21 protein-coding genes are annotated in these 45,471 nt (G+C 68.5%); 8 read left to right on the forward strand and 13 right to left on the reverse strand.

The genetic code is table 11. The annotated features are described in order from the left end of the window. Positions 1–167 precede the first annotated feature (167 nt). Positions 168–1,823 carry an MFS transporter gene (locus ACXJKH_RS00005; protein WP_457317801.1) on the reverse strand — a complete coding sequence of 552 codons (1,656 nt, stop codon included), beginning with the start codon at positions 1,821–1,823 and terminating at the stop codon, positions 168–170. 99 nt (positions 1,824–1,922) lie between these two features. Continuing rightward, entirely contained in the window at positions 1,923–3,350 is a 1,428-nt protein-coding gene (locus ACXJKH_RS00010) for a DcaP family trimeric outer membrane transporter (RefSeq protein ID WP_256776317.1), read from the reverse strand. A gap of 437 nt (positions 3,351–3,787) precedes the next feature. Between ACXJKH_RS00010 and acs the strand changes: the two genes are divergently transcribed. The 3 genes from acs (at position 3,788) to mntP (ending at position 7,635) form a co-directional block, all read left to right on the forward strand. After that, entirely contained in the window at positions 3,788–5,731 is a 1,944-nt protein-coding gene (gene acs / locus ACXJKH_RS00015) for an acetate--CoA ligase (protein ID WP_457317802.1), read from the forward strand. A 198-nt stretch (positions 5,732–5,929) separates the two neighbouring features. After that, on the forward strand, positions 5,930–6,595 hold the full coding sequence (locus ACXJKH_RS00020) for a response regulator transcription factor (protein ID WP_256776319.1): 666 nt from the start codon (positions 5,930–5,932) through the stop codon (positions 6,593–6,595). A gap of 455 nt (positions 6,596–7,050) precedes the next feature. Beyond that, positions 7,051–7,635: a manganese efflux pump MntP gene (mntP, locus tag ACXJKH_RS00025; RefSeq protein ID WP_256776320.1), complete on the forward strand. Its 585-nt coding sequence runs from the start codon at positions 7,051–7,053 to the stop codon at positions 7,633–7,635. A 24-nt stretch (positions 7,636–7,659) separates the two neighbouring features. Here mntP and ACXJKH_RS00030 read toward each other — a convergent pair whose 3' ends face one another. Beyond that, positions 7,660–11,109: a hybrid sensor histidine kinase/response regulator gene (locus ACXJKH_RS00030; protein ID WP_457317803.1), complete on the reverse strand. Its 3,450-nt coding sequence runs from the start codon at positions 11,107–11,109 to the stop codon at positions 7,660–7,662. A 68-nt stretch (positions 11,110–11,177) separates the two neighbouring features. Then, positions 11,178–12,512, reverse strand: a complete 1,335-nt coding sequence (locus ACXJKH_RS00035; protein WP_457317804.1) for a sensor histidine kinase — start codon at positions 12,510–12,512, stop codon at positions 11,178–11,180. 180 nt (positions 12,513–12,692) lie between these two features. On the opposite strand from ACXJKH_RS00035, the gene ACXJKH_RS00040 reads away from it, so the two are divergent. Further along, complete coding sequence (locus ACXJKH_RS00040; protein WP_457317805.1) at positions 12,693–14,624, forward strand: diguanylate cyclase domain-containing protein; 1,932 nt, start codon at positions 12,693–12,695, stop codon at positions 14,622–14,624. 12 nt (positions 14,625–14,636) lie between these two features. Here the strand turns inward: ACXJKH_RS00040 and ACXJKH_RS00045 are convergent, their stop codons facing one another. From ACXJKH_RS00045 to ACXJKH_RS00065, 5 genes are all read right to left on the reverse strand, one after another. Further along, positions 14,637–15,647: an OmpA family protein gene (locus ACXJKH_RS00045; protein WP_457317806.1), complete on the reverse strand. Its 1,011-nt coding sequence runs from the start codon at positions 15,645–15,647 to the stop codon at positions 14,637–14,639. 10 nt (positions 15,648–15,657) lie between these two features. Beyond that, positions 15,658–19,014 (reverse strand): hypothetical protein, encoded by a 3,357-nt coding sequence (locus ACXJKH_RS00050; RefSeq protein WP_457317807.1) that lies wholly within the window; start codon positions 19,012–19,014, stop codon positions 15,658–15,660. Further along, positions 19,011–26,897 (reverse strand): SdrD B-like domain-containing protein, encoded by a 7,887-nt coding sequence (locus ACXJKH_RS00055; protein WP_457317808.1) that lies wholly within the window; start codon positions 26,895–26,897, stop codon positions 19,011–19,013. Before ACXJKH_RS00055 ends, ACXJKH_RS00050 begins: the two co-directional genes overlap by 4 nt. 208 nt (positions 26,898–27,105) lie before the next feature. Next, on the reverse strand, positions 27,106–27,852 hold the full coding sequence (locus tag ACXJKH_RS00060) for a response regulator transcription factor (RefSeq protein ID WP_457317809.1): 747 nt from the start codon (positions 27,850–27,852) through the stop codon (positions 27,106–27,108). 78 nt (positions 27,853–27,930) lie between these two features. Then, positions 27,931–30,078, reverse strand: a complete 2,148-nt coding sequence (locus ACXJKH_RS00065; protein ID WP_457317810.1) for a S46 family peptidase — start codon at positions 30,076–30,078, stop codon at positions 27,931–27,933. 126 nt (positions 30,079–30,204) lie between these two features. Here ACXJKH_RS00065 and ACXJKH_RS00070 point away from each other — a divergent pair, with 126 nt between their 5' ends. The 3 genes from ACXJKH_RS00070 (at position 30,205) to ACXJKH_RS00080 (ending at position 34,803) form a co-directional block, all read left to right on the forward strand. After that, positions 30,205–31,893, forward strand: a complete 1,689-nt coding sequence (locus tag ACXJKH_RS00070; protein ID WP_457317811.1) for an Hsp70 family protein — start codon at positions 30,205–30,207, stop codon at positions 31,891–31,893. Then, positions 31,890–33,458, forward strand: a complete 1,569-nt coding sequence (locus tag ACXJKH_RS00075) for a hypothetical protein (RefSeq protein WP_457317812.1) — start codon at positions 31,890–31,892, stop codon at positions 33,456–33,458. The genes ACXJKH_RS00070 and ACXJKH_RS00075 overlap by 4 nt, the downstream gene beginning before the upstream one ends. A gap of 70 nt (positions 33,459–33,528) precedes the next feature. Then, entirely contained in the window at positions 33,529–34,803 is a 1,275-nt protein-coding gene (locus tag ACXJKH_RS00080; RefSeq protein WP_457317813.1) for a hypothetical protein, read from the forward strand. Between the two features lie 168 nt (positions 34,804–34,971). Here the strand turns inward: ACXJKH_RS00080 and ACXJKH_RS00085 are convergent, their stop codons facing one another. From ACXJKH_RS00085 to glyQ, 4 genes are all read right to left on the reverse strand, one after another. Further along, on the reverse strand, positions 34,972–38,817 hold the full coding sequence (locus tag ACXJKH_RS00085) for a translocation/assembly module TamB domain-containing protein (RefSeq protein WP_457317814.1): 3,846 nt from the start codon (positions 38,815–38,817) through the stop codon (positions 34,972–34,974). Continuing rightward, complete coding sequence (locus ACXJKH_RS00090) at positions 38,814–40,619, reverse strand: autotransporter assembly complex protein TamA (RefSeq protein WP_256776335.1); 1,806 nt, start codon at positions 40,617–40,619, stop codon at positions 38,814–38,816. Before ACXJKH_RS00090 ends, ACXJKH_RS00085 begins: the two co-directional genes overlap by 4 nt. Before the next feature lie 247 nt (positions 40,620–40,866). Then, positions 40,867–42,963, reverse strand: coding sequence for a glycine--tRNA ligase subunit beta (glyS, locus tag ACXJKH_RS00095; protein WP_457317815.1), 2,097 nt, complete (start codon positions 42,961–42,963; stop codon positions 40,867–40,869). Further along, a complete protein-coding gene (glyQ, locus tag ACXJKH_RS00100) occupies positions 42,960–43,871 on the reverse strand; it encodes a glycine--tRNA ligase subunit alpha (RefSeq protein WP_256776337.1) in 912 nt (303 codons plus the stop codon). The genes glyS and glyQ overlap by 4 nt, the downstream gene beginning before the upstream one ends. A gap of 116 nt (positions 43,872–43,987) precedes the next feature. On the opposite strand from glyQ, the gene ACXJKH_RS00105 reads away from it, so the two are divergent. Then, positions 43,988–45,471: GspE/PulE family protein (locus ACXJKH_RS00105; protein ID WP_457317816.1), on the forward strand; the 1,484-nt coding region annotated here is incomplete at its 3' end.

Raw genomic sequence — 45,471 nt, forward strand, 5'->3', positions numbered from 1 at the left:
GCAACCTCACATGCGCCTCCGAAAGCGCATGGAGAGCCGGCCAGCGGCCGGCAGTACGTCGCCTTCGGAAGGGTATGCGTGGTTGCCGGCCAGCGGCCGGCACTACCGGGAACGAAAAGGGCCGCGATCTGCATCGCGGCCCCGTCTTCATTCTGTGCGGCTCACCGTTATTTGGTGATGTCCACCCCGCGGGTTTCCTTCAGGAACAAGCCACCGACCACGACCGTCATCAACGCGATGATGATCGGGTACCACAGGCCGTAGTAGAGGTTGCCGGTGCCGGCCACCAGCGCGAAGGAGATCGCCGGCAGGAAGCCACCGAACCAGCCGTTGCCGATGTGGTACGGCAGCGACATCGAGGTGTAGCGGATGCGGGTCGGGAACAGCTCGACCAGGTAGGCGGCGATCGGGCCGTAGACCATKGTCACGTACAGCACCAGCAGCCACAGCATGAAGATCGTGCCGGGGATGTTGATGCGCGCGTTGTCGGCCTTGGCCGGATAGCCGGCGGCGGTCAGCGCGGTCTTCAACTCGGCACCGAACGCATCGGCCTTGGCCTTGCCGTCTTCCTTGGTCAGCCCGGCCGACTCGTAGGAGGCGACGCTGGCGCTGCCCACGTTGACGATCGCCAGGGTACCGGCGGCGGCCGGCTTGACCTCATACGGCACGCCGGCCTTGGTCAGTGCCGCGGTGGCCACGTCGCAGGAGCTGGTGAACTTGCGCATGCCGACCGGATCGAACTGGAACGAGCAGGTGTTCGGATCGGCCACGACCAGGGCCGGCGAATTGGTGCGCGCTTCTTCGATGGCCGGGTTGGCGAAGTGGGTCAGGCCCTTGAAGATCGGGATGTAGGTGATGGCGGCCAACAGGCAGCCGGCCAGGATGATCTTCTTGCGGCCGATGCGATCGGACAGCCAGCCGAAGAAGATGAAGAACGGCACGCCCAGCGCGAGCGCACCGGCGATCAGCAGGTAGGAGGTGGTGGCATCGACCTTGAGCATGCTGCTCAGGAAGAACAGCGCGTAGAACTGACCGCCGTACCAGACCACGGCCTGGCCGGCGGCGGCACCCAGCAGCACCAGCAGCATCAGCTTGAGGTTACCGTCCTTGAGGCTGTCACGGAACGGGGTCTTGGAGCCCTTGCCTTCGGCCTTCATCTGCTGGAACAGCGGCGATTCGCTCAGCTGCAGGCGGATCCACACCGACACGCCCAGCAGCACGATGGAGACCAGGAACGGGATGCGCCAGCCCCAGGCTTCGAAGGCCTCGTTGCCGAGGAAGTAGCGGCAGGCCAGGATGATCAGCAGCGACATGAACAGGCCCAGCGTCGCGGTGCACTGGATGAAGCTGGTGTACAGGCCACGCTTGTCGGCCGGCGCATGCTCGGCGACATAGGTGGCCGCGCCACCGTACTCACCGCCCATCGCCAGGCCTTGGGCCAGGCGCAGGATGATCAGGATCACCGGGGCGGCGAAGCCGATCGACGCATAGTTGGGCAGCACGCCGACCAGGAAGGTCGAGATGCCCATGATCAGGATGGTGACCAGGAAGGTGTACTTGCGGCCGATGCGGTCGCCGAGGCTGCCGAAGAACGCCGCGCCGAACGGACGCACGAAGAAGCCGGCGGCAAAGGCCAGCAGGGCGAAGATCATGCCCGTGGTTTCGTTGACGCCACTGAAGAACTGCTTGGCGATGATCGCCGCCAGCGAGCCGTACAGGAAGAAGTCGTACCACTCGAAGACAGTGCCCAGGCTGGACGCGAAGATGACCTTCTTGTGTCCCTGGGTAAGTTGCGGTTTTGCGGGTACGGGTGTGGATGACATGGGATGCTTCCCCTCGGTAGTGCCGACCGTAGGTCGGCAATCGCAGTGTTGGTCAGGTGGTTTCTAGTTTTGGAGTGCCGACCGTGGGTCGGCACGCATTCAAAAACTGTATTTGGTGGTGAACTGCAGGCGGTTGATATCGCCCTTGCGACCGTCCTCGATCTCGCGCACGCCGTACATGTATTCCGCGCCGATATCGACCTTGGGCATCGGCGTGTAGAAGATGTTGCCGCGGATGCTCTGCACGCTCTTGGTGACCAGCGGGCCAAGGCTGCCATCGTTGTCGTAGTCGCTGCGCGCGTAGATCAGGTTGGTACGCAGTTTCGGGGTGAAGGCGTGGCGCCAGCCGACGTAGCCGGCCAGCACGCCGGTCGGGTTGAGTTCGTCGCGGGCGATGTCGTAGGCGGTATCGGCGGTGACGCCAAGGCCGACGTAACGGGCGATGCCCTCGCCGCCACTGATCTGGTAATGCAGGGTGTCGGTGCTGCCCATCACCCACTTGCCGCCCAGGGTCAGGCCGCCGCCGATCTTGTCCGCATCGGCATTGGTGGTCTGGTTGTCCACCTTGAGCTGGCGCACGACCGCGCCCACGCCAAAGGTGCCCCAGTCGCCCTTCCAGCCATAGCGCAGGGTCAGATCCGGCAGGGCGCCGCGATCGGAGTTGCTGGCCACGTTGGTCCACGCGCCGGTAATCGGGTTGCGGGTGCCGGTGAGCACGGTGGTTTCCGGGTTTTCCAGCGCGACGCTGAAGCCGCCCTGGGTGTAGCGGATCTGCGCCTGGCGCACGAACAGCACGCCATCGGTGGGACCGACGAAATCGGCCGCTTCCGGCAGCGAGGCCGCATCCATGAAGTTGGACCAGGTCTGGCCGGCCAGCCAGTTGTTCCAGTACATGTAGGCATGCCGCAGGGTGACGCCATAGGTGTTGGTGGCGGTCTGGTTGCCCAGTGAATTGCCGAAGAAGTCCATTTCGAAGAACGCACCGGCCTTGTTGCCGGCGTCACTGACGTTGTCGATGCCCAGGTTGAAGCGCGAGAACTTGGCGTGGGCGTTGTAGTCCACGTCCGAGCGCTTGCCGCTGCCGCCGGCACCGGCGACCGGGGTCTGACCGGGCAGGTACAGCGCGCGCCCGGTGGCATCGTCGGCAAGCTGGCCGTCGCTGGTCTGGGTGGCCAGGAAGTCGGCCTTGATGAAGCCACCGATCTTGACCGTGGTGCCCGGCGCCGCGCCCGGGGTGATGGTGGTGACCTGGATCGGCTGCTTGCCGGCGGGCACCTGCGCGGCCAGCGGCTGCTGGGCCTGCACGGTCTTCACCGCGGTGACCTCGGTCTGGGTCTGGCTGATCTGGCTCTGTTGCTGCTGGCTGGTGTTGACCAGCATCTGCACCTGGCGCTCCAGTTCGGCGATGCGTGCTTCCAGCGCCTTCTCTTTGGCGGTATCGGCGAATGCGACGCCTGGTGCGATCAATGCGACGAACAGGGCGGCCGCCAACGGCCGGCGTGTCGTCTTCAATAAACGGTGGCTCATGTTGCCCTCTCTCCCGGGTGGCAATGYGAACGCCGCGCTGTGCACGGTCCAGCCGACAGTGGGGCCGCCCCGCCCGCAACGGCTATTGGCCATTAGTCGTACTCGCCCGCCGGGCGGGCACGACCCGGACGCCAACGGCGACCGGCAGGTGCCACAGGCACTTGGGTAGGTACCGACCGTTGGTCGGTACGCTCTTCCTCACAGATAGCGCCACGCCCCCTTGCCACGGGCCCAAACGCACCCGGCACCCACCGACAGCCGCTTGCTGCCCACACCGCACGCTCCAACCTGACCCGTTCCCGGCGTTCCTGCCGCGTTCGACCATGGTCTAACCACCCAGCCACCGCGAAGCAGGGTGGATGCGGCAAACTGAGGGGGAGAGGTCGCACCTTATGTTGCGACCGCACAACCCAAGTCCTGTTGCAAGTGAGGGTGCCATGGCTGATCTTTACCCCGTCAAGGCGGATTTTTCCGCCAAGGCGCGCATTGACAAGAACACTTACGAACAGCTGTATCGGGAGTCGCTGGAAAACCCCGATGCGTTCTGGGGCAAGGCCGCCGAGCGCCTGCAGTGGTTCAAGAAACCGACCACGATCAAGAACGTCAGCTACGATCTCGACGATTTCCGCATCCGGTGGTTCGAAGATGGCGAGCTCAACGCCAGCGTCAACTGCCTGGACCGCCAGCTTGATCAGCGTGGCGACAAAGTCGCCCTGCTGTTCGAACCGGACAGCCCCGATGCACCTGCGCAGGGCGTCACCTATCGCGAGCTGTATGAGCGCGTGTGCCGGCTCGGCAATGCGCTGCGCAACCTGGGCGTCAAGAAGGGCGACCGGGTCACCATCTACCTGCCGATGATCGTCGATGCGGCCGTGGCCATGCTCGCCTGCGCGCGCATCGGTKCGGTGCATTCGGTGGTGTTCGGCGGCTTTGCGCCCAACTCGATCGCCGACCGGGTGATCGACTGCGCCAGCAAGCTGATCATCACCGCCGACGAAGGCCTGCGTGGCGGCCGTCGGATCCCGCTCAAGGCCAACGTCGACGCCGCGCTGAAGTTGCCGGGCACCACCACCGTGGAAACCGTGCTGGTGGTGCGCCACACCGGCGGCGCGGTGGACATGCAGGCCCCGCGCGACCGTTGGTTCCATGACGTGGTCGATCCGCAGCCGGCGCAGTGCGAGCCGGAACGGATGAACGCCGAGGACCCGCTGTTCATCCTCTACACCTCCGGTTCCACCGGCAAGCCCAAGGGCGTGCTGCATACCACCGGCGGCTATCTGCTGTACGCCGCCTACACCCATGAAGCGGTGTTCGACCTGCGTGAGGATGACATCTACTGGTGCACCGCCGACGTCGGCTGGGTCACCGGCCACAGCTACATCGTGTACGGTCCGCTGGCCAACGGCGCAACCTCGCTGATGTTCGAAGGCGTGCCCAACTTCCCGACCACCTCGCGGTTCTGGGAGGTGATCGACAAGCACAAGGTGAGCATCTTCTACACCGCCCCGACCGCCATCCGCGCGTTGATGCGCGAGGGCGATGCACCGGTCAAGCGTACGTCGCGCGCTTCGCTGCGCCTGCTCGGCAGCGTCGGTGAGCCGATCAATCCCGAGGCCTGGCGCTGGTACTACGAGGTCGTCGGCGACAGCCGCTGCCCGATCGTGGATACCTGGTGGCAGACCGAGACCGGCGGCATCCTGATTTCGCCGCTGCCCGGTGCGGTCGACCTCAAGCCGGGCTCGGCCACGCTGCCCTTCTTCGGCGTGCAGCCGGCGCTGGTCAATGCCGAGGGCGAGATCCAGGACGGCCCCACCGAGGGCAACCTGATCATCCGTGATTCGTGGCCGGGCCAGATGCGCAGCGTCTACGGCGACCACCAGCGTTTCATCGACACCTACTTCCGCACCTACCCGGGCAGCTATTTCACCGGCGATGGCTGCCGTCGCGACGAGGACGGCTACTACTGGATCACCGGCCGCGTGGATGATGTGATCAACGTGTCCGGCCACCGTATCGGCACCGCCGAGGTGGAAAGCGCGCTGGTGTCGCATCCGAAGGTGGCCGAAGCGGCCGTGGTCGGCTTCCCGCACGACATCAAGGGCCAGGGCATCTACGCCTATGTGACCCTGATCGCCGACGAGACGCCCAGCGATGAACTGCACAAGGAACTGATCGCCTGGGTACGCAAGGAGATCGGTCCCATCGCCGCGCCCGACCACCTGCAGTGGGCGCCGGGCCTGCCCAAGACGCGTTCGGGCAAGATCATGCGCCGCATTCTGCGCAAGATCGCCGAGAACGCACCGGACCAGCTTGGCGACACCTCGACCCTGGCCGATCCGTCGGTCGTGGCCTCGCTGGTGGAAGAACGCAAGGTGAGGTAGTTCCGCGGCACCAGGCGCAGGATGGGACCGCGGCATCGCGTGTGCGCTGCCGCTCCCACGATCCGCAAACGGATCGTGGGCCTGGTCTCCCCAGCACCCACGCCCCGCCGCTTCGCGGCCGCCCCCTGACTCAGGGGGCTGTCATCTCGATACACTTTTCGTTGCGTCGCTGCACGCCTCCGCAACATGGCCCCCACCATGACAACGCTCCTGATTGCCGATGACCACCCGCTGTTCCGCGAAGCCCTTCGCGGTGCCGTGCAACGCGTCATCCCTGGCGTGCAGCTGTTCGAGGCTGACAGCGTGGAAGCGCTGTACCAGCTGGCCGACCAGCACACCGACGCCGACCTGGTCCTGATGGACCTCAACATGCCCGGTGCGCAGGGATTCAACGCGCTCGTGCACATGCGGGCACTGCACCCGCAGCTGCCGGTGGTGGTGGTGTCGGCACGCGAAGAGCCGACGGTGATGCGCCGCGCGCTTGACCACGGCGCGTTCGGGTTCATCCCCAAATCCGCCGACTCGGACACCATCGGCCACGCGCTGGGGACGATCCTGGACGGGGAAACCTGGGCCCCGCCGGAAGCGCACAACGTGCCGCAGACCGGGCGCGAGGAGCGCGAGATCGGCCAGCGCCTGCGCGAGCTCACCCCGCAGCAGTTCCGCGTGCTGCAGATGCTCGGCGCCGGCCGCCTCAACAAGCAGATCGCCTACGATCTCAACGTGTCCGAGGCGACGATCAAGGCGCATGTCACCGCGATCCTGCGCAAGCTCGGGGTCACCAACCGCACCCAGGCGGTGCTGATGGCCGGCAAGCTGGCCATCGATGAAGAACAGATCGTGTTGCCGCCGGAAGAGGAATAGAGCCACGACGTGCGTGGAGGGCGTGGTGCCGGAACGAAGAGCAGCCGAGCGTGGCTCGGCTCTACCCCGCCCCGGCTATGACATCTGCGGCGTTGGAGCAGCCGAGCATGGCTCGGCTCTACCCCGGCCCGGCTATGACATCTGCGGCTTCGGAGCAGCCGAGCATGGCTCGGCTCTACCCGCCCCGGCTTATAGCCGGGGCTATGAAATCCAGCGTTACCTGCGCAATTGCCGGTGAACGCTCCAATCCGCTGGCCCGGTGCTAAGCTTCGCGTCCCCTTGGGGAGTAGCCGGTTTCCTGCGATGAGGAAACGCCCGTATCAACATACTCGGCCAGTGCGCCGTGGTGCGGGCAACCATGATGGTTGGCGAGACCAGCGGTCCGCGTGCGCAACGTCAGGTTGGGCGCGAGCGCGGTCCGTTGCCTGACATCGCCCAACCTGCTGTGACCCTCAATGTCCCCCCTTTCGATCCTGCTGATCGGCTTTGCCATGTCCACCGATGCCTTCGCTGCGGCGATCGGCAAAGGCGCGGCCATGCGCAAGCCCCGCTTCCCCGATGCGCTGCGCGCCGGCCTCATCTTCGGCGTCATCGAAGGCATCACCCCGGTGATCGGCTGGCTGCTCGGCCGCGCGGCCCTGCAGTACGTGGAAGCCTTCGACCACTGGATCGCCTTCGGCCTGCTGGGCGCGCTGGGCGTGCACATGATCATCAACGGCATCCGCCCCGATGAGGGTGGCGAGGGCGACGACGAGGACACCCGCAAGCACCACGGCTTCTGGCGGCTGGCCGTCACCGGCTTTGCCACCAGCATCGATGCGATGGCCGTCGGCATCGGCCTGGCCTTCATCGACGTCAACATCGGCGTCATGGCACTGGTCATCGGCCTGTGCACCCTGACCATGGTCACCGCCGGCATCATGCTTGGCCGCGTGCTGGGCAACCTGGTCGGCAAGCGCGCGGAAATCGTCGGTGGCGTGATCCTGATCATCATCGGCGCCACCATCCTGTACGAACACCTCAGCGGCGCCATGGCCTGAGGCAGGACGCCACGCACCGCGCCGCTACATATCGCTGCGCGGTGCGTGGAACGCAGCCAGGAACGCCCGCAACGACGCCGGCTTGATCGGCTTGGTCAACAACCGGTAGCCGCGCTCGCGCGCCATCCGCTTCAACTCGTCGCGCCCGTCGGCAGTCAACAGCGCACCGGGAATCGCCCGCCCGGCCTTGTCGCGCAGCGCCACCAGCGTATCCAGTCCATCCAGGCGATCGTGCAGGTGGTAATCCACCAGCATCACGTCCGGCTGCAGGTCCACCTTCTCCAGCGCCTGGTCCACGGTGCTGGCGGTGATCACCTCCACCCCCCAACGTCCCAGCAGCGCGCGCATGCCGTCCAGGATTTCCTGGTCGTTGTCCACGCACAGCACGCGCATGCCCGCCAGCGAATGGGTGCGGGCCGGCGGCGCAGTGGGGGCGCTGGCGGCGGCGAACGGCAGCACCAGGGCCTCCACCCGCGGCAGCATGATCGAAAACATGCTGCCGCTGCCCACCCGGCTGCGCGCGTTGAGGCGGTGGTCGAGCAGGCGCGAGATGCGCTGGCAGATCGACAGGCCCAGCCCCAGCCCCTGCTCGCCCCAGTCGAACGGCTGCTGGTAGCGGTGGAACTCGTCGAAGATCTGCTGCATGTGGTGTTCGGGGATGCCCGGCCCGGTATCCCAGACCTGCAGTTCCACTTCATCGCCACGATGGCGTACCGCCAGCACGATGCGACCTTGCCGGGTATAGCGCAATGCGTTGGCCAGGAAATTCTGCAGCACCCGGCGCAGCAGCCGGCGGTCGCTGCGGATCCACGCCGGCCGCGCGAACAGATCCATGCGCAGCCCGCGTCCGGCCGCGACCGGCGAGTACTGCGCGGCGAGTTCGCGCATGAGCACGCTCACGTCGAAATCGCCGATGACCGGATGCAACCCACCGGCGTCCAGTCGCGATACATCGAGCAGGCCGTCCAGCAGCTCTTCGGCCGCACGCAGCGAGGCATCCACGCGCTCGGCCAGGTGCCGTTGCTCTTCGTTGTGGTGGTGGCTCTCGCGCAGCGCCGAGGCGAACAGCCGCGCCGCGTTCAACGGCTGCAGCACGTCATGGCTGATCGCAGCCAGGAAGCGGGTCTTGGACTGCTGGGCCACCTCGGCCTCGTGCGAGCGCTCGGCCACGCGCTGCTCCAGGGTTTCGTTGGCCTCCAGAAGTGCGCGTTCGGCGTGCTTGTAGTCGGTGATGTCGTTGTAGCTGGTCACGTAGCCGCCGCCGGGCAAGGCCTGGCCGCGCATTTCGATCACTTTGCCGTCGCTGCGGGTGCGCTCGAAGATGTGCGGTGAGCCGGCGCGCATGTAGCCGATGCGCCGGTTGATCTGCACCTCGATGTCACCCTCGCCCAGCTCGCCACGTTCGGCGTTGTAGCGGATCAGATCCGCCACCGGGCGTCCCACGTACAGCATCCCGTCGGGGTAGCCGAACATCTGCTGGTAGCGACGGTTCCAAGCGGTCAGGCGCATGTCCGGGTCGACCACACTCACCCCGGCGCTGATGTTCTCCAGCGTGGTGGACAGGATCTCGCGGTTGAAGCGCAGCTCCTGCCCGGCCTCATCCAGCACCGCCACCACTTCGCCCAGGTCCATGCCCGAGCCCCGCAGCAGGCTGGTCAGCAGCAGGCGCGCCGACGCTGCGCCGATGGAGGCGGCCAGCAGGCGTTCGGTGAACTGCACCCAGGCGCGGTCGGCCGGCGCGGAGGCCTGCAGCTCCCGGCCCATCGACTGGGCCTGCTCGAAGAACGAGCGCCGTGCATGGCGGTCACCGACCACGCGCGAGGCCAGCGCGAGCAGATCGCCGACATGCACGTTGCCGGGCCACGCACCGGCCACCGACGGCCGTTGCGCATACGGGTCCAGGAACGGTGCCGCGCGCAGCCGCTCGTCGACGCCCGGGCGCCAGCGCACCGAGACCAGCACCATCGCCGCCACGTTGACCAGCAACGACCAGAACGTGCCGTGGGTCAGCGGATCCCAGCCGCTCATGCCGAACAGATGCTGCGGCTGCAGCCAGCCCAGGCCGAACGGACCGCGCACCAGCCAGGCCGCTTCCATCCAGCCGGCATGGGTGAGCGCGGGCAGCAGCAGCGTGTAGACCCACGTACCAAAGCCCAGCAGCATGCCCACTTCCACGCCGCGACGGCTGGCCCCGCGCCAGTACAGGCCGCCGATCAGGCCCGGCGCGAACTGCGCCACCGCCGCGAACGCCATCAGCCCGTACGAGGCCAGCGTGCTGTCATTGCTGCTGCCGCGGTAGTAGCTGTAGGCCACCAGCGCCAGCAGCAGGATCGCGGTGCGGCGGATCCACAGCACGCGCGAGGCGACGTCGGCCGCTTCCTGGTGATCGCCGCTGCGACGCAGCAGCACCGGCATCACCAGGTCGTTGCTGACCATCGTGGCCAGCGCGATCGAGGCCACGATGACCATGCCGGTGGCGGCCGAGAAGCCGCCGACATAGGCCACCAGCGCCAGGAACTTGCGTCCTTCGGCCAGCGGCAGGGCCAGCACCATGCTGTCGTCGGCAACGCTGCCGCCGGTGCCGAACAGGGTCACCCCGGCCGTGGCGATGGGGATCACCATCGCCGAAATCACGATCAAATAGGCGCCAAACATCCAGCGCGCGCGGCGGATGTCGCGCACGTCGCCGCACTCGACCACCGCCACGTGGAACTGGCGCGGCAGGCAGATGATCGCCAGGAAGCTGAGCAGCGTCTGCGAGATGAAGCCGACCGGTGGCAGTCCGGCGAACAGCGTATGCGCCGACTGCAGTACCGCATCGGTGCGGTCGTTGAGCCACAGATAGGCAAACAACCCCAGCGCGACCATCGCGATCAGCTTGATCAGCGACTCCAGCGCGATGGCCAGCATCATGCCGTGGTGGTGTTCGGTGGCATCCACCTGGCGGGTGCCGAACAGGGTGGCGAACAGCGCCATCAGCAACGCCACGTACAGCGCCGGATCGGTGAAAAAGCCGGTCGGCCCGACGTTACCGGTCAGCACCTGCAGGCTCATCGCCACCGCTTTGTACTGCAGCGCCAGGTACGGCACGATGCCGATCAGCGCGATCACCGCCACCAGCGCGGCCAGCCGCCGCGACCGGCCGAAGCGGGAAGAGATGAAGTCGGCGATGGACACCACGTTCTGGCTGCGGGCGATCAGCGCCAGCCGCTCGATGATGCGCCAGCCGAACAACCACAGCAGCAGCGGGCCCAGGTAGATCGGCAGGTAGCCGATGCCGTTGCGCACCGCCGTGCCGACCGCCCCGTAGAACGTCCACGACGAGCAGTACACCGCCAGTGCCAGGCTGTAGACCACCGGGCGCAGCCACGGCCGGTCCGGGTACATCGGGCGACGGTCGCCCCACCACGCCACGCCGAACAACAGCGCGGCATAGGCCACCGATACCAACAGCAGGATCCAACTGGAGACCACGGGGTGATTCCGTCAGGGCAGGGGCCAGTGTAGCCGGTGGCGCAGGTGCCGCCGGCTACACGGGTTGCTCACGACCGTTGCACCGTCGGGGCAGCGCGCGCCGGCAGGCGGATGTCCACGCAGGTGCCGTGGCCCAGGCGGCTTTGCACGTGGATGCGGCCACCGGCGGCGGCCACCAGGCTGGCACTGACGGCCAGCCCCAGCCCGGTGCCCTGCCCGACCGGCTTGGTGGTGAAGAACGGTTGCAGGCAACGCGCACGGACCTCATCGCTCATGCCCAGGCCGGTGTCGCTTGCCTGTATCGACACCTCGCCGACGCTGGGCAGCCACGCCAGCACCAACGCGAATCGACCGCCGTCGGGCATGGCCTGCCCGGCGTTGACCGCCAGGCTGAGCAGGATCGATTCCAGCTGCGCTGGATCGAAATGGATGCAGCATTGCCCCTGCCCGGTAACGACGTCGCAGTGGATGCCCGCGCCGAAGACTTGCCGCAGCGTCGGCGCCATCGCCTCCAGGGTCGCAGCAACATCGAGCAGCTGTGGCCGGCTCGCCTCCAGCCGGCTGAAATCCAGCAGCCGCCGGCTGACTGCGCTCGCGCGTCGGGCGGCCGAGTCGATACCCTGCAATGCCTCGGCCACCGCCGCCGGATCCTGCGCGCGGCGGGCCTTGCCTACATAGCCGTGCACCAGCGCCAACAGGTGATTGAAGTCGTGGGCGATGCCGCTGGCCAGTCGGCCCACGTTGTCCATTTTCATGGCATGCACCAGCTGGTCGCGCGAGCGTTCCTTCTCCTGCATTTCCAGCTGCAGCTCATCGCGCTTGCGCGCCAGCGCCACACCGTGCTGCCGCGCCACCTGCAGGCTTTCGCGCAGGCCGGTGACGCTGTGGTGCAGCAGCCAGGCCACCAGCACGCAGCCGAACACGCAGACGCCCAGGTCGGTGACCACGTGGGCGACGCGGTCGGCGCGGAACAGGATGCCCGCCAGGTCGATCCAGGCGCCCAGCAACATCGCCAGGCACGCCCACAGCGTGGCCCAGCGCAACGCCGCTGCGCCCAGCAGCGCCGCTACGAGCAGCACGGGCACCAGTTGCACCAGTTGCACCCGCGACAACGCCGCCAAGCCCCAATACCCTTCGGTGACCGCCAGCAACAGCAACTGGCCCGCCACGAACAGCGTCGCCGCACGTACCCCATGCCCGCGCCGCTGCTCGACCAGGCAGGCCACGCATACCACCAGGTGTGCGCTGGCCAGGGCCAGCACCAGCGTGTCCACCCCGTCGCCCAGGCGCAGCAGCAACCAGCTGGCGATCAGCAGGTGGAAGGCGGCCACGAGCAGCCATAGGCCGCGCAACATGGCATCGGTGCGTGCGCCCAGGCCGGCGGCGACGGCGTCGGGAGCCATGACGGGGCGGTCAGATACGGGGGGAAGCGGCATGTACGACGGGTCCGAACGGGCCAAAGGCGTCAATTTTTGTCGACAACGCCGGTATATTAGCCTTCTACGATCCGGCACCCCGATTCGCTGCAGCATCCTCGCAGCCACGCCCGCCCCCGCCGGATCACCGCCAGGATGTTGTGGACCATGAACTGCTTGTCGCTTGTCCGGCGCAGTCTGCCTGCGCTGCTGTGCGTTGCCGTTGCCCTTTCCACCCCGCCTGCGCAGGCACAGCGCGCCGGCGCTGGCATGCCGTTGGTCGCCCAGGTGGAGCAGTGCAACGCGCTGCTGGCCAGCACCCCGGAGACATCGCTGCAGATCGCCAAGGCGTTGCTGGCACGACCGACACTGCCTACCTCGGTGGAGATCGGCGCGATCGCGTGCCTGGGGATGGGGCTGCGTTCGCAGGGCCGCCTGGAGGAGACCGCGGGCCTGCCCGAGCGCCTGCTGGCCGCCGTAAAACACACCGATGCCACCGCCGAGGACACCCTGCGTGCGCGTTCGATGGCCGCGCACCTGCTGTTGTGGCGCGGCGACCAGGCCCAGGCGCTGGAGCTGACCCGCACCTTCCTTGACGAGTCAGTGCGCACCCGCGATGTGCACGGACAGATCAGTGCGCTGATGCAGATCGCCATGATCCGCGGCGATGCCATGGGCGATGCGCAGGGCGCGTTGACCTACCTGCAGAAGGCCGCCGCGCTGAGCGAGCACCTGCGCCGGCCGCCGAACCCGGGCGACATGCTGATCCACTACAACGTCGGCTATGCGCTGCTGTCGATGCAGCGCTACGAGGAGGCGCAGACGGCCTTCGATCGTGCTGCCGCGATCGGCGCGCGCCTCAGTGGCCAGGACCTGCTGATGCACCGCATCACCAGCCACCGGGCCGAGATCCGGCGCGTGCGCGGTGAGCTGGACCAGGCCCAGAAGGGCCTGGACCAGGCCCTGGCCTGGCAGACCACGCAGGATGCACAGGGTCGGATCATCACCCTGCAGCGCCTGGCCCGGTTGGCGCTCGACCGCGACCAGGCAGCCAAGGGCCTGGCCCTCGCCGAACAGGCGCAGACGCTGGCCGACAGCGGCAACTTCACGGATGAGATCCGCCATGGCCTGGACGTGCTCGGCGATGCCCATACCCTGCTTGGCCAGCGTCAGCAGGCATTGCAGGTGGCCCGCCAGGCGCGCGAACTGGATCAGGCACGCAGCAAGGGCGACACCCTCAACCGCCTGGCCAAGCTGCAGGCCAGCGCGGAGCGCCGCATCGCACCGGCCGAGGTCAATGCCGAACAGGACCTGGGCCGCGTACGGGTGGTCCGCAACAGCGCGGTCGCCGCGCTGCTGGCCGTACTGGCGATCGCCGCGTTCCTGATCCTGCGCCTGCGCCGGCAGCGACGCGAACTGGCGGCGCTGAGCCGGACCGATGCGGTCACCGACCTGCCCAACCGGCACGAAGCCGAACGCCTGCTGGGCGATGCCCGCGCGTCGGGCCAGCGGCGCAGCGCGCTGCTGCTGCTGGAAATCGACGACTTCAAGGCACTCAACGACCGCCACGGCCAGGCCGGTGGCGATGCCCTGCTGCGTGCGGTGGCGCGCTGCCTGCACAGCGCCGTGGACCGCGGCGACCTGGTGGCCCGCTGGGGCGGCGCCCGGTTCCTGGTGGCACGCCACGATACCTCCGACGCCGCCGCGCAGGCGCTGGCCAACCACCTGCGTACCCGCATCGAGCGCCTGCTGGTGGAGATCCGGCCCGGGCAGCCGATCACCCTCAGCGCCAGCCTTGGCGTGGCCCCGCTGCCGCTGTTCGCCGATCAATCCGGGCAACTGGACGACAGCCTGCGCGCGGCCGACCGCGCCCTGCAGACTGCGCACCGCAGCGGCCACAATGCCTGGGCCAGCCTCTGGGGCGCGGCCATCGGCATGGAGGTCGATCTACACAACCTGCTGCACGACCCGACCGAAGCGCAGGTGCTGGGCTGGGTGACGCTGGCAGGCAGCCGGCCGATGCCGTGGATGCCGCCACGACCCGAGCCCGTGCGGCCCAGCGCGGCCGCCACCGAGGCGACGACCGGGCAGCGCGGCTGAGGCCCTGTGACGTCAGCGCGTCACGTCCAGACGCACTTCCACCCGGCGATTGGGCAACAGGCATTCCAGTAGCGCCGCGCGCGGGCGCACGCCATCGCACTGCTGCACCTGCTGGGTATCGCCGCGGTACTCGTAGTGGATCAACGCCGGATCGATGCCGCGGCCAACCAGCAGATCGCGCACGGTGCGGGCCCGCCGCTCGGACAACGCCTGGTTGGCATCGAAGCCACGGCCCTGCAGGCGGTCAGCGTGCCCGACCAGCGCGATGCCGCGCAGCTGCAGCGCTTCACTGCGTACGCTGGCCAGGGCGCGGTCCACGCTTTCCAGCGAGTAGGTGCGGATGTCGCGGTAGCCGTCGCGGTCGAATTCGAACAGCACGTTGGCCACCAGCGGAATCGGCGCCGACGCAGCCGCCGTGCCCGCGTTGCATTGGCGTGCCGCCGCTTCGGCATCGTTGACCAGCTCCTCGGCGATCTGGATGTACGGCTTGGAATGACGCCACTGCTGCTGGTTGAACTCGTTGCCGGCATGCACCAGCTCGACCTCGCCACAGGCCACCTGTTGCTGCGCGCAACTGAACCCCGGCGCGCCATGCAGCACGCGCAGGCGCTGCCACAGGTCATCGCGCAGGTACTTGGCGCCATTGACCAGCGGGGTGTCGGTCGGCAACGGCGCGGCGCCCTGCTCCATGCCCACGATCAGCTTTTCCGACTCGCTCAGCGCCTGCTGCGGGAAATCGCTGCGGTCATTGCGGCTGTACTCGTGGAAGGACACGTCCAACCAGCACTGCGCCTTGGACAGGTGGTAGTCGCGGATTGGGCGGCCGCCGTCGTTGAGCGCCTGGATGCGGCCCTGGGTGGCCTCGTAGGCCTGGTGGTCGGCATGGATGGCCGCGTCGGTGATGCGCTGCTGCTCAGGCAGCAGCCGGGTCTGCTGGGCATTAGCGGTACCGGCCAGCGCGGTGGCGATGGCCGCCACCAGCAGCGCGGGGACAACTCGGGAAATCGGGGAAAGCGTGGTCATCGGGGCATCCTCAGCGTGCCGGGTCGCGGTAGCGGACAGGGTCCGGCCGGAAAAGGTCTTCATCGAACTTGAAGCGAAGGCGCACGAACACGCCCTGCTGGGTGTACTCGTAGCCGTTGAGATCGCGGTCGCCGGTAAAACCGCTCCAGTTGTAACCGGCCGACAGCCACAGGTTCTGGCGCAGCAGGCGCCCCACTTCCATGCCCCAGGCGTACTGATTGGCGCCGGTCTGGCCGCGGAAGGTGGCGCCGAGCACGCCGATGTCCCAGTTCTCGGTGATGTCATACACCACCCGCCCGGACAGCAGCACCGCGTGGAAGCGGCTGTCGACGCGCACGCCATCGCTGTAGGCGAACTGGTCCTGCTGCCACTTGCCGGCGACGCGACCGGTCAGCCACCACGGCCGCGACGGATGCCAGTCGGCGTGGGTGGAGACGATGTGTGCTCGCGTGCGCACGTCCTGGCTGCTGCCATCCACGGCCGCGCCATCGGACAGGGTCAGCCCGCTCTCGTCGCGCTCGAGCTTGTACTCATAGCGGGCCAGCGCGTTGATCCGGTTGCGATCGGTATCGCGGTAGGCCAGGCCGAGCTGGAAGCGGTCCTGCAGCACGTCGCCACGGGCGTCGTAGCGGGTGCTGAGCAGGTAGTTGCGGGCCAACAGCGTCCAGTCGCGGCTGAGCTTGCGGGCCAGCATGGCCTGCAGCAGCGTGGTGTTGAACGCCTCGTTGGTCGCCGTGTCCGGCACGTCTTCGGAGATCCGGTGCTCGGCGCGGATCGCACCGCGCCACAGCGGGTTGGCGCTGTAGTCCAGCGCCAGCGCCAGGCCGGTGGTGTCGCCCGCGCTTCCGTCGATCACCTTGACGTGTTCGGCCGAGCTGCCCAGGCGCAGGCCTTCGGCGATATCCCACGTATTGCGGATGCCCGATGCGGCCTGGACGTCACGGCCACTGATCGAATCCCGCAAGCGGTACTCGCTGAAGGTCTGGGTATCGCGCAGGTAGCTGCTGTCGATGCCGAACACCAGCGCGTCGGCCTCGCGGTCGGTGGTGGTGATGCCATAGGCGCTGGTCAGTCCGGTCTGCTTTTCATATCGCCCGTAGACGCGGCTGCGTTCGAATACCTGGTAATCCAGGCCAGCCGCCAGGCGCTTGCGGTCTTCGCCGCTGACGCTCTGCTCCACCTCGGCGCCGGCGCTGAGGCGATCGCTGATGCGATACCCCAGACCGATGCGGGCACTGTCCGATTCCAGCTCGGTGCCTACTGGCAGATCACTGGTGATCGGGCTGCCGCTGCTGTTGCCGTTGATGACCATCAGCCCGGTGAGCGGATCGAGCGCCTGCTGGCCGTAGCCGAGTGCGCCGCCGCCGCTGCCGGTGGCAAACCCACCGGTGAGCCCGCCCGCATCGCCGAAGGGGACGCCCGACGACCACGGCGAGGTCACGCCGATCGTCTCGCGGATGCTGCGCACGCCCAGGTCCACGGTAAGCCGCTCGCTGGCGCCGATGCGCACGCCGGCACCGCCGGCATCGCGCTTGCCGCCGTCCGGGTTGCGATCTTCGCTGCGCAGGCCTTCGGCGTAGAGTTCCAGCCGCGGACCGACCCGGTAGCCGAGCCTTGCATTGTATTCGCCACGGCCGCCGTACAACGGCGCCGCCGGATTGTTGAAGGCCGGATCGGTGCGGGCGGCGAACAGACGCGCGTCGAAGCGCGCCCCGTCATGCGCGAACTCGACCCGCCACGCATCGCCCTCGACCTCGCCGGTGACGTCCTTGAGCCCCTGCGAGGTGACCTGGTTGATGGTGTTGGTGTTGACCTCGCTGCGGGTCCGCGCGAACTCGGCTACCAGCAGCGTGCTGTCGCCGAAGCGGTAGCTGGCATTGGCGCTGCCCATGCTGAACTCGGCGTACGGGTTGCGATCATCGACCACCGCCGCGCCCACTTCCATGCGCTCGCTTAGTTTCACCTGGGCATCGGCGCCGACTACCCAGAACTTCTCGGTGTCCTGGTCCAGCTCGTAGGTGATGCGGAGCGAGACCGTGTTGAGGTCGCTGTCGAACGCCGGCAGGAACTGGTTGAGCAGGATGCGCCCGGAGAACGGCTCGAAGCTGTAGTCGACCAGCCGCGCCAGCGCACGCACCGAGACGATGCGGGTGGGCTGGTTGCGGTCGCGCACGATCACTTCCACCCGCTCGCTGCCTTCGAGCACGGCGTTGTTGCGCAGCGCGTACGGGCCGCTGCCCTGGCTGCGGAACTCCTCGATCACCTGGCGCAGCGAGTCCTGCATCGCAAATAYGTTGCTGCGCACGCGCTCGCTTTCGAAATGCCAACCCAGGCCGGTGGCGGTGCGGTTATAGGTGCCCAGGCTGCGCTGCGGCAGCGCCCCACTGCCGCCGATGCCGGTGGCCGTGGCCAGCCCGTCGCCGGTCTGGAAATCGCCGTACAGCAGGTAGCTGCGGCGGTTGTCCACGCGCACATACAGGCGCTCGGCCGAGCGCGCATCGAAGCCGCGCAGCGATGCGTCGCCGTAGACCGGATAGAACTCCTCCGGCTGGATGTCACGCAGCAGCCGGCCGCGGGTGTCCTTGTCCGAGTCGTAGGCGGCGGTGAGCAGGTACTCGCCCTTGATCCGGCCTTTGACGAAGAACGCGGTGCGCGCGGCGGCATTGGCCTTGCCGTTGTTGAACTGGCGCTCCCAGCGGCGGATATCGCGGTCGAACGCGTCGTCATGGTCCACCGCCGCGACCAGCCCGGCCGTGTTGCGGCGACGGAAGTTGACCACGCCCTCGATCAGGCCGGTGGCCAGCATCTCGCGCATTTCCGGCAGGAAGGCGATGCTGCCCTGCGCGGTCTCGGCGCCGGCGGTGATCCGCAGCAGCACGTCCTGCGGGTCATGCGGGGCCAGCAGGTCGAACTCGGCCAGGCCATCAACCACCTGCAGCTGAACGCCGGGGGTGATCCTGTCGGCATCCAGCGCGCCGGGGCCCAGCTCATCGGTGCGCGAGCCCGGCAGGCGGATGCGACCGCCGCTGTTTTCGATCGTGGCGTAGGTGCTGCCGGTCAGCGCGCGACCCTGTGCATCCAGCAGCTGCACGCGCACGTGCACGGCGCTCTGGCCGTCGGCCGGCACACCGTCGCGGTCCAGCTCGACCACGATGCGGTCCAACGTGCCCGCCGCGGCAACGTCCAGCGCGCGCGGCGCGGCGTCGGTGCTGGTGGCACTGCGCGGATACAGGCTGGAGGCCTCGCCCAGCACCGGGGTGAAGCGGCCCGGCGTGCCCACGCTCTGCGCCATGGCCGGCACGGCAGCCAGCGCACAGGCCAGCAGGCTCAGCCGCGGCAGGCGGGTCAGCGGATGCAGCCGGCTCATGGCGTGGCCTCCGCGGCGGCGCCTGCGGCAGGCGGGGAGGTTCTGGGATGCACGATCGGTCTCTGGTTGGCCGAGTCGGTCGCCTGCTGCGGCGCCCGCGCGGGTTTGCTGTCGAAGCGCAGCGGCGGCTGCCCGGTTTCGGTTTCCGGCGCGCACACCTCGCCCTGGGTGCGGCGCGCCTTGACCTGCTCGAGCACCGGGTTGGCGCAGCTGCCCTCGATGAAATCGGCGCGGTGCAGCTCACCGTTCTTGAGGTCCAGGAACAGGCTGTCGGCATCGCCCAGGTTGCGGTTGCTGCTGGTGGTCAGGCGCGCACCCAGCGGCAGCGTGGCAGCGTCCACTTTGAGGGTGTGGCTCTGCGGCGGCAGGCCGCAGTAGCTGTACTTGCCTTCCGAATCGCTGATCACCCAGGTGCCGTCGGAGAAGTACAGGCGCACCCCCGGGATGCCCAGTTCCTCGCGGTCCTGCACGTGGTTGTTGTTGCAGTCCACGAACACCTTGCCGAGCACGCAGGTCTGGTCGGTGAACACGCCGCCGGTGACCCGCACGCGGTATTCGGCGCGGTTGGAGGGCAGCGCGCCCGGCAGCGGGGTGAGGCTGTCGGTGTTGATGCAGCCGCCGTCGAAGGCGCAGCCGAATGCCTGTGCGCGGTTGATGCCATCGCCTTGYTGTGCACCCACGCCGACCCGCACGCGGTAGGTCAGCACGATCTGGCCACCGACGCTGATCGGCCCCAGGCGGAAGCCCAGCAGCGGGCCCGGCTTGCCGTTCGGGTCGACCACGGCGCGGCCATCGGCACGCGCCGTGCCGTCGATGTAGGTGAAGCCACGCGGCAGCCGGTCGACCACGTTGACGGTGCGCAGCGCGCTGCCGGCGGTCTGGCGCACGGTGATGGTGTACTGCACGGTGTCGCCGATCTCCGCGGTCTGGCGGTCGCCGCTCTTGCTGATCGCCAGCCCGGTGGCCACCGCCGTGTCCAGCGGCAGGTGGTTATGCACGATCGCAGCGGTGGCCGAGCCGCCGAACAGGCCCAGGTAGTACTGGGTAGCCGTGCCTACCGCGCCGGTGGGCGCTGCGGTGTTGGGCTGGACCACGTGGTTGGCGCCGCCGCCGCCCAGCGGCGACAGCGTGCCGTCCTGCGGCGGGATCAGGCTGGATACGAACGCATAGCCGCCCGGCGGGGTCACGCTGAGCTGGAACTCGCAGCGTGCCGGCGCAGCGGGGCCGAACGCGAACTGGTAGAAGCCCTCGCTGCCCACGGTCATCGAGATCGCGTTGCCTTCGATGCGATAGCCACCCTGGGCCGCGTTGAGCACGGCAGTGCGCGGGTCGTAACCGCTGCACAGGCCGACCGGCGACAGGGTCACGATCGAACCCGGGACCGGATCACGCGACACGGCGTCGTAGACCACGCCGGACGGATCCACCGGCAGGCTCTGCTGCGGCAGGTACTGGCCGGGTGCCAACACCACCTCGAGCACGCTGCTGGCGTTGTCGTTGACCTGGCAGGCGCTGGTACCGGCACGCGCGATGGCGCCGGCGGCGTCGCAGGTGGCCTGCACGCCGGCCACGGTCTCGCGGGTGACCGGGTGCGGCCAGACGATGTTCGAGCGCGGGTMGCGGAAGCGGATGTTCCACTTCACCCCCGGCAGCACATCGTTGAACCGATAGCTGCCGTCGGCCGCGGTGACCTGGCTGGCCACCACCYCCCCCGTGGCCGGGTCGACCAGTTCGACGATCCAGGCCGGCAGGCGCTGGTCGCCGCCATCGAGCAGCTGGTCATCGCCGCCCACGTCGTACCACACCGTGCCGCCCACCGAGGCGCTGAGCTGCACCTTGTTGGGCACGCGGCAGACGTTCTGGGTGATCGCCGGATCGCACTCGGGCAACGCGGTGACATCGCCCTCGAACGCGGCGCGCTCGGCCGGGCTGGGGCCATGCGGTGCATCTTCGCCACCGCCCTGGACCAGCACCGCGTTGTGCACGGTGCTGCCATTGGCCGCGTCGGCGCCGACCTTCACCTTGACCGTGATCGCATCGGGCAGGGTCGCACCGGCAGCGATCAGCGTGCTGCTGCGGCACACGAAGCGCTGTGCACCGACCGCGCCCTCGCACAGCCAGCCGTTGCCGGTCGGCGTGTCGAGCAGGGTCAGGCCGACCGGCAGGCGGTCATGCACTTCGTAGCCGGCCAAGGTCTGGCGTGGGCCGATGTTGCGCACCTGGATCTGGTACTCGGCGGCATGGTTGACGGTGAACACCGCCGTGGTGGCGTGCTTGCTGACCACCAGGTCCGGGGTGTCGGCCACTTCGCCGAAGTTGTTCTGCACCGACTGCATGCCCGCGCCCAGCACGACCTGGCTGATCGCCGACGGTACCGTCGTGCGGTCGGTGGCCACGCCGACCACGCTGCCCTGCACGGTGCCCGGGCTGGTGATGCCGTTGGTGGTGTAGGCCGGCTGGTCCGGTTCGGTCAGCACGTAGCTGCCCGGGCGCAGGTTGGGGAAGCTGTAATTGCCCTGCGCATCGGTGCGGGTGGTGAGGTTGACCGGCTGCCCGGCGTCATCGGTGCCGGTCAGCACGATCTGCACGTCGGCGATGCCGGTTTCGTCGGCGTCGATGCTGCCGTTGTCGTTGTTGTCGTAGTACACGCGGCCGGCGATCGAGGCGATCGGAATCTCGCCGAAGTTGTAGGCCGCGGCCGCCTCGTTGCTACCCAGCGCGATCGCGTTGATCGCCGACGGCACGGTGTCCGGCGAGGTCGCGGTGCCGCCCTTGTCGCCGGGCACGGTGATGCCGTTGAGGGTGTTGGTCGGCTGGGTCGGTTCAGTCACCACGTAGGTGCCCGGCAGCAGGCCGACGAAGGCGTAACTGCCATCGGCGGCGGTGGTGGTGGTCAACTGCACAGGCTGGCCGTTGCGGTCGGTGCCGGTGAGCACGATCTCCACGCCCCCCAGGCCGGTTTCGGTCGGGTCGATGACGCCGTCATTGTCCACGTCCAGCCAGACCCGCCCGGCGATCGAGCTGCCGTTGGGGTTCTCGCCGAAGTTGAAATTCTCGCCATCGGCCCCGCGGCCCAGGTCGATCCCGGCGATGCGGTCGGTGTTGGCCGCGTCCGGTCCGCCCGGACTGGCCACGCCGGTGCCCGCCACGCAGGTACCCATGGCGCAGGTCGCGCCACCGATGGTGCCGGCGTTCACGGCGCTAGGACGGTTGGTATAGGGGCCGTTGGGCAACGGCTCGCGCACGCTGTACAGCACGTGCGGGTCCAGGTCGTCGAAACGGTAGTGGCCGTTGGCGTCGGTCTGCACGGTGGCCAGCACCGCGCCGGTGCTGGCGTCCAGCAGCTCCACGCTGGCACCGACGATGGCGCTGTCGGTGCCCACCGTGCGCTGGTTGTTGAAGTCCAGGTCCACATACACGTAGCCGGACAGGCTCGGGCGACGCACTTCGGGGAAGTTGTAGTTCACCGCCACCGCGCCGACGCTGCCGATCGTGCCACCGGGCACGGCCACGTCGGCACCCAGCAGCACCACGTAGCGGCTGTCCGGGCGGCCGGCCTGGTAGCTGTCCGGGTTGAAGGTCGCCGCCTGCGCGCCACTGGTGGGCGGGTCGATGCGGCCATTGGCATAGCCGGTCGGCTGCACTTCCAGCACGGTGTAACCGGCCGCGTCGGACGGGGCCAGGTTGTCGAAGCGGTACTGGCCGTTGGCGTCGGTGGTGACGGTCAGGTTGACCGCCTGGCCGTAGGCATCGGTGCCGCTCAGGCGGATCGACACACCGGCGATGCCGGCTTCACCGGGTTGCACGGTGCCGCCGTTGCCGGCGGCCTGGTCGCTGTCCACGAACACCTTGCCGGCCAGCGACAGGTTGACCACGTCCAGCGGCACATCGACGATGTCGTTGGCCGGGTTCTCGTCGACCTGCTCGGTGCTGATCTGCGCATGGTTGCTGGAACTGCCACGCGGTGCGGTGCTGCCGGCCGGCAGCTGCGGCCACATGGCCGGCACCAGAATGCGGACCTGGCCGGGGTTGCCGGTGGCGAAGGTGGTGTCGCCCACTTCGCAGGTCACCACCCGGTCGAGCACGCTGCACGTGCCGCTGCCATCGGGGGTGGACCCGGCGTAGGCCGGACCCTGCTTCTGCCAGGTGACCGGCCCGGTCACCTGCACACCGGCCGGCAGCGTATCGGTCACCACCGTGCCGGTACCGCGCAGCTGCGCGGTGGCGCTGCGGTCACGCGAGAGGCTCTGGCCTGGGCCATTGTTGACGCCGGTGATGACGTACCAGAACGGCTGGCGCACGGTGACGCCGGCCACGCTGGCCGGCAGTGCCACGCTCGGGGAGGCCCCCGGCGACACGGTCACCATGGTCTTGCGCACGGTCATGTCCGAGCGCATGAACACGCTGGTGGTTTCGGTGGTGCTGTTGTCGGCGCGGTTGGCATCGCCGGCGGTCAGGTCGGCGCCCTGTCGGGTTTCAGCCGAGTGTGTCAGCGCGGTGTTGCTCAAGGTGTCGCCGCCGCCGCCCGGGGCGCTGTCGTAGCGGTAGCGCAGGAACAGCGCGCTCTCCGCGCCGGCGGCCACGGTGCCCTCTTCATTGCTGCCGGCAAAGCCGGCGCCCGGCATCAGGCAGTCCAGCACCATCGCGCTGCTGCCGTTGCCGGTGAACGGGTTGCTGCCTTCCACCACGCTGCAGCCGGCAACGTTGAAGCTGCCACCGGCCGTCGTCGATGCACCGATGAAGGTCACCGTGCGGCCATCCGGCGGCACCAGACTGTCGCGGATGCGGGTATCGCTGGCCAGCGACGGGCCCTGGTTGCCCACCGTCACCCGGTAGGTGAGGTAGTTGTTGGCCGGCACCTGGGGGTCGAAGCCCAGCGGGTCGATGCCACCGGCAAAGCCCTGGTCGTTCTTCTGCACCAGCAGGTCGACCCGGCCTTCGCCGAAGGTCAGCCGCGCTTGCTTGGTGTCATCGGCCGCGGTGCTGACCAGGTTGTAGTTCCAGCTGCCGTTGGCATCGCTGCCGGTGGCGCCATCGGGGAAGCTGAAACCGGCCACGTTGTCGAACACACGCCCGGTGTTGCTGGCGTTGACGTTCGGGCGGATGCCCAGATTGACCGTGTCCACTGCGCCATTGGCCAGCGCCACGGCCGGGCAGGTCAGGGTCAGCGTGCGCGGGCTCGCGGTATCGGTATTGCGGTAGGAAATGCCGCCGGCGGTGTTGCTGGCGGTAATGCCCGTCTCCATCGCGGTGATGGTGCAGGCCTGGTTGTTGGAGGCAAGACGCGCGTTGACCAGCACGAAGCCGCTGTCACCGGCCGGCAGGGTGAAGGTATCGGTGAAGGCGACCCGCGGAATCGCCGACGGGCCCTGGTTGCGGTACTGGATGCGATAGTCGGCGACCACGCCGGCGCGGCCGCTGTTGTCGCCGCTGGTGATCACCTTCTCGACAGTCTGCATGTTGGCCACGCGCTCCACGCGCAGCCAGTCGGTGGCGTAGTTGTCGCTCCAGTCCGATTCGCCCACCGAGCCGGTGATGCGGCCATCCACGCCGACGCCGGCGCGATTGCAATGGAAGTGGCCCGACGCCGGCACCGTGCCGGCCGCCACGCAGGCAGCGTTGGCACCGCTGGCGGCGGTCTTGCCCACGCTGTCGAAGAGGATGCCCGGGGTGTTGCCGGCCGTGCGCAGGCGCAGGCGGATCACCGCGGTGGCGTTGCGTGCCAGCACCGCGTTGCCCGATTCGCAGATCAGGCTGCCGTTGTTGATGCGGCAGTTGGCCGCCGGCCAACCGGCCGGCGCGGTGATGTCCACCACGGTGCGGTTGTTGTCCAGGAAGCCCGGCAGCGGGTCGTTGACCACCACGCCGGCGGTATCGGCACCGCTGTTGCGCACGGTCAGCAGGTACTCGGCCCAGGTTTCGGTGACGCCCACCACCTTGTCGCCGCCGGCTTCGGTGCTGGCGACCTTGGTGATCGACAGGTTGGCCGCATCGTCGGTGGCGCGGATGCCGCTGCCGGCGCAGTCGTTGCTGGTGATCTTGTCCAGGTTGACGCCGCTGTCGGTGGTCGGCTCCAGCGCGGCCGGGCCACCGCCGGGTGCCGAACCGCCGGTGCAGGCATTGTTGGTCAACAGACCGGCCGCGCGCGCACGGGTGGTCATCACCAGCGTGGCAAATGCATTGCCGTTGCCGGTACCGGTAGCGACGGCCACCGGATAGGGGCCGGTGAAATCGCAGGTCACCACCTGACGCGTGCCCGGGGTGTACGCGGCGGGCACCGCCGAACAGGTGAACGGCCCGGTGGTGGCGATGAATTCCTCGCCATCGGCCAGCACGTCCACGATCTGCGCACCGGCGGTGATACGGGCCGGACCGTTGTTCCACAGGCGCAGGGTGGAGGTCATGTTGCTGGCCGAGGTGGTACCGACCGGCACCACTTCGCCGTTTTCGTTGCTGCCCAGCTTGCTCTTGGCCAGGCGCAGGTCGGCGCCATCGGCGAGCACGGTCAGCGCGGTGGTGGCGATGTTGTTGTTGGTGCCGTGGGTGGCATCGTTCGGATCAGGAGTGAGCGCCGACTGGATCTGCACGGTGGCGGTGACATTGCCGGGCGTGGCCGGGGCCGTCGCCTGGATCTGCAGGATGTCCTTGCTGCCGGCCGGCATCGCACCCGTGCGCGTACAGGAGAAGGTGGTCGGGGTCGGGCTGGTGCAGGTCCAGTTGGACGGCAGCGAACCGGTGCCGGTGAAGCTGAAGCCGGCCGGCAGCTGGCCCGTCACGCTCACGCCGCTGGAGGCTTCCGGGCCAAGGTTCTCTGCGGTAACGGTGAACACCACCGGCCCGTCGGTGGCGGCCGGGGCCGGTGAGGCGACCATTGCCACGGTCACGTCGGCACCGGTGGTCACCACGGTGTTGGCAGTGGCCACGTCGTTGTCCGGACGCGGGTCCGGGGTGCCGATGGCGGCCACGCGCGCGGAATTGGTGACCGCACCGCTGGACACGTTGGCCTTGGCGCGGAAGGTGAACGTCCGGGTCATCCCGTTGGCGAGGCTGCCGGCGTGGGTGGCCGTGGTGGTGCCGTAATTGAAGGTCCAGCCGGTGCCGCTGAAGCTGCCCGGGACCACCGCGAAGCCGGCCGGCAGCGTGTCGATCACCTGGAAGTTGGTGGACGGGCTGGGGCCGGCGTTGCGCACGGTGAGGGTGTAGGTCACCTCGCCACCGGCGATCACCGAGGCCGGGCTGCCGCTTTTGGTCAGCGCCAGATCGGCGCCGGCGGTCAGCGTGGTGTTCTGTTCGAGGCGGTTGTTGGCCGGGTTGCTGTCACCGGCGAAGAACGGATCGGCGTTGGTCAGGCTGGCGACCGGCGCGGTCGGGGCCGGCAGGGCGGACGCGTTGCCGATCGCCGCCACCACCTTGGTGGTGCCCGGCTGTGCGTTCTGGGTATCGACCTTGAGCTGGAAACTGATGCCACCGGCGGCCTGGCCGGGGAAACTGGCGTAGCGGCAGACGATGCGGGTATCGGTCTGCGCAGTACAGGCGGCAGGCAACTGGTAGGCGCGGGTATCGGCCGGCAGATCGAAGATCGCCGCCACGCCGCTGGCGGCGGCGGTATCGCTGTTGGACAGGGTGACGTCGTACACCACGATCGCCCCGACCGGGGCCGGATCGCTGCTCGCCGTGCCCGACGCGGTACCGTCGCCGCGCAGCCAGCCGCTGGTCGAGTCCGACAGCTGCGACACGCTGAGGTTGGCCGCCCACGCGGCCGGTACCAGCAGTCCGCCCAGCAGGCATGCGCACAGCAGCTGCCAGCCACGTACGCGCCACGACGAACCCCACGACGATGCGATGCCTGCGACGGCATCCGTCCGAACCTGCTGCTTGTGCACGACTGTTCCCCTGCTGGCGACAAAGCCAGGGCCGCAGCCGCGATTGCAGACCGGCCTCCCTGGCATTCATGGCGCGCCGTCGACGACGGACGCGCGGCCTCGGCCGGTTGGCCGGAGGCGGCAGGGATTCTGGTGAGGACGGCGTGCAAAAGCAGTGCCAGCACCTCACGATTGCTCTCACTTGCTCACACGCACCCATGCGTCGGGCTCAGGACACCTCGTCGGTCCACAGGTAGCCGGCCCCGCGCAACGCGCGCACCGGCAGGGTCAGGCCGATGCCGCCGCGCACCCGCGCACGCAGTCGATGCACCAGCACCTCAAGCCGATGTGGATCGAAGTCCCAAGGCTCATCGGTGACCGCTGCGATCAGGGCTTCGCGTTCGATCGGGCGACCCGGCTCGGCCATCAGTGCGCGCAGGAAGCCACGCTCGGCCCGGGTGATGGCCAATACCGCGCCGTTGGGCGCCCGCAGGTCCCAGCCGTCGGCCTGCATTCGCCAGCTACCGGCGGCAGGTGCGGCATGGGCGATCGGTGCCGCCGTGGGCAAGCGGCGACGCAGGCTGGTGAGTGCGGCGGCCAGCAGGTCGCCATCCAGCGGTTTGACCAGGTAGACATCGGCACCGAGCGAGAGGCCGTGCGCCATCTCATGGGTGCTGCCACGCCCGGTAAGCATCACGATGCCGATATCGGCGATCCGGCGCAGATGCCGGGCCACCGCATAGCCGTCTTCGCCGGGCAGGCCGACGTCGAGCACCACGATGTCGCAGCGGCCCACCGCCAAGGCCCGGTACAGCGCCTCGGCACTGTCCAGTCCCGTCACCTCGGCGCCACGCCAGCGCAGGTCGTCCACGCTGAGCGCCAGCAGCTCCGGATCATCCTCGACCACCCAGACCCGGAGCCCGTGCAGATCCCCCCGTGTCGCCGCCGGCGTCGTGCCGTCGTCCTCGTCCTGCATTGCCACCACGTGTGTGTCCGCTCCCCAGCGCCAGCACCCAGTGTAGGCCACGACCGGCGGTCGTGGCCTACCTGCGGCTCATTCGGCCGGAACGCCCATTTCCTTCAGCAGCTCGGGCGCCGGGTAGACCTTGGCCAGCAGCCAGCGCAGGTAGCGCATGTCCACGTGCACGGCACGCTTGTAGCGCGGGTCGAACCACCAGCTGGCGCTGACCGACTCCCAGTTGCTGTCGAAGTTCAGCCCGATCAGCTCGCCCTTGGCATTGAGCACCGGCGAGCCGGAGTTGCCGCCGGTGGTGTCCAGGTTGGTCAGGAAGTTGACCGTCTGGGTCTTCAGCACCGGGTCGGCGGTGGAGCCGAAATCGCCCTTGGCGATGGCCGCCAGCAGCGGCTTGGGGGCATCGAACGGGTAGGCGTTGGTGTTCTTCTCGACGATCCCGGCCACGGTGGTGACCGGGTCGAAATGCACCGCATCGCGCGGCGACAGCGCCTCGACCTTGCCGTAGCTGATGCGCAGGGTGCGGTTGGCATCGGGGTACACCGCGCGGCCCTGCTTGGCCCGCCACGCGAACAGCGCCTGCATGTAGGCCGGGCGCAGGCGCAGCTGCTCGCCGGCGCGGGTCTTGCTCTCATCGTCCAGGCGCAACTGCGCGGCCACCAGCGGCCCGGCCAAGTCGATCAGCGGATCGCGGGCCAACGGCTTGCCGTCCCGTGCCGCAGCCAGGCGCGACAGACGCTCGGACTCATCGCCCAGGCGGGTGCCGGCGTACAGGCTGTCCAGCGCCTTGGCCAGCGCGGCCGGGGTACGGCCAAAGGCGGCGTCGTACTCGGGCACGCGCTGCGCGTCGGGCAGCTGCTGGTAGCGGGTCAGCAGGGTGGTCAGCAACGCCTTCTCCACTGCCGGCGCGTAGCGGCGCTGCACCTGCTTCAAGGTGCCTTCAATCAACGCCAGATCGCGCTGCTGGTAGCCGCTCTCGCGCTCGGCATCGGGCTTGGCCGACTCGATGCGCAGCCGCTCAAGCATGAGCGCCGAACGCAGCAGCTGGCTCTGCGCCGACAGCAGGTCCAGCAGCAGGTCGCGTTCGCCCACCGATGCGCCCTGCGACAACGACCCGAGCAGGGCCTGGATGTCGCCCTGGTAGCTGGCATCGGTGGCCTTGAGCATCGCCGCTTCGTCGCTGGCGCGCTGGGCCTTGGCATCGCTGCGCACCAGGCCCTCCAGCTCGCCGGCGGCACGCTTGCGGTTGTTCTTCAGTGACTGCAGCTGCGAGGCATAACGCGTGCGCGCCTGTGCATCCTTGGCGCTGGCCGCCTCGATGGTGTCGATCATCTGCTGGAACACCGCCACCCGCCGCGGCAGCACCGCATCGATCTGCCCGGCGAATTCGGCGGCGGTGCGATGGCGGTAGGTGATGCCGGGGTAGCCGGCCAGCATCGCGTAGTCACCGGTCCTGGGCCCATCGATGGCCATCTTCAGGTGTGCCGGCGGCTGGTACGGCACGTTGTCCGGGCTGTACGGCGCCGGCTTGCCGTCCTTGCCGACATACGCGCGCAGCAGGGTGAAATCGCCGGTGTGGCGTGGCCACATGAAGTTGTCGATCTCATCGCCGTAGTTGCCGATCGCGCGCGGCGGCGCGTACACCAGCCGCACATCGCTCAGTTCCAGCTGGCGGATGCGGTAGAAATCGGTGCCGTAGTACATGTCGGCCACGCTGCAGCGCACGTTGCCCTCCTTTTCGCACTCGGCCACCAGCTGCTTGCTGGCGCGGTCGACCGCATCGAAATAGGCACGACCGGTCTGGCCGCGCGCACCGGCCAGCACTTGATCGGTGACCTTGTCAAAGCCGGTGGTGACCAGCACGCGGAAGTCCGGGTTGGCCGCGCGCTCATCGCTGCGGCCCTGGGCGATGAAGCCGTCGTTGATCAGGTCGTGCTCGGGCGAGCTGTTGTACTGGATCACACCCATCGCGACATGGTGGTTGGTCAGCAGCAGCCCGTCGCCGGACACGAACGAGCCGGTGCCGCCACCAGCGCGTACCACCGCGCTCAGCGGCGGCGCGGTGACGTTGGCCAGGTCGGCCGGGTCGCCCTTGAAGCCGGCCGCCTTGAGCGGTTTGGCCAGTTCCGGCAGCTGGGTCGGCATCCACATGCCTTCATCGGCGTGGGCGCCGGCGGCGAGGGTGAGGCCCAGGGCCAAGGCGGTGGGCAGGGCTTTACGTGGCGACATGGGCACATCCGGTACGTCAGAACAGTCGGGAACCTTAGCCTCGGGGACGCTGTGGGGCAACGCCCGATGGTCAGGGGTGCGCGACGCTCCTACAATCGCGTTTTTCTGCACAACGGACGTCCGCAGATGATCGTCGGTATCGACCTGGGCACCACCCATTCCCTCATCGGTGTCCATTCCACAGAAGGCCCCCGGCTGTTCCCCAACGCGCATGGCGAGCTGCTCACCCCTTCGGTGGTCAGCCTGGCCGACGACGCGGTGCTGGTCGGGCAGCCGGCCCGCGACCGCCTGGTCAGCCACCCGCAGCACAGCGTGGCCAACTTCAAGCGCTGGATGGGGAGCGACCGCGAAGTGCGCCTCGGCAGCCGCACGTTCCGTCCCGAAGAACTGTCCGCGCTGGTGCTGCGCTCGCTGCTGGCCGATGCCGAGGCCGCGCTCGGGCACCCGGTGGAAGAGGCGGTGATCAGCGTGCCGGCCTACTTCTCCGATGCCCAGCGCAAGGCCACGCGCGCGGCCGGCGAGCTGGCCGGCATCCGCGTGGAACGGCTGATCAACGAGCCCACTGCCGCAGCGCTGGCCTACGGCCTGCAGCAGCGTGACGAGGAAGGCCGGGTGCTGGTGTTGGACCTGGGCGGCGGCACCTTCGACGTATCGATCCTGGAGCTGTTCGACGGGGTGATCGAGGTCCACGCCAGCGCCGGCGACAACTTCCTCGGCGGCGAGGATTTCCTGCAGGTGCTGGCCCAGGCCTTCCATGCCGAGAACGGCCTGGACCCGGCCAGCCTGTCCAGCGCCGAGCAGGCCCAACTGCTGCGCCGGCTGGAGCTGTTCAAGCGCGAGTTGAGCCAGCAGGGCGACGGTCGCCTGGAGATCGCGCTGGGCAGCCGGCAGCTGTCCTGGCAGCTCGACGAAGCCCGCTACGCCCAACTGTGCGAGCCGCTGCTGCAACGCATGCGTGCGCCGATCGAGCGCGCCATCCGCGACGCCCGGCTCAAGCCCGAAGCGCTGGATGACATCGTGCTGGTCGGTGGCGCGGTGCGCATGCCGATGATCAGCCGCCTGGTCACGCGCATGTTCGGCCGCCTGCCGTTGCGCCACATCCACCCCGACCAGGCCATCGCGCTGGGCGCCACGGTGGCCGCCGGCCTCAAGAGTCGCGACCTGAGCCTGCAGGAGATCGTGCTCACCGATGTGTGCCCGTACACGCTGGGCACCCAGGTCTCGCGACGCGGGCCCGATGGCAGCGAACGCAGCGGCTATTTCCACCCGATCATCCAGCGCAACAGCGTGGTGCCGGTCAGCCGCGAGGACCGCTTCTTCCCGGTCCGCGACGACCAGCGCGAAGTGGTGATCGACATCTACCAGGGCGAGAGCCCCACGGTGGACAAGAACATCAAACTGGGTGAGTTGCGGGTGCCGTTGCCGCGGCTGGGCACGGCCGCCGAAAAAGCCGTCACCACCCGCTTCACCTACGACGTCAACGGCCTGCTGCAGGTGGAAGTCACCCAGGACGCGACCGGCACCCGCCACGAGCTGATCCTGGAACAGAACCCCGGGCTGCTCTCCGCGCAGGACATCCGTGACCGCCTGCTGGCCCTGCAGGGCCTGAAGATCCATCCGCGCGACCAGCAGCAGAACCTGGCCACGGTGGCGCGCGCCGAGCGCCTGTACGAGGAATACCTCGACCAGCGCGACCTGCTGCAGTCGTGGCTGGAGCAGTTCCGGCATGCGCTGGACAGCCAGGACATCAAGCGCATCGACCAGCACCGCGGTGAGCTGTCCGCGGCCATGGACGCACTGGAACGCGACGCATGAGCTGGGGCCACGCGGCCCTCGACCTGGCGGAGGACGCGGACGAGCGCGCGGTGAAACGCGCCTACGCCAAGCGTCTGCGCACCACGCGGCCGGATGACGACCCGGTGGGCTTCCAGCAGTTGCACGAGGCCTACCAGGCCGCGCTGAGCTGGGCGCAGTACCGTGCGCAGTGGCAGGATCAGGAAGACGACGAAGGCCGGCACGACCTGTCGCCGGTGCCGGTCGCCGACATCGCGCAGGGGCTGCAGCGGGACCAGGCAATGGCGAGCGCCGCCGAACCCGGGACCACGCCGGCGCCGGTCGAGGAAGTCATGGCCGCGGCCGACGCACCGGGAGCACACGACCCGGTGCTCACCCTGGACGATGGTGACACCACCTACCCTGCTGCCGCCCATGCGGATCCTTCCGCACCGGATCGGGTACCGGTTCCGCTCCCACAGCCAGCGGCCCCGCCGGTCGATCCCGACGTCGTCGCGCGGCGGATCATCAACRAGGCCCAACAGTCCGAGCCACCCGCGTTCGAGCGCTGGCTGCAGCTGCGTCCGGAACTGTGGTCGCTGCGCGACAAGCCGCTGATCGGCGACGCCGTGCTGGCCGCGCTGCTGTCCAGGGAAGTGCCGATCCACATCGGCAATTTCGAGCTGCTCTCGCAGTGTTTCTGCTGGAACGAGGTGGGCAGCGGACTGGACCCCTACGATGCCGACGCGTGTCGGCTGCGCCTGCATCGTCTGTGGGTATTGCAGCCGCGCAACCACGCTGCGCTGGGGCGGTTCCTGCATCGCGATGGCGTACCGCTGGACCCGGAAAAAGCCCGCATCCGCCTGGATCGCCTGACGCGTCCGTGGGCGCGGTGGCAGTCGCTGTGGAGCGCCTGCTGGCCGGAACGGGTGAGCGCAATGCGTGACACCCTCGCCCGCCTGGACATCCACGATGCCAGCGACGCGCCGCCGCCGCTACGGCGCGAGCAGGTCGCCTTCTGGCTGGCCCTTGCCGATCGCAGCACGCTGGGGTGGGTCCGCATGCAGGTCGCACTCCTGCGCAGTGCCCTGTTGGCCGTGATCGTCATGGCCGTCGTGCCGCTGCTGGGCATGCTCGTCAACCTGACCCCTACCCGTCGCAGCGGCGGCTTCATCCCGCCGTTGGGCATGGCCGAGTTCGTGCAGATCGGCCTGGTCGCCGCGGCCGCGGTGCTGGCGTTGGGTGCGGTGTTGCCGGCGCTGCGCGCCATCGCGCAGTGGCAGATTGCCGACGAGGACCCCGCCGTGCGCTGGCCGCACCTGAAGCTGTGGCTGATCCCGCTGCTGGCGATTACGGCGCTGCTGGTGATCCACGTCGCCGACGCCCGCGTTGCCGGCAGTGCGCTGGCGTGGCTGACGCTGGGCCTGTCGATCCGGCGCTGGTGGCATCGCGCCGGCTACGTTTTCCAGTTCAACGGCTGGCTGCTGCTCGGGATCTGGCCGTTCCTGAAACTGGGTGGGCTGGCGCTGATGTTCGGCGAGATCGCCGTGGCCGGCGCACTGCTGGCCTGGACGGTGGATGCGATGACCAAGGTCGTGCATCGATGAGGCGCCGCGCAGCTCGCCCCGGGCCGGCGCGTCCGGGCGCCGCGCGCGCGCTGCGCCTTGAACAGCGCGCATGAGCTGGGATCTGACCTGGCTGGGCTTGGATGACGGCACACCGGTCGACGTGCGCGCGGTCAAGCGCGCGTACGCGCAACGGCTGCGGGTTAGCCGGCCGGACGACGATCCGGAGGCGTTCCAGCACCTGCACGCGGCCTACCAGGATGCGCTGGCGTGGGTGCAGGCGCAGGACGATGGCCCTCCCCCTTCCGGCGGGCGCGCCCATGCCCGTGCCCGTGCCGACGCGCCTGCAGCGGCCCCGGCCCGGCCATCGGCACCGGCAGTGTATGTCGACGCGGTAGGCAGCCGCATCGCCGCCTTCGCCAGGGAGCACGACGCAGCCACGCTCGAGGCCTGGCTGCAGCAGCAACCGGAACTGTGGTCGCTCGGCGACAAGCCGGCCATCGGCGAGGCCGTGTTGCAGGCCCTCCAGGCCGGCGACCCACCGCTGCCGCCGCCGGTGGTCGCCTGCCTCACCGCATGCTTCGCCTGGGACGACCTGGGCGGGGACATCGATCGCTGGGACCTGGAGGCCGCCGTGCGCCGTTGGCACCAGGCCTGGCTGCTGTCGCCGCAGGGCGCCGCCAGCCTGGCCCAGCGCTACCTGGACGTCACCGACAGCCTGCTGCTGCCCGACAGCAGCGTGCTGCGCAGCCTGCGCCAGGACCGCCCGTTGTGGCGCAACCTGCTGACCACGCTGGTGCCCCCGCGCGTCAACGAAGCCATCGGCGTGCTGAGCGCCCTGGACTTCTGGACGACCCGGGAGACACCGCCTGGCCTGGCCCCCGCCCAGGTCGCGTTCTGGGCGCGCTTCGGCAACGAGGGCGATCGCATCCACCTGCTCAGCGGCGCGCTGCGCGCCGGCACGCTTGCCGCCTTCTGCGGGCTGGTCTGCCTGTGGGGCGTGCTGGGCAGCTGGCCGTTGCCGCCGTCCGGCGATGGCCAGTTCAGCGGCACCCAGCGCGCCATCCTGATCATGCTGATCGGAACGCTGTTCGTGCCGACGCTGTGGTTGTCCGGCGTGGCCCTGCGCGCACTGGTGCGTTGGCAGCGCGCGCCGGAACAGATACCCACCGCCCTGCCCGGGTTGCGCATCCTGACCATTCCGCTGCTGGTCGCCAGCGCCATGGGCAGCCTGTGGCTGGCCCTGAGCCTGACCCCCGGCATCCCGGTGGCCGCGCTGGCGGGGCTGCTGGTGGCCAACGCGATCATCCTGCACGTAGCGTGGCAGCGGCTGCTGGCCCGCTGCGGCCCCTTCACTCCCAACGCCGATGATTTCCGGGGACTCTAGCGCGTATTGGCGCTGCTGACCATCGTGCCCGCCTGGGGGATGGCGCTGGTGTGGTGGGCGCAGGACCTGCACCAGCACCGCGACCGGCTGCGCTGGTCCAATCGCACGGCTCACGACCCCCGGTCATGAGCTGCCGATGACGCGCCGACGCAGGTGCGCCGTCGCCCGTTACTTCTCCCGCCGCCAGTTCAACGACCCACGGTTTTCCACCGTGCTCGATTCCACTTCCAGATCGAAGCCGCGACGCAGCAGGTACTTCAGCGTCAGCACCGAGCCGCTGCCCACCAGCGACACGCCGTAGCCGACGTACAGCTTGGGCGAGATGTACTTGCCCACGCCGATCACCGACCCGCCCAGCGCGCGCGACTGGCTCACCCCTGCATCGTCCAGGCCAAGCTTGGCGCCCAGCTGCGCGGCCAGCAGGCCGCTGCCGGCCGACAGCGCCGCCGAGGCGGCGTTGACCTGCTGGGCCTGGTCGCTGCTGGCACCGGTCAGGCTGCGTCCCAGCACGAGGAAGGCCAGCGCTTCGGACTGCGACATCGCCGGGTCCGACCACACATCCACGCGCGGCGACTGCGCGCGGCCGGTGACGTCGATACCGGCGGTGACATCGCCGATCTTGCGCTCGGCGCGGATGTTGATGCGCGGGTCGGAGACCGCGTTGTAGTTCCAGTTGAGGTTGCCGCGGGTGATGGTCAGGTCCTGCCCGTAGGCCTTGTAGCGGCCACTGACTTCCAGCCCGCCATTGGCGGTCATCTCGCGGCCCGGCCGCGCCCACACCTGCATCTTGCCGCCGAGCGCGCCCTTCAGGCCGAAGCCGCTCATCTTGACCTTGTCGCCCAGGCTCACGGTCAGGTCCATGTCCAGCGGCGAGGTCGGGGTTTCTTCCGGATCGACCGGATCGAGCACCACCACGTCCTCGGACACCGACGTGCCGCGATCCAGGCGCTCCAGGTCGAGGTCGGCCTCGGGCACGTGCACGGTGCCGCGCAGCTCCATGGTCTTGCCGGCCAGGCCGAAGTCCAGGTCCGGATTGGCGATCACACGCAGTTCGCTGGTGTTGGCCAGCAGCACGTTTTCGCCATGGATGTGCAGCTTGAGCGGCTGCGCATCGCCAAACCACGACAGCCCGCCATCCACATACAGCGTGCCCTTGCCCGAATTGGCCTGCGCGCTGATCTTGGCCGAGCCGTCGGGCTGTGCGGTGAAGCTGCCCTTGCCTTCATCGAAGGTCAGGCCCAGCGCCGGGAACTCACCCTTGAACCTGCTCAACGTGGCCTCGCCGCCCAGCGACGGCGTGCCCCGCGTGCCGCGCAGGCTCACGTGGCCTTCGATCAGCCCGGTGGGGCGCACGATGTCCGGCGAGAACAGTTCCAGCCAGTACAGCCGCGCGATGTTCATGTACAGCTCGCCATTGAGCGGCGCGCTGGCATCCCAACCGGTCTGCACCTTGGCATCGACGAAGCCATCGCCCTGGAAACCGACGCCGAGCTTGCCGTTGATCTGCGCCTGGGTCATTTCCACGTCCACCGAGAAGTGGTCGTAACGCACCAGTTCGCCGCGTGCGTTGTCGCCCAGGCGGATGCCGCCTTCCGCCGAGGCGATCTTGGCGCTGCCTTCCCACGCATTGCCGCGCGGACGGATGCGACCATCCAGGGTCAGCTCGCCACGCAGGTACATGCGGCGACCGGATTGCGGCGGCAGCCACGGCTGCACCAGTGCCAGCGGCAACGCATCGCCGCGCACCACCAGGCCGTCGCGCGGCCAGTTCGCACTGGCGCACAGCGCACCGCCGGTGGCCGCGCCCAGGCAGGCATCGCTGAGGGTGAAGGTGCTGCCCTGCACGCTGAAGGTGGCCGGCGTGCGCAGGCTCCACGCATCGCCCTTGACCGGTGCGATGCGCAGCGCGCCCAGCTCGCCACGCCATGCCTGGCCCTGCTGGCGCACGCTGCCGCTGAGCGCGACCGCGCCCAGTTCGTTCCGGGTCTGCGCATCCAGGCGCAGGTTGGACACGCTGCCGCGCGCATCCACGTTGAGCGTGTCCAGCAGCATCCCGACCTGCACCTTGCTGCCCTGCACCGCCAGCGTGCCGCTGTCACCCTGCCATGGCAGGCGGCCCTTGATGCTGATCGCCTCGGCGCTCCAGTCGTCCCAGCGCAACCCGCTGCCGACCAGGTCGGCGGTGATGTCCGGCGCGCTGCGCGGTCCCTTCACCAGCACGTGGCCACGCAGGCTGCCGCTGCTGCCGGGCAGCAGGTCGTCCAGCTGCACCGGTTGCAGCTGTGCATCGATATCCAGGCGGTCGCCGACCGACCCCTTCGCGGTCAGGCGGCTGTTGCCCAGTGCCAGGCTGAGGTTGCCCTCGCCCTGTTCGCCGCGCAGCGCGAACTTGCCCTGCGCATCCAGCGTGCGCTTGCGCAGCGTGCCCTTGATCCCGGGCACGTCGACGGTGGCTTCATAGCTGCCGGCGGTGCCGGCCGGGCTGCCCGTCGGCGGCGGCAGCTGGCGGCCCTTGGAGGCCAGCGCGCCGGACAGCTTGCCGTCCCAACCCGGGGCGAAATAGCCCGGATCGAATCCGGCCAGCTTGATCGCCACGTCCCAGTCCAGCTGCGGCGCCCAGGCCACCTGGCCGGTCACATCCAGCGACCCGCCCGGGGTACTGGCCTGCACCTGTTTGATCGAGGCGGCCTGGTCGTTGCCGCGCACATCGAACTGCAGGTCGGCGGTCTGCTTCTCGCGCTCCACCGACGCATTGCCCACGGCCGCCCAGTTCTTCAGCGTACCGGCCAGGCCTAGCCGTGCTTCCTTCAACGTCACCGGTACCGGCGCAGCCGCGCCGGCGGTGGTGGTGTCGGCCGCAGGCACGAAGGTCAGGTCGTTGGCGACGATGGAGAAGCGCAGGCTGGCGTTTTCCTTGTCGGTGAAATCCGCCTTGCCCTGCAGCCGCGCCTGACCACCAAAGGCCTTGATCTGCAGCGGCGCCACGGTCAGCACCTGGTCGGCCAGGCCGACCTTGGAGGGCGCCAGTTCCACCGCGATGTCGCCCTGCTTGAAGCTACCCTGCAGGTTGGCCTGACCGCCCTTGCCATCGGCCTGCACGTCCAGCGCCATCGGCGTGCTGGTGGTCGCGTCCATGCCCGGCACCAGCAGCGCCAGGTCCAGCTCCTTGCTGCGGGCACTGGCCTTCCACACCGGATCGGTGCGGCCATCGAACACCAGGCTGGCCTGCAGCGGTGCCGGCGCATTGCCGGCCAGCGCGACTTCCATATGCCCCAGGTCGCCGCGCGCCACCAGCCCCAACCGCGCCGGGGTGCGCCCGCGCGGGGCCGGCAGCAGCGCGCCGATGGTGATGTCGGTGTCGTAATCGCTGCGCGGCAGGTAACGCCCGTCCACGCGGAAATCGCCCATGTCACTGTCGATCTTCAGCTGGGTCGCGCGGAATTCGCCGTTGGCGATTTCCACGCCACCACGCACCTTGGTGATGTCGATCAGCGGCTGCTGCGCCTGGGTAATGCGGAACCCGTCGATCGTGATCGTGTCGGCCTGGATCGCCAGCGGCATCTCGATCTGCGGCAGCGAATCGGGCCAGGACGGCAGCTCGAACGGCTCATCGCTCTTGGCCAGGTTCAACGTGGCGTTCTTGAGCTGCAACGCATCCAGTTGCAGCTTGCGCCCGAGCAGCGGACGGATGTCCGGATCGAGGTAGGCGCGCTCGGCGGTGAAGTGGATATCGTCGTAGCGGAAATCCACGTCGTGCAGCACCAGCGGACCGGCGACGGGGCCCTCGACCTTGCTCCAGGTCAACGTGGCGCCCACCGGCAACCGCGCCACGACCTGGGCCAGCAGCACATCGCGACCGGCCACCGTCTGCAGCAGCCAGTACAGCAACAGCAGGGCCAGCAGCACCAGGCCAAGCACGGTGAACCCGGACCACGCCCAGAAGCGCCGTTTGCGGTAGAAGCGCACGCGATGCGGCGGGGGGGCGGCAGGCGGCGTTGGCGTCGGCGTGCTCACAGGTCCGCTCCGATGTTCAGGTACAGCTGGAACTGCGAATCGGGGTCGTTCAAGCCGTGCGCGATATCCACGCGGACCGGACCCACCGGCGATTTCCAGCGCACGCCGAAGCCCACGCCGGTATGCAGGTCGATGGTGTTGTCGAACGCGCTGCCGGTGTCGACGAACACCGCCGCGCCCCACGGCCCGCCCTTGAAGTAATGCTCGTATTCGGCCGAGCCGATCACCAGGTTCTTCGCGCCCAGCGCGTACTTGTCCGGTGCCGGTGTGCGTGGGCCCACTTCACGGTAGGCATAACCGCGGATGCTGCGATCGCCACCGGCGAAGAAGCGCAGGCTTGGCGGCATCGCCACCAGGTCGCTGGTCCAGGTGGTGCCGCCTTCACCGCGCAGGATCAGGCGGTCGGTATCGCCGATGGGCACGTACCAGCGCAACACCATGTTGGCCTGCACGAAGCTGGTGTCCGAGCCCACCCCTTCCACGCCGCCGCGCAGCGTCGCGCTGCCGCTGATGCCTTTGCGCGGGAACAGGTCATCGTCGACATTGACGTAGTCGGCCACCAGCTGCGGGTACACCAGCGTGGACGTGTTGTAGACCGCATCGGTGAACTCGGTGCCCGAGGCGTAGCGCCAGCGCTCACGCAGCGCGTTGATCGAGGCGATCGCGGTCCAGTGTTCGTTGATCTCGCCACTGCGGCTGGCCGACAGCTTGAAGTTGCGCAGGTCGATGTAATCGGTCTGCTCGTCGTAGGCGCTGGCGGTGAACGCATACCAGCCATCGAGCCAAGCGAAGGCCGGGATGCGGTAGCTGGTGACCAGACTCTTGCGCTTCTGCGCGTAGTCCAGCTGGGTGTTCATCTTGTGGCCGCGGCTGTTGAGGAACCGCCGCTCCAGCCCGCCGCGCACACCGGCGCCGCTCTCGCTGCCGTAGCTCAGGCCGGCGGTGTAGATCGAGCGCTTGGCGCGGGTCAGGTTGACGTCCACCGGCACGTCGCCGTTCGCATCGGCCTGGTCCGGACGCGGCTGGATGTCGATCACGCTGAAGTAGTCCAGCTTGGTCAGCGATTCACGCAGGCGGTCCAGCTTGCCTTCGTGGAAGTAGCTGCCCTTGTCCCAGTACACCAGCGGGTCGAACAGCGTGTCGACGAAGTAATCCTGGTGGAAGCGGATGTCGCCCATGTTGTAACGGCGGCCGCTGTCCCAGGTCAGGTCGATGTCGGCGGCGTTCTCGGCACGGGTGATCTGCACCTGGCGCTGGGTGTAGTCGGCATCGAAGTAACCGCGCTCGGCCAGCCGCCGGGTCACGGTGATTTTGCTGGCTTCGTAGGTGGTGTGCTCGAAACGCTGGCCCTTGCGCGGCTTGAACTTCTCCAGGTCTTCCTGCAGGTACTGGTCCAGCTGCGCCGGCCCGGTGATGTCGATGTGCTCGCGGCGCACCAGCGTCGGCGGGCCCTTGTCGACATGGATCACCACGCGCAGGTTTTCGCCCTCGCGCGGGCTCTCGACCTTGATCACCGGATTGTAGTAACCGAACGGCTCCAGCGCCTCGCGGGTCTGGCGTTCGGCCTGGGACAACAGATACTCCAGCCGCGACTCGCCCTGCGGCTTGCCGATGGTGTCGTACAGCGACAGCGAGACCTCGATGTTCTCGATCATCTCGGCGTCGTCGCCCTTGTCCAGTCCTTTGATTTCCACCTTGTCGATCGTTCCGCGGGCGTGTGCCACCGAAGCGGTGACCAGCGACAGGAACATCAGGGGAAGGGCGTAATTCTTTGGCTGCATGGACACAGCATAACGGGCCATCGCGAGCATGCGAAATCGGCGTGGCTGTTTCAGAACGGTAGTGAAGGACCCGTTAAAATCGGGCAGCAGGTGGCTTCTGACGTTAACCGCCTCATCGATGGCAGCAGGTTGTCGGACAGAACCGTCCGCAACCGGCCGCGGCACATCACAGCGCGCGCCACGCGAGGCTGGAAATGCAGAAGGCGCGACGGCGGTGACCGTTCGCGCCTTCGGTGTTGTCAGCGGGGGCCACGCGGCCCCCGCCACCTCAGTTGGACAGGTGCTCGATCGCCGCCACGCTGCCCAGGCGGTCGCCCAGGCGCTTGAGCAGGGCCAGGCGGTTGCCGCGCAGCGCCGGATCCTCGGCGTTGACCATCACCCCGTCGAAGAACGCATCCACCTGCGGACGCAGCCGCGCCAGACGCGCCAGCACGCTGACGTAATCCTTCTGGTGCAGGCTGGCATTGCTGTCGTCGATGGCCGCTTCCACCGCTTCGGCCAGCTCGCTTTCCGCCGGCTCGGCCAACAGCGCCGGATCGACCATGCCCGGGATGTCGCCCTCGGCCTTGCGCAGGATGTTGCGGATGCGCTTGTTGGCCGCAGCCAGCGCCTCCGCTTCGGGCAGCGCGGCGAAGATGCCGATCGCATCGACACGGCGGTCGAAGTCATACAACGAGGCCGGCTTCAGCTCGGCCACCGCGTTGAAGTGCGTGGCGGGCACGCCCTTGTCGGCGTAATAGCCACGCAGGCGGTCGAGGATGAACTCGTACAGTTCCTGCGGCAACGCCTCGGTCTTGCGCTCAGCGCTGGGCTGCACGCCCGCCGGCAGGCCGGCGATGGCCGTGCCGATCAGCGMGCGCAGGTCCAGGTCGAACCCGCTCTCGATGATCGTGCGCGCCAGCCCCAACGCATTGCGGCGCAGCGCGAACGGGTCCTTGTTGCCGGTCGGCTTGAGGCCGGCGGCAAAGCCACCGACCAGCGTATCCAGGCGCTCGGCGATGGCCAGTACCTTGCCCAGCGGCGAGAGCGCGATGTCATCGCCGCCGAAGCGCGGCTGGTAAGCCTCGTCGATGGCCAGCGCCACCTCCGGCGATTGGCCACCGGTCAGCGCGTAATGACGGCCGGCGATGCCCTGCAGCTCCGGGAACTCGTTGACCATGCGCGACTGCAGGTCGTTCTTGGCCAGCACCGCGGCGCGCCTGGCCAGCACCGGATCGGCGTCCACCTGCGGCGCGATCACCTCGGCCAGCGCGACCACGCGGGCGACCTTGTCGGCCACCGAGCCCAGCTTGGCCTGGTAGGTGACGGTCTTGAGGCCGTCGCCCATCGCGTCCAGACCCTGCTTGAGGTCTTCGTCGAAGAAGAACTTGGCATCGGAGAAACGCGGACGGATCACCCGCTCGTAGCCCTTGGCCACCTCGGCCACGTCCCTGGATTCGATGTTGGCAATGCCGATGAACTTCTCGGTCAGCTTGCCGCCGGCATCCAGCACCGGGAAGAACTTCTGGTTGATCTCCATCGTCTCGATCAGCGCTTCCTGCGGCACGGCCAGGAACTCGCGCTCGAAACTGCACAGCACCGGCGCCGGCCATTCCACCAGGTTGACCACCTGCTCCAGGTTGTCATCGGTGATCCGCGCCTGGCCACCGGCCCGGGCGGCCTCGGCATTGACCTGCTCGACGATGCGCGCGCGGCGCACGTCGGCATCCACCAGCACGAAGGCGGCCTGCAGCGAGCTGACGTAGTCCTCCGGCGAAGACAGCCACACGGTCTTGTCGTGCATGAAGCGATGGCCGCGGCTCATGCGGTCGGCTTTCAGGCCCAGCAGCTCGGCCTCGATGATCTCGGTGCCGTGCAGCAGCACCAGCCAATGCACCGGGCGGGCGAAGCCATAGGCGTGGCTGCCCCAGCGCATCGGCTTGGGGATCGGCATCGCCGCGATCGCCTCGCGCAGGATCTCAGGCAGCAGTGACGCGGTGCGCGCGCCCGGCGTGGTGGAGCGGTGCACGAAGCGTTCGCCCTTGGCATCGCTGGTGCGCTCCAGCGCGGTCCAGTCGATCCCGGCCTTGGCCGCGAAACCCTGCAGCGCCTTGGTCGGCTGGCCGTCGGCATCCAGTGCGATGTTCAGGTACGGACCGAGCACTTCGCTGTGCTGTTCGGGCTGTTCCACGGCCACGCCGGGCAGCAGCACGGCCAGACGGCGCGGGGTCGACAACGGCTTGGCATGGCCACGATCGATGGTCACGCCGCGCTTGCTCAGGCCATCCACGACGCCATCGAAGAAGGCCTGGGCAAGGCCCGGCAGCGCCTTCACCGGCAATTCTTCGGTGCCCAGTTCGATCAGCAGCGGCAGCATCGTGCTCATGCCTGCACCTCCTTGGCGGCGACGGCTTCGAGGCGCTTGGCCTCGTACAGCTTGGCCACCGCCTGGGCCAGCGCGCGCACGCGCAGGATGTAGCGCTGGCGCTCGGTCACACTGATCGCACGGCGCGCATCCAGCAGGTTGAAGGCGTGACTGGCCTTGCAGACCTGCTCGTAGGCCGGCAGCGGCAGGCCGACATCGACCAGCTTCTGCGCTTCCTTTTCGCAGGCATCGAAGCGATGGAACATTTCGTCCACGTCGGCGTATTCGAAGTTGTAGGTGCTCTGCTCGATCTCGTTCTGCAGGTACACATCGCCATAGGTGACCGGGGTGCCGTCCGGACCATAGGTCCAGACCAGGTCATAGACGTTGTCGCAGTTCTGCAGGTACATGCACAGGCGCTCCAGACCGTAGGTGATCTCGCCGAGCACCGGCTTGCACTCCAGGCCACCGGCCTGCTGGAAATAGGTGAACTGGGTGACTTCCATCCCGTTCAACCACACTTCCCAGCCCAGGCCCCAGGCACCAAGGGTCGGCGATTCCCAGTTGTCCTCGACAAAGCGCAGGTCGTGCACCAGCGGATCGATGCCCAGCGCCTTGAGCGAATCCAGGTACAGCTGCTGGATATTGTCCGGGCTCGGCTTCATCGCCACCTGGTACTGGTAGTAGCGCTGCAGGCGGTTGGGGTTTTCGCCGTAGCGGCCGTCGGTGGGGCGGCGCGAAGGCTGCACGTACGCGGCATTCCAGCTTTCCGGACCGATCGAGCGCAGGAACGTGGCCGGGTGGAAGGTACCGGCACCCACCTCCAGGTCCAGCGGCTGGATCAGCACGCAGCCCTGCTGCGCCCAATACTGGTTGAGGGTCTGGATCAGGCCCTGGAAAGTGATCGGAACGCTCTTGGTGACGGACATGCGGCGGATTCTTGCCTGCAGAAGGGGTGCGCTAGTATAGCGAGCGACCGCGTTGCCGCCTTCTGGACGGCCCACCCCATTACCGCGCGCCTGRCGCGCTTTGAGGAAATTGGCGGATGGAACAGCGCCCTCCCGTAGTTTTCGCCGCCCCCGCCGATCCCGGTGCCGGGATGGCGGTGCCGTTGCCGCCGGGCCGGCTCGGCTTCGAACAGGTGGTCGCCGCGCTGGTCGCCGATGGCCAGGTCGCCGCCTCCGACCTGGAGCGCATCCGCTTCTCCGCCCAAGGCGCGCGCAACGCCAGCGAAGTGCATCCGCTGGTGCTGCTGGCCAACCTGAAGCTGGCCGCCACCGGTGGCGGCGAACTCGGTCTGGAACGGCTGACCGAATGGCTGGCCGCGCGCACCGGCACCCGCTACCTGCGCATCGACCCGACCCGGGTCGACGTGGCCTCGGTCACCGCCGTAGTCTCCCACGCCTATGCGCGCCGCCACCGCTTCCTGCCACTGGCGGTGGATGGTGAACGGCTGCTGGTGGCCACCAGCGAGCCACTGGTACAGGAATGGCTGCGCGACCTGCAGCACCTGACCCGGCGCCGGATCGAACTGGCGATGGTCAACCCGCTGGACCTGCACCGCTACACCATGGAGTTCTTCGGGGTCACCCGCTCGGTGCGGGGTGCGCGCGGCGACGTGCGCGGCGAGGCCAACGCCACCCTGCCCAGCTTCGAGCAGCTGGTCGAACTGGGCCGCGCCGGCGACGTCAACGCCGACGACCAGCACATCGTGCACATCGTCGACTGGCTGCTGCAGTACGCCTACGAGCAGCGCGCCTCGGACATCCACCTGGAGCCGCGCCGCGACATGGGCCGCATGCGCTTCCGCATTGATGGGGTGCTGCACAAGGTGTTCGAAGTGCCGCCGGCGGTGATGACCGCCGTGGTCAGCCGCATCAAGGTGCTCGGGCGCATGGACTTGGCCGAGCGCCGGCGCCCGCAGGACGGCCGCATCAAGACCCGGTCGCCGGGCGGGCGTGAGGTGGAAATGCGCCTGTCGACCATGCCCACCGCGTTCGGCGAGAAGTGCGTGATGCGCATCTTCGACCCGGATGCGGCCTTCAAGAGCATCGACCAGCTCGGTTTCAGCCCGCAGGAAGCGGCCGGCTGGACCGCCCTGGTCGAACGTCCGCACGGCATCGTGCTGGTGACCGGCCCGACCGGCTCGGGCAAGACCACCACCCTGTATTCCACGCTGAAACGGCTGGCCACCCCGGACGTCAATGTCTGCACGGTGGAAGACCCGATCGAGATGATCGCCCCGGAATTCAACCAGATGCAGGTGCAGACCAACATCGACCTGGACTTCGCCAGCGGCGTGCGCACCCTGCTGCGGCAGKACCCGGACATCATCATGATCGGCGAAATCCGCGACCTGGAAACCGCGCAGATGGCGGTGCAGGCCTCGCTCACCGGGCACCTGGTGCTGTCCACCCTGCACACCAACGACGCGCCCTCGGCGATCACCCGCCTGCTCGACCTGGGCGTGCCGCACTACCTGCTGGCCTCCACCCTCAACGGCATCCTGGCCCAGCGCCTGGTCCGCAC

The sequence above is a fragment of the Stenotrophomonas sp. P5_B8 genome (assembly GCF_054049855.1).

What these genes read in the sequence shown, in the direction of transcription:
- ACXJKH_RS00010 (WP_256776317.1), bottom strand. Translation starts at nt 3,350, where the DNA reads ATGAGCCACCGTTTATTGAAGACGACACGCCGGCCGTTGGCGGCCGCC.
- ACXJKH_RS00020 (WP_256776319.1), top strand. Translation starts at nt 5,930, where the DNA reads ATGACAACGCTCCTGATTGCCGATGACCACCCGCTGTTCCGCGAAGCC.
- mntP (WP_256776320.1), top strand. Translation starts at nt 7,051, where the DNA reads ATGTCCCCCCTTTCGATCCTGCTGATCGGCTTTGCCATGTCCACCGAT.
- ACXJKH_RS00035 (WP_457317804.1), bottom strand. Translation starts at nt 12,512, where the DNA reads ATGGCTCCCGACGCCGTCGCCGCCGGCCTGGGCGCACGCACCGATGCC.
- ACXJKH_RS00040 (WP_457317805.1), top strand. Translation starts at nt 12,693, where the DNA reads ATGAACTGCTTGTCGCTTGTCCGGCGCAGTCTGCCTGCGCTGCTGTGC.
- ACXJKH_RS00045 (WP_457317806.1), bottom strand. Translation starts at nt 15,647, where the DNA reads ATGACCACGCTTTCCCCGATTTCCCGAGTTGTCCCCGCGCTGCTGGTG.
- ACXJKH_RS00060 (WP_457317809.1), bottom strand. Translation starts at nt 27,852, where the DNA reads ATGCAGGACGAGGACGACGGCACGACGCCGGCGGCGACACGGGGGGAT.
- ACXJKH_RS00065 (WP_457317810.1), bottom strand. Translation starts at nt 30,078, where the DNA reads ATGTCGCCACGTAAAGCCCTGCCCACCGCCTTGGCCCTGGGCCTCACC.
- ACXJKH_RS00070 (WP_457317811.1), top strand. Translation starts at nt 30,205, where the DNA reads ATGATCGTCGGTATCGACCTGGGCACCACCCATTCCCTCATCGGTGTC.
- ACXJKH_RS00080 (WP_457317813.1), top strand. Translation starts at nt 33,529, where the DNA reads ATGAGCTGGGATCTGACCTGGCTGGGCTTGGATGACGGCACACCGGTC.
- ACXJKH_RS00090 (WP_256776335.1), bottom strand. Translation starts at nt 40,619, where the DNA reads ATGGCCCGTTATGCTGTGTCCATGCAGCCAAAGAATTACGCCCTTCCC.
- glyQ (WP_256776337.1), bottom strand. Translation starts at nt 43,871, where the DNA reads ATGTCCGTCACCAAGAGCGTTCCGATCACTTTCCAGGGCCTGATCCAG.